This is a genomic window from Nocardia sp. NPDC004604, assembly GCF_040609795.1.
GTDB lineage: Bacteria > Actinomycetota > Actinomycetes > Mycobacteriales > Mycobacteriaceae > Nocardia.
Genome location: NZ_JBEXLC010000001.1, coordinates 115,344 through 172,174, shown reverse-complemented (window position 1 = coordinate 172,174; position 56,831 = coordinate 115,344). Strand labels below are relative to the sequence as shown.

The following is a 56,831-nucleotide window of genomic DNA, read 5'->3' as shown; positions in this document are numbered from 1 at the left end:
TTCGGCCAGGATATTGGCGACCGCGAGCGGATGCGTGATGTAGGGGTCACCGGACTTGCGGAACTGGTGGGCGTGGCGCTCGTCTGCGACATCGAAGGCACGCTGCAGCAGGTTGAGGTTCGCCTTCGGGTACAGCTCGCGATGCACGCTGGCCAGCGGTTCGAGCACCGGTTTGACCGCCGCGATACCGCGTTGACCGGTCATGCGCCGGGCCAGGCGGGCGCGCACCCGCCGGGATGCGGAGGTCGGGACGGCAGCCGCGGTACCGGGCTGGCGCGCCGCCGCAGAAGTGCCGCTCACCTGCGGCTTGGGCTTCGATGCATCCGGGGTGGCCGCACCGTTCGACTGCGGGGCGCCCGCCGATTGCTCGACATTCGCCTCGCCAAGATGCTGAGTCATGCCACCACCTCTCCACGCCGCGATCGGAACACCCTATCCGACCGCTGCAACCGCCCAGACCACAACTTTAGTCCGAGCGCAGGTCATGCGTTCGATCCGAGGTTGCCGAGTCGCCGACAACCTCGGAAAACATCACCGTGTGAGGTGCGAAAAAGGTGCCCTATCGGCTGGTGAAGGGTTCAACGGGCTGGCGGATGCGGGACTGGCCGTCGAAGTCCGGATCGAGCGGGGCGTGGAAGATGTCCAGCACCGTTGGGGTGATATCGACCAGGGAGAAGCTGGAGCTGGTCGCGCCCGCGATGAAGTTCGGGCCGCGGGCGATGACGAAACTGGTTGTCTCATCTGGGGTTTGGCCGCCGTGCCCGCCCTTGGGCCGATGACCGTGGTCGGTGGTGACCAGGATGGTCCAGCGTTCGGCGGGGTTGGCGCGGGCGCGGGCGTCCACGGCGGCGACGATGCGGCCGACCAGGGTGTCGATGCGGGTGACGGCGTCGCGGTATTCGCTGGTTGCGCCGCCGTGCTTGTGACCGGCGCGGTCGACCTGGTCGAGGTGGGTGAAGAGGAAGTCGGGGGCGTATTTGGTGATGGCGGTGACGACGCTGTCGGCGGTGGCGGCATCGGTGGCGATTTCGTCGTCGTCACCCGGGACGGGTGGGGTGGAGATGACGACGTCGGCGCGGGGGTTACCGCTGCCAGCCATAGTGGCGATCTGATCCCAGGTGGCGATGGACTGGGTCTTCAGGGTCGGATCGGAGCGTTCGAGCCTGGTGAAGACCGTCGGGTACTTCGCGAACGGGGTGGCGTCGAAATTGTTGTCGGTGATCCCGTGCTTACTGCCCCAGACCCCGGTGAGCACGGTCGCCCAGGACGGACCGGAGATGGTGACATGCGGGGCGATGGAGGTGCGGCCGAGGGTGCCTTCGGCGCTGAGCCGCAAGAGGTTCGGGGCGCGGACTTCCTCGATCTTGCGGTACATCAGGCCGTCGAGTCCGATGAGGACGACCTTGTCGACTCGGGTGGCGGCCTGTGCGCGGCCGGTGGCGAGGACGGTCGAAACGGCCGCTGCGACAACGGCACCGGAGAACAGTTGCCTGCGTGCGAGGGACGTGCTGGTTCGCGCGCTCATATCCGGAACGATCCGGTACGCCTGTGCCTTTCGGATAGTTCACCGAGTGAGTGTTCATTGATGTTTCATCGGTCTCGCCATCACTGGTCGCCTCGCTGAACAACCACTGAACTCGCGATAGCTAAAAGCTATTCGTACTGCTCACGGGCACGTATCGGTGGGGTGAACAACAGAAGCCGTTTGACACCTCGCCGCATGTGTGGCTGGCTGACCGCCATGTTCCACGCTGCCGACGGCACGGCCACCGCACCCCTCCGAATCGCCGCCGTCGCGGACCTGCATATGCGCGATGCCGTCGCGGGGCGCTTCCGTCCGGACTTGCTGCGGATTACCGCCGATGTGCTGCTGCTCGGCGGTGATCTCACCGAGGCCGGCGCGCTGTACGAGGCGGATCTGCTGTGCGCCGAGATCGCCCGGCTGCCGGTGCCGGTGGTCGCGGTGCTGGGCAATCACGATCACGACCGGCGTCTGGGATACCGCATTGCCGCCATGCTCACCGACCTCGGGGTGCATCTGCTCGACGGCGATGCGGTCACCCTCGACGTGCGTGGGCGGCGGTTGGGTATCGCCGGTGTGATGGGTGGCAGCGGTGGATTTCCGGGGTATCCGGGCCGACCCGATGAAGGCAGTGCCGAACATCGCCGGCGGATGCGCCGTGGACCGTTGGACGCGCTGCGGCTGCGTCACGCATTGGACTCACTGGAGTGCGAAACCCGTATCGCCCTTATGCATTTCGCGCCGATCGTCGACACGTTGGTAGGTGAGCCGCCGAAGATCTACCCGGGTCTGGGGTGTCACGATCTGGGCGAGGCCGTGGATGCGGGCGGTGCGGTGCTGGCGATCCACGGCCATGCGCACGGTGGTACCGAATTCGGACGCACTGCCGGCGGGGTGCCGGTGCGGAATGTGTCGTATCCGGTGCTCGGGCGCACCTATGCGGTTTATGAGCTGTAAGCGCGGCGGGGCGCAGCAGGTACGTTCTACCGCATGACGATCGCCCGGTCGCTGCTGCTGTTCGCCCTCGCCGCACTCGCCGAGATCGGCGGCGCCTGGCTCGTCTGGCAGGGCTGGCGCGAGCAGCGCGGGTTGCTCTGGATCGCGGCGGGCGTGCTCGCGCTCGGCGCCTACGGCTTCGTCGCCACCTTCCAACCGGACCCGAACTTCGGCCGCATCCTGGCCGCTTACGGCGGCGTCTTCGTCGCGGGCTCACTCGCCTGGGGCATGATCGTCGACAAATTCCATCCAGACCGCTGGGACTACCTGGGTGCCACCCTCTGCCTCATCGGCGTTGCGGTCATCATGTACGCCCCACGCCCCTGAACCCTGCGTCCTTACCTGCACCGACTCGGCAGGCAGCTGTGCTATTCGTCGGGACTGAAGGCCCAGATGGCTGCGGGGCGCCCGGTGGCCTTGATGCGGCGGCGTTCGGTGGTGCGGGCCAGGCCGGGGATGGCGGCCAGGGTGCGGTTCAGATTCGCCGGGTCCGGGCGGGTGCCGTGGACGGAGGCGCTGAGTTCGACCGCGCGGGTGGCGGGAAATTCGTCGCCGGTCAGTGCTCGGGTGAAAGTCAAATCCTTCCAGAGCAACCGGGCGAGCAGGCTGCGGGCGGCATCGACAATGCGATTGTGGTCGAAGGCCAGTTCGGGCACCGCATCGAAGGAGACCCATTGGGCGGGCCCCTCGTGCGGTCCGACCACCGCCCACATGGCAATGGACAATGTCGGCCCACGCGGGTCGCGGTTCGGTTCATCGAAGGTCACCAACTGCCCGACGGCCCCGATCGCCGCCTCCGGCACCCCGAGCTTGGTGTGCACGGCCCGCCGAGCGGCCGCGACCAGCCGCTCCCCCCGCCCGAGCAGCACGCCCGGCAATGCCAGCCGCCCCGTGAACGGCTCCATCTGCCGCGGTGCGATACCAACGCTCACCCCGGCGTCATCGCCCCAGAACCGCAACGCCACCACATCGACCGAAACAACGGATTGCTCCACGCCGGCCCATCCTGCCGGACCCCCGACATCCTGCGCCGAGCGGCACGCGAACAAGACCATCTCAACCCGTGCCGCAGGCCGGTGCGCCACGCAATGCGCCCTGCCACAACTCATGCGCCAGCACACCGCCGCGTGCCGCGCCACCGCAACGTCGCACGACCACGACGGACCATTCGCATGGTCATTGCCCTAGGCGACGGCAGCCGCCGTGTGGATCGCGGTGCGGTCGCGGCGGTCGGGACCATTGGCCGTCAGGACTATCGGGGTATCGAGTTGGCGTTCCAGCCATGGGATCGGGTCGGCGGGGATGGGTGTCAGGATCGGGTTGGACGTGGTCAGGAGTTCGGTGAGCTGGCGTTGGTGGTCGAGGTCCTGCCATGGGCCCGGTTCCAGGCGGTCTACTAGACCGGTCGGTGTCGCGTATCCCGTTGCGGCGTAGCCGGTTCCAGGGGCGTCCAGATGGGTGAGAGCGAGGCCGTCGATACCGCCGGAGACCTCGATGGCATAGCGCAGCAGGATCGGGTCGAGGTGGCCGCGACGAAAGGGGCCCTGATAGCGGCCGGCGGCATTGTGCGGTTCGGGGATCGCGATGGTGTGGTCTTCGGTGGGGAACGGGCCAGCGCCGTGGCGGGTCAGGTAGGTGCGGGTGACACCGAGTGTGTATGCGGGAGCATCGATTTCGGCGAGCAGGGCGCGGGCATTGCGCGGCTCCACAGTGGACCAGGTCGTGTGCGGGTGGAAGCCGCGCCATTCGTCGAGCAGAACGCCCTGTGCGCCTTCGAAGATCAGGCAGCCGCGCCGGGCCAGGCGGGCGAGTTCACCGCCGTCGACGATGCGGACGGCGGCGGCGAATTCCCGGAACATCTCGACCAGATCGCGAGTCGGCTCGTAGCGGTGCGCGCTCGGCGCGATCAGCGGCCCGTAATGCGCCGCCAGCGCCTGGAGCTTGGCGTACAAGACGTTCGGGCGCAGGCAGTCCGACACGGTCGGTGCATCGAATTCGAGTGCGTAGCTGGCCGTTTCGCCGATACCGCGGCCGCAGGAACCGTGCCGCGAGGAACCCCTCGCGTCCTCGCGAGCACGGTTGGCGGCAATATGAATCGGCGTGGTGAGCAACGCGCGCCCGTCGATCCGCAGCAGCGATAGCGGATCCGGCACCCCCAGCGCGGCCAGTCGCAGCGATTCACTCGCCAGCGCGATCGGCTCGACCAGCATGTGCCGCGAGAGCAGCGTCGGAATGCCGGAGAAGGTGCCGGATCCGAACTGCGCGAAGGTGTGATGCCGTCCGTCGGCGATCACATTGTGTGCCGCCTGCGCACCGCCGTTGAATCGCACGACCGCCGATACGCCGAGCCCCGCGTCCGGCGAGCACTGCCAATCGACGGTTGCCCCCTTCCCCGCATCCCCGAACCCGAGGTCGATCACTATGATGTGTGACCGAATCACCTTGCACCCCTTGCCTTTCCCATTGTCGGAATGCGCACCGCCCGAGCCGATGTCAACTCCGCCCCCGAGACAGCGCACGCATACTCGGTCCCGCCTTGGTGCCCAACGCTTTTCCGACCGAATCCGCCTCGGCCGCCGACCCCACATCGCGCAGGTCCGCCAGTCCGGTATGCATATCGACGCGGTCCTCCGCGAGCCCGATGGTGAGTGCGATGAGCTCACATACCGCGGCCGGATCGTCTAGTTTCATGAAGTTCTGACCGAGTAATCCCCACCAGTGCTCGGCGATCTCCGGATCGTCGAAGTAGCTCGACTGGTTGGGCAGGATGTAGTGCACGTGCCACCGCTCGGCCAGTTCCCGATAGATCGAGGCCACGTCGATATCGGTGCGCACATGATCGCCGATGACGGCGCGGATGTGCCGCCCCGCCAACTTCGCCTTGTTCAGCTCGTCACCGATGATGAACAGATAGCCACGCTTACCGCGCCGCTCCCATGCGTCGGTCACGACATGGGTGGCCATGAAATACGCGGCCAGTTCATAGCTTTCGGACTTCTGTCCACCACCGCCGCCTTCCAGCAGGATATTGCGCAACTGTTCGTCCATCCGGTTGTCGGATTCGAACTGCCCCACCTGCAGTGGCACCCGATCGGTATCGGCGTCGCCGATGGCACCGAACATGATCTGCGGATCCTGCGCATACCCCTTGCTCCGCAACAGGCCGTGCAGCTTGGTGAGTTTGTCCTGCATGATCCGGGGAACCCGCCCCATCGATCCGGTGACGTCGAATAGCACCGCGATCGGCAGCGAACTCCCGTGCTCATCGGAATCTCGGCATTCGCGCATGGTGACGCCGAGCGGATCGAGTGCCGGATGCGCCTGCCAACTCGGATACGGCTGACCCTGCATTTCGGCGGTATATCCGAAGTCGTCCAGACCTCGGCTGGCTCGGAAGGTCTTGGCCGCGCGGTAGGCGGTGTCGTCCCAATGTCCGTATCCCATTTCGTCACTTCCTCCCGTGAAACTAGTTTTAGTGTATGAGACTAAAACTCTGCTCGTCAAGAGTCCGCTGGTCGGAATCGGTACCGCTAGTTGATCTTCACGGACAGGAAGAACCTGCTCAGGCGTCCTACTGCTCGCGCTTGGCCGCCTCGCGCGCCAAGGCCCGGTCGCGCTGCTCCTCGAACCTGATCACATCCTTGCCGAGCCGCTCCAGGAACAACCCGAGTTCCTCGCGCGCCTGTTCGCCGCGGGCAGTGAGGTCGGTGCGCTCGAAGACGTTCCACTTGCGCAGCACCGGGTTGATGACCTCCTCGAGATGCTGGCGCAGATCGTAGATGCCGTGCTTGGCCATCAATACGCTGTTGCGACGCCAGTTCGGCATACCGGCACCCGGCATCTGAAAGTTTCGGATGATCGCCGAAATCGCCGCCAGCGCCTGGTCGGGCGCCAGATCGATGGCCGCGCCGCACAGGTTGCGATAGAAGACCATGTGCAGGTTCTCATCTGTGGCGATGCGTTGCAGCATGCGGTCGGCGACCGCGTCGTTGCAGACCTTGCCGGTGTTGCGGTGACTGACCCGGGTCGCCAGCTCTTGAAATGTCACGTAGGCGATGCCGGGTAGGAATCCGTTGTCGTCCACTCCGGTCGGATGCTGCACCCCGGTCGTCATACAGACCATCCGCGCGTGCTCCAGCGCCACCGGATCCACCCCTCTGGTGACGACGAGGTAGTCCCGCATGACGATTCCGTGCCGGTGCTCCTCGGCGGTCCAGCGCCCCACCCATGTGCCCCAGGCACCGTCCCGCGAGAAGGATTCGGCGATCAGTCGGTGATAGGACGGCAGATTGTCCTCGGTCAGCAGATTGGTGACCAGCGCAGCCTTTGCCAGCTCACTCAGACTGGATTGTCCTGGCTCCCAATCGATTCCACCCATCTCGGCAAAATTGCGGCCCTCGTCCCACGGCACGTAATCGTGCGGGTGCCAGGCCTTGGCGACCGAGAGGTGGCGGTTGAGGTTCTGTTCGGCAACGGGTTCGAGTTCGGTCAGTAACTCCAGCTGTGTCAAAGTACGTGTCACGATCGGGTTCCTGTCATTGGATCAGCGGCTCTCATCCAGAGTGCCCCGATTAGCGCGCTGCCGAAATCCCCTGACGCCGAATTCACCCGGCGGGTTCGAACTGCTCACCATTAGTTGATCGCGTAGACAGGCCGATGCGTATCGCCCGGAGGCCTGATCAGGCGCGCACCGTCGTAGTTGAACAAGGTACAACCTCGATGGGTTGGCGATATGCCGCGCGAGACGGCTCACCTGACCACCGGTCACGACCAGCAACCGGTTCGACAATCCGACCGACCTGCTGCCCCGACAACAGTCAGCGCGCCCGGCACCACCGGCGATGCAACAACCCGTTTCGGCTCAGGCTGTCAGTACCAGGGCCGCCGCCGCGACGGTTTCGATCAGGCAGTAGAACCAGTTGGGATAGAAGGAAGTTCGGTCATCGGTCACGGCGGAGACGACGCGGCCCAGAGCCATTCCGCCCAGCGCGGCGCCGATCGTGAACATGATTCCGGACCGCAGGGATCCATCGTGAGTCGCCGCGATCGCCAGCATCGCCGCCATCGCCAGACCGAATCCGCCGTAGACGGCGCGGATCTCATAGCGGGCCACGGCATGCTCGGGACGCATGCCGAAGGGACGTATCAGCGCGGCCGGTGCGGCGAGGGCATACCCACCCATCGCGAGGAAGAACAGGCCGATGACGATATCGATGACAGTTGCCAAGGGAACCTCCTGATCGAGTCGGAAGGCCAGCATGATCGACGGGAGCGCGCACCCGCTTCCACAAACGTGCGATCAGTCCCCGCCGTATTCCAACGAGCGCCAGACCTCGATCGCCCAACCCAGTTGTGACCCCGGAACGCTGATCGTGACCAGGAGAAGTTCGCCGTTGCGGTGGCTGGCGATACCCTGCACCCCGACCTCGTCGCCGTCCTCCGCGGGCAACCACCACCCGTCACCTGGTCCGCCGATGACCGGCTCGCCGCGATGCCCCGCGGTCGCGTTGGCGCCGTATTGCAGCATCGCGGCCGGAGGCGGACCGGTCTTCGCATCGCCGACCCGCAGAATGGTGATCTCGATCTGGCGGGTGCCGTCCCAGGCCCACCAGCGATCGCCGTCCCAGCCGTAGGTGAAATCACCCGGTATCTGCAGGCTCCACCCGGACACCGGCGTCGTGTGGACCGAGCGGCGGCGGTAGCCGAGCTGCGCGGGCCGATCCGCGGCGGCCCGCGCGGGCAGATCGGCGGGCGCACCGGCCGCGATGGGTGCCGAATCCGCCAGCAGCGACCGCAATTCGTGCCAGGCCGCCCACGGCAGGTCCAGTGCGGCGTCGAGCCGGTGCGCCTCGGCGAGCAACACGTCGGCCTGGTGCAGCGCGGGGGTGTCATCGGCGTCCGTCGGTGCGCGCCACCGCACGTCGTTCCACATGATGCCCATCGCGGTATTGCGCATTGTCGGCGCGGTCCAGCCGTCGTCCCACCACGGGAAGAATGCGCGCGCCGCCGCCTCATTGCCGTCGGAGACGGCCTGGAACCAGTCGCGGTCGCGCGGACCCAACCAGCTCGCGGCCAGCCCATCATGGTCGAATCGGTCACTGCCCAGGGATAATCCGATCGACACCCAGGCGCCCTCGGCGGGCACCTCGGTCAATACCGTCCGCGCGAGCGTGCGGATCCACACCAGGTAGTCGCGTTCGACCTCGGCGCGGTCATCGGCCAGTCCGAGCGGATCCTCGGTGCCCTCGTCCCACACAATGTCGAAGCGCCTGCCCATTTCATGCAGTACCGCGGCGACGTGCCGGTGATAGCCCGGCCCGGCCGAAGCACACCCCGCGCTCACCACTACCTGGCCGTGCGCCGCGCGCAGATCGACCGGTTCCGCTGCCGGATGCAGCACGGCCAGCAGGCGATCACCGGACATCTCCACCGATTTCCGAAATGGAGCCGACGTGGCGGTCCAGCCGATCCGTGCACCGGCCGGACCGGTCCGCAACCATGCCCCGACCTGATCGAGGAAGTCCTCGGTGGGCGCGCGGCACACCCCCGCCACGTTCAACTCGATTCCCATGGATACACATCCTTGTGTCCGCGGTCCGGCGGCGAAAGTCAGGACCCTACACCCACTCTCCGTGCGCGGACCCGTTGACGCGGCCCGCGGCGATGGATCGAATCGGCTACTGCTCGACGAACCGACGGCAGCTCGCCCGGCCGCCGGGCAGACCCGCCTCGCTGAACCAGCGATCGAGTTGACCGGTCTGCCACAGTGGCTCGATCTCCGCCAGCACCGCGAGATAGGACAGCTGCGCGGCGGACAGCTCCGATTCGTCGGAGATCGGATCAGGAAAGGCTCTGTGCAGGAACGAAATACAGTCGTTGCGCACGGTATGCTCGTTGGCGACCCAGGCCGCTTCGATGGCGGCGGGCAGCAGTATCTCGAAATCGTGGACGCGGCCGACGAGTTCGCGGATGACATCGTGGCGCAGCCAGCCGTCCTGCCCGGGTAGGTAGCGGTTGAACCACTCGTCGATGGCCTCCGGCCGCTCCAACGCGGACAGGAGTTCGTCGGTGGCGCATTGTTCGGCGGCGAATGCGGGCGCCAAGGCAGCGCAGGCGCGGACACCGGGATGGGGATCGGCGAGCAGCCGTTCCGGACGGCCGCCGTGGATGCCCGAAACCCTTGCGGCGGTGGCGCGTTCGGCCGGATCCGGAATGGTCGGCGCGATGGTGTCGAGCCGGTCGAGCAATGCGGACCGCTTCGCGGTCAGGGCCGGATGCGCGGTGAGCTCGATCAGCGCGCGCAGCGCGGCGATGCGCACCACCGCATCCGCATCGTCAACCAGGGGTTCGATCGCCTCGATCACGCTGGGAATCACCGCGCGACAGGCGATCTCGTCCCGCGCCCGCATCGCCGTGCGGAATTCGTTGTCATCGATTGCCGCCAGCAGGCCGGGCGGTGTCGGAACATGCTCCACCAGTAAGGCTTTTGCGGGATCGGGACCGAGTTCCAGCAGCCCGGCACGCCGATTCGCCTTGACCCGCTGCAGATCCTCCTCGCTGCGACCGGGTGGATAGGCCTCGGCATAGAGCTGCGCATCCGAAATTCCGGAACAACAACTGTGCGCGAAGATTTCGAGGTAATCCAGCAGCGCGACCCGCAAGGAGCGCGGCTCCGGATCCCACGGCAGGATGTCCTCGATCGTCATCGCGGTATGCGGGCGCGGCAGCAATTGGGCCACGATCGCGACGAACGGCGCGGTGGCGGAGTACACACTGCCCTGGTGCAATAGCGCGGCATCGAGATAGCCGACGGCATCGACACAGGCTTCGGCATCACCGCCGAGCAGCGCCTGAAGATGCGTCGGAGCATCGGCCGCGGGGCCATAGGCATGTTCCAGCTCGTCCCAATCGACGTCGGCTATCGCTTGCAGCACCGGGTCCATCGCATTGATCATGCTGTAGCCGAGCAAGTCGCTCAACTCGAGCGGGTGCGCGGCGGCCTACTGGGCCGGTTCCAGATGGTCGCCGATGAGCATGGTCCCCGGCCCTCGCTGCGCGCCGGGGCCGTGCCGCCAGTAGACGTTGTCCGCGGTGAGCGGCGCACCGCAGGCGCGGCAGACCACCACCCCGGAGGTCTCGTGCCCACAGTCCCGGTGCACGACCAGCGCAGGTGGGCCCGCGGGCCCGGCGAGCCACTTGTCACCCCAGGAAATGAGCATGGTGAGCACCGGATACAGATCGCGGCCCTGTTCGGTGAGCACGTATTCGTGGCGCACCGGATTCGATTGATACGCCCGCGCCTCGACAATCCCGTATTCCCGCAGCGTATCCAGGCGTGCGGTGAGGACATTCGAGGCGATGCCGAGATCGCGGCGGATGTCCTCGAACCGGTTCACCCCGACGAACAGATCGCGCAGGATCAGCGGCGTCCACCGCTCCCCGACCACGTCGAGCGTTCGCGCGATCGAGCACACAATGTCGGACATGGCAGCTTTGGGCATCACAACATCCTAGTCCATTGCTTTTTGCAAGTGACTCGATTACGTTGCGATACGACCGATGAACCGAACGCCGAGAGGTGATCGATGTCCGACGCAGTGGCACAATTCCGCGAGGCGACCGAGGCCGCCGATATCGACGCCATGATGCGCACCCTCGCACCCGATGCCGAGCTGACCTCACCGCTGTCCGGCCGCCTCACCTTCCGCGGTCACGATGACCTGCGCATCCTGCTGACCGCGGCCTACGGCAGCCTCTCGCACCTGCGCTGGACCGAGAACATCGGCGACGGCGACCGCCGCGTTCTACTGGCCGAGGCCAGCGTCGGTCCCTTCCGAATGACCGAGGCCATGATCCTCGAACTGGCCGCAGACGGCCGAATTCGCCGACTCAACCCGCATCTGCGGCCCTGGCTCCCGCTCAGCTTCCTCGCGGTGAAGCTGGGTCCGCGACTGTTGCGGCATCCGGGGGTCATGCGGCGGGCCGCGCGCGGATAGCGCTACCGGATCAGGGTTTCGGTCAGTCCGTCGGTGCTCAACTCCGCGCGCCTGGTTATCCCGATGTCATCGAGGAAGCGGGGGTCGTGGCTGACCACGATCAGCGCGCCCTCGTAGTTGGCGAGGGCCTGGGTGAGGTGGTCGAGGCTGGGCAGGTCGAGGTTATTGGTCGGCTCGTCGAGTAGCAGGAGTTTGGGGGCCGGGTCGGCGAGCAGGAGCATGGCGAGGGCGGCGCGCAGGCGTTCGCCGCCGGAGAGGGCCGATGCCGCGACATCGGCTTCGGCACCCCGGAACAGGAAGCGGGCGAGTTGGGCTCGGATCTGTTCGGCGGAGGCGTGCGGCGCGGTCGAGGCGACATTCTCGAAGACCGTACGGTGCTCGTCGAAGATATCGAGACGTTGCGGCAACATCCGCCACGGGACCTTCGGCGGTGCCGTGGCAATGCGGTGCAGCAGCGTGGTTTTGCCCGCGCCATTGCGGCCGGTCAGTGCGATCCGCTCCGGACCGGACACCCGCAGCGTTACGGTGGGCCCGCAGGCCAGTTCGACCTGGTCGAGATCGATGACATCCTGGCCCGGATACAGCCGGGTGCCGGGCAGATCGACCCGGATGTGCCGATCGTCGCGCAACAGGTCCGCGGCCTGCTGTAGCTGTTCCTTTGCGGTGTCCAGCTTTTCGATGTGGTTATTGCGCAACTTGCCCGCCGACACCTGCGCGGCCCGCTTGCGTGCACCCATGACGATCTTGGGCTCGCGCTTGTTCTCGAACATCTTCTGCCCGTAGCGCGCTCGGCGATCCAGTTTGATCCGGGTCTCGACCAGTTCGCGCGCCTGTTTGCGGACGTCACTGCGCGCGTCGCGGATCGTGGCCCGCACGACCTCCTGCTCCGCCTCGATGATCCGCTCGTATTCGCTGAAATTGCCACCGAACAAACGTAATTCGCCCTGCCGGAGTTCGGCGATCGTGCTCATCCGCTGCAGCAACTCGCGGTCGTGACTGACCGTGAGGACGGTGCCGGAGAATTGCCCGACCACCTCATAGAGGCGTTGTCGGGCATGCTGATCCAGGTTGTTGGTCGGCTCGTCGAGCAGCAGCACATCCGGTTCGCGCAGCAATTCCGCGACCAGACCGAGCAGTACCGTCTCCCCGCCGGAGAGCGTCTCCAGACGGCGGTCCAGCTGTTCGACCGAATCGGCGAGGTAGTGCAGACCCAGTCGACCGAGCAGCGCGATGGCGCCCTCTTCGACATCCCACTGCCCACCGACGGTGTCGAAGTCCGACTCCTCGCCGAGGCCGGATTCGATGCGGTGCAACGCCTTCCGTATCGCGGCGATACCCAGCACCTCATCGACGCGCTGACCGGTGCCGAGGCCGAGATCCTGACGCAGATAACCGAGCCGCCCGGTCACCGTGACCGAACCGCGTGCTGGCGTCAGCGCACCCGCGATCAGCCGCAACAGTGTGGACTTGCCCGCACCATTGCCACCGACCAAGCCGAGATGGCCGGGGCCGAGCACGGCATCGAGCCCGTCGAATACGGACGTGCCGTCGGGCCAGGAAAAGGTGAGATCGGAAAGGGAAAGATTGGTCATGCGGACCCCAGAGGTTGCTACGGAAACGCGACGCGCGGATGCGGGCCGCCCGAGTGGCTACCTCATGAGAGCAACGACATGACTCCGATCAACCGGGATAAGACTTACACAGGTTAAGCGCAACCGGGGATCTCGCGCCACTGATATTTGAATCACACGATGCGCTGCGGCGACAGGACCGGGTAACCCGCCTCAACTACCCGGGTCCGAAAGCCCTGATCCGCTACCCGCCAGCACCGATAGCAGCCGAGATCTCCGCAGACAATGGATACGGCCGCTCAACGGGCAGCACCCCGGCGGCCATATCCAACTGCCCGGCGGCGACCAGCTCACGGATCCGCCACGCCTGATCGGTCACATCCTGTATCCCGGTGATCCAGGTGTCGACATAGGCGTCAACCGCCGCGCCGCCCAGTCCGACCTGCAGCGACCGATGCGGCAGTGGCCGGTGATGCAGATCACGTTCGGGATCCCATTGAATTCGCACCGGACTCGTCCGCAACCGTTCGGCCCACTCCCGGCGATCCGAATACAGTTCCGGCACATAGTGACTCAGGCATGCCCGCGCCAATGCCCACTCGAATCCGCTGCGGGTCATGCTGACGGCGAGCACTCGTTCCTGCCCCGGCTTACTGGCCCACCCGCAGCGATACATCATCCACAGGAACGACGGCTTGATCCATGTCATCCGCTCGCGCTTGAAGGGACTCACGAAAGTCCCTGCGGCGAGGGCGGGTTCGGCGATATGCGGCGAATACGCTTGATAGACCACAACTGTCGAATCGTCATATGACGACCGAATCTGCCGCATCGGCGCGGAGGCAACCACCCGGCGATCCTCGCAGCCCGAACCCTTACCGGCAAACCAGTTTCCGCGGACCGCGAACTAGATCCGGACCACCGACGTCAACGGGTAATCCCCTTGGCGATCGCGCCCATTGAGGAAGCCGAGCTCCAAAACCACTGCGGCCGCGATGATTTCGGCACCGGCAGCCTTGAACAGGTCAGCCGCCGCTGCCAATGTCCCACCGGTCGCCAGCACGTCGTCGAGAAGCAGGACGCGGCGGCCCCTCAGCTCGACCCCATCGGCGGGGATCTCCAGGGCGGCCGTGCCGTACTCGAGGCTGTACTCGCGGGAGATCACCGGCGGCGGCAGCTTGCCCGCCTTCCGCACCGCCATGACACCGGTACCCAATGTTGTGGCCACACCCGCGGCGATAATGAACCCACGCGCATCGACCCCGGCCACCAGATCGGCATCGGGCGCACAGGCGGCAAGGCAGTCGACAACCGCCCGGAAGCCCTCCGGATCGGCGAAAACCGGCGTCAGATCGGCAAACCGGACGCCGGGAGAGGGAAAATCGTCGCGCCAGCGGGTGAGGCGTTCGACCAATTCGGCGGCTTTGCCCGTCCGCTCGGCTAGGACGTCATCCGTTTCCACCGCCGCGTGCTTGCTCATCGACACCTCTCCATGATTACTCACCCACCAACACCTGTCACCGCCGCAACACCCAGCGGTCCATATTCCAGCCGGTTCCCGTCTGGGTGGGCCCGGCTATCCCGTTGCGCAGGCCGTCACCGAATGCGATGGTGCGGGGTGTGGCGAACAACGGAATGCTCGGCATCTCCGCCCACAGCAGGTTCTCGGCCTCGGTGCGCAGATTCAGCGTTGTGGTCGAGTTGTCGTCGCCCGCAAGCTGATCGGTGATCGAATCGTAGCGGCCATTCCCGAAGCGACCGAAATTGAGCCCGCTACCGGTGCGCAACGCGCTGATCGCGGCCACACCGGTCTCGGATCCGGCCGGACCCGGCGTCGACGCGGTGCTACCGAGGACGGCGTCGACTTTGCCCTCGGTGAGCTGGGACGGTACGAAATCGGGCGATCCGGCGTCCACCACACTGATACCCGCCGGTTTGCACGCATCCGCGATCATCTGCACGGTTTGGGTGCGCCGCTCGTCCGGCTTCAGATACCCGATCCGGACGGTCGGATTCGACGCACCCGCGCCGGCAACGGCCGCGGTGGCGCCGGATACGTTCGCGCCCTGGTACTTGTCGGCCGCGCCGATGACGGCCGAATAGTACAGCGAATCTTGTTGTGTGATGCGAGAATTCAGCATCCCGGTGCCGAGCCCGCTCTTCGGCGCGTCCTTGGCCTTGCCGAGCTTGTCGAACAGCGCCTGCCGCGGCACACACAGTGCGAAGGCGCGCCGTGCGTCGGCCGAACCGAAGACGCCGCCGGTCCCGAGCACCAACTGCTCGACACCGCGTCCCGGTATCGTCCGCACCGAGAATCCGTCCAGATTGATGTCCTTCACCGATCCGGCACCGATATCGACGACCCCGACCGCATTGTCGCCGACCTTCGATTTCAGATCGGCGGTCTTCGGGTACACCACGATCCGCCCGGTCTCGGGCTTATTGCCCCGCCAGCGTTCGTTGGCGACCAGGACCAGCCCGTCTTCGGCGGAGTAGGAATCGATCCGATACGGTCCGGACGACGGGAATCGGCTCAGATCCAACTTGTCCGCGCCGATGGTCCACCCGTTGTTCCAGAAGTCGGCGATCCGCTGCAATGCGGCCTGATCACCGGACTGCACGGCCGTCACGACATTCGGCACATTCGCCACCCGCGCCGCCACATGCGCGGGCATCAACTCCCCCGCGGCGAACAGATTGCGCCACGGCAGGTAGTGCCGGTCCCCGCGGAACACCACGGTCGCGTCCTTGGAGCCGGGCTGGCAGTCCACCCGTTCGATATCGGCGTATCCGGCGGTGCTCGCGGCATCGAACAGCGGAACCTGGCCGCGGTCACCGGGTTTGGTGTACCGGCCGCTGCGCGCGGCCCAGGCCAGCACCAGATCGTCACACGAGGTCGGCACGCCGTCGGAGTACACACCGTCCGCGTTGAGCCGGTACTGCACGGTCTGCGCCTCGCCCGGCACCTCTTTCGCGGTGCCCACATCGGTATCGGCGATCTGCTGGCCATCGGGGCCGGTGTAGAAGAACCCGGTCAACACGCGCGCGAACACCGCGTCCGAGCCGCTGCTCGCGCCGAGCGTGGTGCCCCCGTTGTAACTGGCGATCACCGCATCGACGGCATAGCCGATGGAGGGCACCTGGTTCTGGCTCGAGCACCCGGCCATCACCGTGGCGGCCACGGTGCCCGCAGCCACCGCTCCGATCAAACGTGCCGCTAGCGACTGCTTCATCAAGGAAAACCCCTGCCGTCGGCTGTCAGTGCCTGCGCTTGTTCCGCTTTCCGCTCGGCCGAGCGCCGGGACGCGGGGCCTGTCCGGGTTCACGCACGGGGCGAGCATCCAGATCCCGGCCGGTTGCCGCGACCGCGCGCCGCTCCGCCTCGACTCCCGCACGCGCCGACGCCAATCCGGCACGCTTGTTGAGCACCTTCTTGGTGTGCGCCGCGACCGGACCCCACCGCTCCTTGATCGATACCAGCAGCGGCACAGCAAAGAAGATCGACGAGTACGCGCCGACGACCATGCCGACCAGCTGCACCAGCGCCAGATCCTTCAGTGTGCCGACGCCGAGCAGCCACACCGCGATCACCAGCATGCCGACGATCGGCAGAATGCCGATGACGGTGGTGTTGATCGAACGCATCAGCGTCTGGTTCGCCGCGAGGTTCGCCTGTTCGGCATAGGTGCGTCGAGACGTATTCACCACACCGCGGGTGTTCTCCTCGACCTTGTCGAAGACGACGACATTGTCATAGAGCACATAGCCGAGGATGGTCAGCAGACCGATCACCGCGGCGGGGGTCACCTCGAAGCCGACCAGCGAGTAGATACCCGCCGTGACGATCATGTTGAAGAACAGCGAGGCGATCGCCGCGATCGACATATCCCGTTCGAACCGGATGGCGATGTAGACCATGGTCAGCGCGATAAAGACCACCAGCGCGATCACGGCCTTCTTGGTGATCTGGCTACCCCAGGTCTCGCTGATCTCCGCGACACTGATCGCGTTGCGCGAAACGTTGCCGTCCTTGTCCTTCGGCTGGAAGGCGTTGAACAGCGCGGTCTGCAGCGCGTCGGTCTGGGCGGCGCTCAGCGTATCGGAGCGGACCTGAATGGTCTCCGCCGAACCGGACCCCACCTTCTGCACGGTCACCGGGGCGTGGCCGATGGTCTGGGAGTAGACGTCCTCGACCTTCTGTGTGGTCGCGGTCCCCGCCGCGGGCAACTGAATGCGCGAGCCGCCCGCGAAGTCGATGCCGAGGGTGAATCCGCGAATTCCGATGCTCAGCAACGAGATCAGCACGAAGGCCGCGGTCAGCGCGTAGTAGAAGCGCCGCCGACTGACGATCTTGAAACCGCCGGTGCCGGTGTAGAGCCGCTCGAAGACGCTGTGCTTCGGCGCGGCATCGTATGCGTTCACCTCGTCGGCAAGTGGCTCCACAGTCGAGTAACGATCGTCGGTATCCCGACCGCCGCCCCCCACGGAATCGCTGCGCGATGCTGTCCTCATCGTGACGTCTCCTTCACCAGAGCCTCGCCAGCCCTGCGTTCCCTGGCCACTTCCTGAATCGCGCCGAGCCCGTTGACCGACGGTTTGGCCCAGAACGGCGAGCGCGAAGCCAGCATCATCAGCGGCGCGGTCACCAGGTAGAGCACGATCACGTCGAGGACGGTGGTGATGCCCAGGGTGAACGCGAAGCCCTTCACCTGGCCGGCGGCCAGAATGTAGAGCACGACCGAGGCGATCAGGCTGACGGTCTTACCGGAGAGGTTGGTGCGCTGGGCGCGCTGCCAACCGCGCGGCACCGCCGAGCGGAAGCTGCGACCCTCGCGCATTTCGTCCTTGATGCGTTCGAAGAACACCACGAAGGAGTCGGCGGTCAGACCGATACCGATGATCAGACCGGCGATACCGGCCAGATCGAGGGTGAATCCGATCCACCGGCCGAGCAGCACGATGATGCCGTACACCGCGACACCCGAGGCGACCAGCGAGAATCCGGCGAGGAAGCCGAGCATCCGGTAGTAGGCCAGGCAGTACAGCAGCACCACCGCGAGACCGATCGCACCGGCGAGCAGACCGGCGCGCAGCGAGGACAGACCCAGCGTTGCCGATACCGTCTCGGCCTCCGAGGTCTGGAACGACAGCGGCAGCGAACCGTACTTCAGGGTGTTCGCGAGCTCCTTGGCGCTGGCCGCGGTGAAGCTACCGGAGATGGTGGTACGACCGCCCTGCTGCGGACCCGACTGCACGACTGGCGCGCTGACCACCTTCGAGTCGAGTACGAATGCGACCCGCTTGTTGATGTATTCGCCGGTCAGCGTCGCCCAGGCGTCACTACCCTCGGATTTGAACTCCAGGTTCACCTCGTGGCGGGCCTGCTGCTGGTTCAGTCCCGAGGTGGCGTTCTTGATCTCCTGGCCGTCGATCCGGCTCTTGTCGAGCAGGAGGATCTCCTTGCCGTCGGTGGCGCAGGCGACCAGCGGCAGATTCGGATCGTCGTTACCGGCCAGCGGATCGGCCTTGCTGCAGTCCATCGCGGCCATCGCGGCCTGCTGCACCGTGGGATCGGTGCTCTGTCGGGTCGCCTTGGCGTCCGCGATCTCCTTCTTCGCCTGTTCCTGCGGCGTCAGCCCGCCGGGCGGGGCCGGGGGCGAGGTCGGTGCCTGTGCGGGGAAGACGCGCGGCTGCGGGGTCGACTCCGCAGCGGGTGCAGATTCGGTGGTCGGCACCGCGGCGGTGGTCGGCGCGGACTGGGTGGTCGGTGTGGGCTGGGTCGGCAATGTCCCGTCGGGGTTGAGCTGCGTGGCGTCCGGAATGGCGCCCGGAGTCGTCCCGGCGGTACCCGAGGCCTGCGGCGTGCCCTTGCCGCCGACCGCGGGCACGGCCTGGAGCACCGGACGGATATAGAGCTTGGCGGTCGTCGCCAGCGCCTTGGCCTGGCCACCGTCGTCACCCGGAACCGTGATCACCAGGTTGTCGCCGTCGATGACGACCTCGGAACCCGACACACCGAGGCCGTTGACACGGTTCTCGATGATCGTCTGCGCCCGGCGCAGGCTGTCCTGGCTCGGCTTACTGCCGTCGGGGGTGCGGGCGGTCAACGTGACCCGGGTACCGCCCTGTAGGTCGATGCCCAGCTTGGGGGTCGGGGAATGGTCACCGGCGAAGAACACCAGCGCATAGATCACGGCCAGCAGCACGGCGTAGACGCCGAGCAACCGGAGCGGATGCGCCGATCCCTGGGAAGGTGGCACAGTTCGTCATCTCCTAGGCGGAAGTCGAGGGTGGAACAGGCGGGCACGCACAGCCGGGCACCCGGACGGACCGCCCGCGGCGGTCGTCTGCACGCGGGTACACCGCTGGAACCGGGTCAGTCCTTGGTCAGCCGGGTCTCGGTCTGCTGCGCGGACTCCTCGACGGGACCGGCCTCGATCTCGTCGGCGGCGATCTCGTCGGCCACGGCCTCATCAGTGGTCTCGTCCGTGGTACGCACATCGCGGATGGCCTGACGCAGCCAGGTGGTGACGACATCCTCGGCGATTTCGAGATCGACGGTGTCGTCATCGATATCGACCACGGTGCCGTAGAGCCCCGACGTGGTGGTGACCTGGTCGCCGACCTTCAGGCTTTCCTGCAAAGTGGTGACCTTCTCGGCCTCGCGCTTCTGGCGGCGCACACCGAGGAACATGGGCACGAGCAGGGCTACCAGCAGCAGCGGAAACAGCAGTTCCATCGTCGAAGTCAGTCCCTAGTCTGTGGGTGGGATGGACAAGTACAACCAACAGTCTGCCAGTTCGCGTCGTCGCCACCACACCGGCACACCCCCTGACGTCCCAGAACGCCGCTTCGGCGGGCATCAGGGCACGGTCCGCGGACCGGTCGGCACAGGTATTCCACGCAACCGCACTGGTCGATGTCGATCCGCATCCGGGCCGAAAAGCCGCAGGTAACGAGCGAGCCCCGCGACCGTGGTGTGGTCGCGGGGCTGCGCAACGGGGCGTGCTAAGCGATCTTGCCGTAGCTGTAATCATCGAGCGGGAAGGCGACCGCCTCGCGGTGTGCGTTGATGGTGCTGGTCGGGCGCAGCAGGGCGGCCTCGCCGTGCTGGTTGAAGTAGTAGCTGCGCGCGCGAGAGCAGTCGCCGCCGTAGAAGACCGAGGAACCCAGCTTGTCGGTGACCCGATCCAGGAAGTGCCGGTTCGCCTGCTCGGTCACCTCGAAGGTGGTCTCGCCGCGACGGAAGGTCTCCTTCAACAGGCGGCCCATATGCTTCATCTGGGCCTCGATGGTGGTGAAGTACGACAGGCCGCTGTAGGAATATGGGCTGTTGAGGCTGAGGAAGTTCGGGAATTTCGGCACCGTGATGCCCTCATAGGCCTGGAAACGGTTGTCGCGCCAGAACTTTCCGAGGTCGACGCCCTCGCGGCCGATGATCTCGATGGCCGGGAAGTTCACATCCCATAGGTTGAAGCCGGTGGCCAGGATCAGGGTGTCGATCTCGGTCTTGTGGCCGTCGGCGGTGACGATGCCGTCGGGCTCGATGTGATCGATGGAGTTGGTCTCCAGCCGGACGTTGGGCTGGTTGAAGGTCTTGAAGTAGGCGTTGGAGAACGTGGGGCGCTTGCAGCCGAAGTCGTAGTGCGGGGTGAGCTGCTTGCGCGTCTCCTTATCGCGCACCTGCGCGCGCAGATGCGCCTTGGCCAGTACGCCTGCGGCCTTGTTCAGCGGTTTGGCCTGCTTGAAGTGCAACACGCCGAGCACCATCAGCGCCTCCAGCAGGCTGGTGTTGACCAGCCGCGCGGCCTTCTGGGTGGCGGGCACACGGGCGAACAGCTGCTGCACCGGCGCGGGAATCACGGTATCGATCTTGGGTACCACCCAGATCGGCGTGCGCTGGAAGACGGTGAGTTCCTTGGTCTTCTTGGCCGCCTCCGGCACCAACTGCACGGCGGTGGCGCCGGTGCCGATAATGGCGGCCCTGCGGCCGGTGAGGTCGAAATCGTCCTCCCACGCGGTGGTGTGGATAATCTTGCCCGCGAAGGACTCGATACCCGGAAACGGCGGGGTGTAGGGCTGGGACAGGAATCCGGTCGCGGTCAAAAGGTAACGGCCGGTAATGGTTTCACCATCGGCGACGGATACGGCCCAGTGCTGGTGCTCCGCATCCCAGCGGGCGCCGTCCACCATGGTGCCGAAGCGCATCCGACGACGCAGGCCGTACTTGTCCGCGACGTGCTCGGCATACTTCTTGAGCTCCTTGCCCGGCGCGAACAGCCGCGTCCAATAGGGGTTGGGCTCAAAGGAATACGAGTAGGTCACCGAGGCGATATCGACGGCGAGCCCCGGGTAGTGATTGACGTGCCAGGTGCCGCCGAGATCGTTCTCGCGCTCCAGGATCACGAAGTTGCTCAGACCCAGCCGGTCGAGCTCGATACCCGCACCCATTCCGCCGAATCCCGCACCGACCACGACCGCGTCGTACTGAGGCGCCACGTCGAACCTCCTGCTGAATACATTCCAACGGGAATGTAGGAACCGTCTCTCATGGAATGACATCTCATTCCGTTTGTGAACACAGTATCATCGGGTGGGTGACGAAGCCATCCATGCGTGCGCCCCGACCAGCGGCCGGCAATGCGATCCAGCGACGCAAGGCCGAGCTGCGCCAGGAGATCATCGACACCGCGTTCGTCTGCTTCGCCGACAAGGGCTATCACGCCACCGGCATCGCCGATATCGCCAATGAGCTGGGCATCGGGCACGGCACGTTCTACCGGTACTTCAGCAATAAACGCGAGATCATCGACGTGGTCATCGACGATCTGGCCGCACGGATCATCGAGGCGCTCGGCACCGATAACGCGCCCGACGCCGCCACCACCCTTGACGAATACCGCGCCCAGATCGACCGCATCGGCGCCGCCCTCACCCGGATCCTGGTGGCCGACCGGCGGGTCGCTCAACTGCTGCTGTTCCATGCCACCGGTATCGATGACGAACTCACCACCCGGCTCTACGGACTGCTCGATATGGCCGACGCGCTCACCGCCGGTTACCTCTCGCACGGTGTCGAGCTCGGCTATCTGCGGGCCGACCTCGACACCAAGAACACCGCCAAGGCCGTCACCGGCATGCTCATCGCGGGCATCGTCCAGGGGCTGCGCAATCCGGACGAGACCGCGGTCAGCGAACTGAACGAGGCGATCCGGCGACTGCTCATCGACGGCGTGCGCAAGGACTGAATCGACTCCGGCGAGACCGACAATTCTCCACCGGTTCGTCGCGGCGATCAGCGCTAGGGTGTAGCCAGATCGACTGTGGCCAACGGGGGCAGCACGTGTTCGGTAGAGACCGCCGAGTTCGAAAAATGCGTATTCGACCAGAGCAGGGCACCGCCCCTGACACAATGTCGCGGGTGACCCCCGAAGACGTGAGCCGAATCCATTTCGCCATGCCGCCGATGGGACACCGCGGCTATCACGCCGATGAGGTCGACGCCTTCCTCGAACTCGTCTCCGCGACGCTCGATGGGCAGGGTGTGCTGACCGCCGACGATATCCGCCACGTCGCCTTCGACGCCCCGCGCTTCGGTGGCCGCGGCTACCAGGCCGACCAGGTCGACGAATTCCTCGACCGGGTCCGCATCGAACTGGAATTCCGCCAGCGCGGCAGCCGCCCGGTCCCCGTCGGCGGCAATGGCTCCGGCCCCGCCGCCCTGCTCACCCCCGACGATGTGCACCACATGCAGTTCACCCAGGCCGCGGTCGGCCGCCGCGGCTATGACACCGACGAGGTGGACGCCTTCCTGGACCTGGTCGCCGCCACCCTCGCACACGGTGGACCCGGCAGCCTCACCACCACCGAAGTCCGCGCGGTCCGCTTCACCGAAGCCCGCCTCGGCACCCGCGGCTACACCCGAGACGAGGTGGACGCCTTCCTCGACCTGGTCGTCACTGCTCTCGAAGATGGAGCCAACCACCGCTAGCGCCGGTGGGTCATTCGAACAGGTCGAGGGTGGGGTGGGGTTCGCGGCCGCGGACCTCGATGGAGCCGAAGACCAGGTCCGGAGGCGGCACGAGGCCGAGATGCTCCCACGCGGCAGCCGTTGCGACGCGACCGCGGGGCGTGCGCGCGACCATGCCCGCGCGCACCAGGAAGGGCTCACAGACCTCTTCGACCGTCGCAGCCTCCTCGCCGACCGCGACGGCCAGCGTCGAAACCCCAACGGGCCCACCGCCGAAACTGCGGACCAGGGCCCCGAGGACAGCACGGTCCAAGCGATCCAGGCCCAGCACGTCGACGTCGTAGACCTCCAACGCCGCCTGGGCGATGGGACGGGTGATCAGGCCGTCGGCGCGGACCTCGGCATAGTCGCGGACGCGGCGCAGCAGGCGGTTGGCAATGCGCGGGGTGCCGCGGGAGCGTCCGGCGATTTCGGCAGCGGCGTCGCGATCGATGGTGACGCCGAGGATATGGGCCGAGCGCAGCAGGATGCGCAGGAGCTCGTCGGGATCGTAGAAGTCCATGTGACCGGTGAAGCCGAAGCGGTCACGCAGCGGACCGGTGAGCGCACCCGAGCGGGTGGTCGCACCGACCAGGGTGAAGGGCGCGATATCGAGCGGAATCGAGGTTGCCCCCGGGCCTTTGCCGACGACCACGTCGACGCGGAAGTCCTCCATCGCGAGATAGAGCATTTCCTCGGCGGGCCGGGCGATCCGGTGGATCTCGTCGATGAACAGCACATCGCCCTCGACCAGATTGCTCAGCATGGCGGCGAGATCACCGGCGCGCTCCAATGCCGGACCCGAGGTGATGCGCAGTGCCGTACCGAGTTCCGCGGCAATGATCATCGCCATACTGGTCTTGCCGAGACCGGGCGGGCCGGACAGCAGCACATGGTCCGGAGTGCCGCCACGCTGTTTGGCGCCGCGCAGTACCAGCGCCAACTGTTCGCGCACGCGGAGCTGGCCGATGAAATCGTCGAGGGATTTCGGGCGCAGGCTGGCCTCGATCTCCCCGTCGGATTTGAGATAGCTTGCGGCGACCTGGGATTCGGGTTCGGTGGCGTCGTAGTCCATGACGGCTTACCGGTTCTTGGCGAGCGAGCCGAGCGCTGCGCGCAATGCGGCCGAGGTGCCGGCGGCGGGTTGATCAGCGAGTACGGCATCGACCGCCGGTTCCGCCTGTTTGGCGGGAAAGCCGAGTCCGATCAGGGCCTCGACCACCTGCTCGCGCACCGGCGTGAGCACCGGTGCGGGCGTAGTACCCGGCGGACCCGTCTGCACCGGAACCAGATTCACCTTATCCCGCAACTCGACCACCATGCGCTCGGCGCCGCGCTTACCGATGCCGGGCACCCGGGTCAGCGCCGCGACATTGCTCTCCGCGAGCGCCTTGCGCAGCGCCTCGGGCTCGAGCACCGCGAGCACCGCCATGGCCAGCCGCGGACCGACGCCGGAGACGGTCTGCAGCAGACCGAACAGGTCACGGGATTCGGTATCGGCGAATCCGTACAGCGTCATCGAGTCCTCGCGCACGATCATCGCGGTAAACAGCCGGGATTCCTCGCCGCGGGTCAGCGTCGACAGCGTCGCCGGGGTGACATTGAGCCGGTAGCCGACGCCCGCCGCCTCGAGCACCACATGATCGAGCGCGATTTCGAGCACCTCACCGCGTACCGACGCGATCACGGGCGCACCACCTTCCGTTGTTCGGCAAGCCGCTGGGTATACCGCCGCTGTGCATCGGCGGCCTGCGCCTCGGCCTCGGCCATCCGCGCCATCAGCGGCGCCCGCCAACAATGACAGATCGCCAGGGCCAGCGCATCGGCCGCATCCGCCGGTTTCGGCGCGACCTGCAGGCCGAGGATACGCGTCACCATCACGGTCACCTGAGCCTTGTCCGCGGTGCCATTGCCAGTGACCGCAGCCTTCACCTCGCTCGGGGTATGAAAGGCGACGGGTATGCCCCGCCGCGCCGCCGCCAGCGCGATCACTCCACCCGCCTGCGCGGTGCCCATCGCGGTGCGCACATTGTGCTGCGCGAACACCCGCTCGATCGCGACCGCATCGGGTTTGTGCGTATCCATCCAGTGTTCGGCGATATCGGCGACGCCCATCAGCCGGTGTGCGAGATCCATATCCGCAGGGGTGCGCACCACGTCGACGTCGAGCGCCGTCACCTTCCGCCCCAGCCCGCCTTCGACGATGCTGAGGCCGCACCGGGTGAGCCCCGGATCGACGCCCATCACCCGCACACGATCCCCTCTCGAAGGACACGAACAACTGTTCGAGAGTCTAGTGGACCGCGCGGGCACCGTTCACCAACGACACGGCGCCCGTCCGGGATTCGACGTCGGGACCCGATTCAGTCGAATGAGTGAGAGCAGCTCACGTACGCGTACGACCCGGAATCGGAATCTTCGACGACCACCTTGCCGTCGCGCAGGATCCGGCAGCTCACCGTGCCGCCGCTGGACCCGCTGACGGTGGCCGACACCCGACCCGAACGGACGAATCCGGTGAGGGTCACCGCCTTGGTCCAGGGCAGTGGCGCGTCGTTGGCATTGGAGCTGTCGAAATCGCCACTGGTGAAGGTGATATCGGCGGTGCCGGTGCCGGAGACCTCATAGGTCACCGCGACTTCCTTCTTCGACTCCTTGTCGATCCGATAGGCGATAGATCCGAACACCGCAACACACCCGCCGACGGTCAGCACGATCGCCAGGAAGACACCGCCCAATACCCAGGGCCACACCGGCTTTCCCTTGGGTGGCTGCGGCGGATAGCCCGGGTAGCCCGGATACCCCTGCCCAGGATAACCCGGATACTGCGGCGGTGGCTGATAGGTCACGTGCACCCCTCCTGAATCCTGCACAACCGGCGATAGGACCTTACTGGACATGGCCATTCGGAGTCCGCTTCAGCTCTGCCTCTGAATCGCCCCCGGAGCCTGCTGCGTTTCAGCAACGCGCACCGGTTCGGCAGCGAACCACAGTTTTGCTGGAGCGGATTCACAGGGTTTCTCGAGGAATGGTCTCGACAATGCCGTAGGTGCCCGTAGTCCGTGCCCTGCTCGCCGCGCCCGCGACCCCCGTGACGCCGCCACCGCCGCCACGGCTGCCGTCGGCGAATCTGAATCCGAGCTACCAATACGGCTCCCATCACGGGATTTCGCTGCTGCACGGCTGGTTACCGTTGACCGTCGAACTGATCGCGGTGGCCCTGCTGATCCTCGCGATCGGCTGGCGAACCCGGCGCTGGCGGCTGGTGCTGCTGCCGGTGTGCGCGGCGCTCGGTGCGGCGGGTGCGGTGGCCGCATGGGCGTATGTGAACGATCAGGGGTTGGCCTCGGATCCGGCGCCGATCGAGTTGTGGGCCTGTGCCGGGGCAGCGGTCGCGGCCATCGCCGTCGCCGCGCTCGGCTGGCGCAGCGCGCGCTGGTGGCGGCGCGGCGTCTCGGTGCTCGCCATACCCCTGGCACTGTTGAGCACCGGCATCGTGCTCGATCAGTGGGTCGGCTACTACCCCACCGTGCAGTCGGCCTGGAATGCGCTCACCGCGGGCCCGCTGCCGAACCAGACCGATATCGACGCCCTGCCCGCACTGCGCAATACGAACGTCACCACCGGCAAGATCGTGCCGGTGCGAATTCCCGACGCGGGCAGCGGATTTCCGCATCGCACCGAATACGTGTACCTGCCACCGGCCTGGTTCGCCGGTCCGACACCGCCCACCCTGCCGGTCGTCATGATGATCGGTGGCGAGTTCAACACCCCCGCGGACTGGATGCGCAGCGGCCAGATCATGCCCGAAGTGGACAAGTTCACCGCCGCCAACGGCGGCCGCGCCCCCATTCTGGTCTTCGTCGATTCCAGCGGCAGCTTCAATAACGACACCGAATGCGTGAACGGTCCGCGCGGCGACGCCGCCGACCATCTGACCCGAGATGTGCCCGACTACCTCGAATCTCGCTTCGGCGCGTCGGCAGATCCGGCGAACTGGGCCGTGGTCGGCTGGTCGATGGGCGGCACCTGCGCGGTCGACCTGGCCGTCATGCACCCCGAGCTGGTGCGCACCTTCGTCGATATCGCGGGTGATCTGGGCCCGACCTCGGGCACCAAAGAGCAGACGATCAAACGCCTTTTCGGCGGTGACGCCGACCGCTGGGCCGCCTTCGACCCGATCACCGTCATGGGCAAACACGGCCCGTACACCGATATGGCCGGTCTGTTCGACGATCTCACCCCACCCAAATCCGGTCCGGGATCCCATGGTGCACGCCAGTCCGCGGCGGTCGACGACGACACCGTCGGCTTCGGCGGCCACGACGGTGTTGTCGACACCGGCGAGGTCGGCGCCGCCGAAAAGCTGTGTGCCGCAGGACATGACGTCGGCATCGACTGCACCATCCACACCACCCAGGGCGGCCACACCTGGCAGTTCGCCGCGGCCGCCTTCACCTCGTCGTTTCCCTGGATAGTCGCCCGGGTCGGACTCCCGGTGCCGGACGCGACCTGAAACCGATTGCGCGACCGATGAATTGAGCCGTGGGTCAGCCCAGCGACTCCGCTGGCGGCTCCGACTCGGCACGAAAGGTCCGACGATAGGCCAGCGGTGCGACGCCGATCGCATCGTGTAGGTGCTGGCGCAGCGAGCTGCCGGTGGCGAAGCCGACCTCGCCCGCGATGCGATCCACCGTCAGGTCCGGCCTGGTCAGCGCTTCTTCGCGGCGCGGATCAGAATGTCGGCGCCCCACCAGGTCAAACGCCCGGCGATCGCCACGTACAGGAAGATCGCGAAGTACACCAGGCTCGCACCGTAGTCGTCGGCCCAGCCGGGCATCCGGTTCATCGTCGCGCAGGCGGCGATAAGCAGGATCAGTCCCGTCGCGACCGCGAGCGGGGCGAGGGTGACATTCAGGTCGGTCGAATGGCCGGGACGCTCGTCGGCAAGGGATCGACTCATGGGTTGGTCTCTTTCCGGGCAGGACAAGTTCTCGGTGTTCTGGAGCCTGATCGGGTCGCCGCGACGGTTGTCGCGGTACTCGAATCCGATATCAGGAATTGAGCCGAAATCGTTACGGTGCTGACATCGTCGGCTGCGATTACGCGGGTTGCACGGCCGCGTTTGTGGCGGGCATCACATCAGAGATCTACCATCCGAAGGATGAGCAATGTTGTGAAGGCTGTCCTCGAAGGTGGGCCGAAAGACTTGCCAGCGCGCATCGTTCCGATCACACCGCCCGGCGTCGAGCTCAAAGTCGAATTCCGCGGCGGATACGAGCACTTCAAGGTCACCAACCGCGAGGCAGATACGCCCGAAGGGCGGCTGCCGGTATACGAGTGGTCCGACCGCACCAGAATCGCGGAATAAGTTCCAGCAGCGCCGCGCAGTTCTCCGCGCTCGACGTCCGCGCACCCGACTCACCGTCCGGGTCGCTCCGTCCACCGGGACGGACCGACCCGTGGACGCACTCGGGGCGGTCCGCAGCTGCGCGAACCGCCCCGGAGTTACCCGATGGGGTCGACTCAGTCCTCTTCGAGCTGAGCGCCGACCTCGTCGGGAATGTCGACATTGGTGTAGACGTTCTGCACGTCGTCGCTGTCCTCGAGCGCGTCGACCAGCTTGAACACCTTGCGCGCGCCATCGAGATCGACCGCGACCGATACCGACGGCTGGAAGCCGGATTCGGCGGAGTCGTAATCGATTCCGGCGTCCTGCAGCGCCTTGCGCACCGGGATCAGATCGGACGGATCGCTGATGATCTCGAAGGATTCCCCGAGGTCATTGACCTCCTCGGCACCCGCGTCGAGCACCGCCATCAGCACGTCGTCCTCGGAGAGGCCGTTCTTGTCCAGGGTGACGACGCCCTTGCGGTGGAACAGATAGGAGACCGAGCCCGGGTCGGCCATATTGCCGCCATTGCGGGTCATCGCGACGCGCACCTCGCCCGCGGCGCGGTTGCGGTTATCGGTGAGGCATTCGATCAGCACGGCGACACCATTGGGGCCGTAGCCCTCGTACATGATGGTCTGCCAGTCGGCGCCGCCCGCCTCTTCGCCGCCGCCGCGCTTGCGGGCACGCTCGATGTTGTCGTTCGGAACCGACGACTTCTTCGCCTTCTGGATGGCGTCGTACAGCGTCGGATTGCCCGCCGGGTCACCGCCACCAGTGCGGGCCGCCACCTCGATGTTCTTGATCAACTTGGCGAAGAGCTTGCCGCGCTTCGCGTCGATCCCCGCCTTCTTGTGTTTGGTGGTGGCCCATTTGGAGTGGCCGCTCATTCCCTACTTCCTCCAGTCGACAGCACGTCTGATCGTGCGCACGGTACCCGCACCGGCCGGGTAGACAACTCTCTCAGCCTACTCGTCCGGTCGCGACGACTTTCCGAGGGCGACTACTGGTCGTCGCGGACCAGATCGACGAACATCTTGTGCACTCGCAGATCGCCGGTGACTTCCGGATGGAACGACGTCGCGACCACCCTGCCCTGCCGCACCGCGACGATGCGCCCGGCAAACGGGCCGCTCGGGACGGTGGCCAATACCTCGACCCCCGCGCCGGCCCGCTCCACCCACGGCGCCCTGATGAAGACCGCGCGCATCGGACCGCCGTTCAGGCCCGCGAATTCCAGATCCGTCTCGAACGAATCGACCTGGCGGCCGAAAGCATTGCGGCGCACCGTCATATCGATACCGGACAGATGTTTCGCATCGGGGCGGGTGTCGAGCACCTCGGAGGCGAGCAGGATCATCCCGGCGCAGGATCCGAAGGCGGGCATACCCTCCCGCAGCCGCGCACGCAGCGGTTCGAGGAGTTCGAAGACCTCGAGCAGTTTGCTGATAGCGGTCGATTCGCCGCCGGGCAGCACCAGCGCGTCCACCGCGGCCAGCTCCGACGCACGCCGCACCAGCACCGGTTCGGCGCCGCATTCCGCCAGCGCCGCGACATGTTCGCGCACATCGCCCTGCAGCGCCAGCACGCCAATGGTGGGCCGGGCGGGAATCTGCTGCGCGCCGGGAACAGGCGAGGCGACCGATACGTTCACGCCACGAGCTTACGAGGCGGGGGTGCTGTGGTCCTGCTCACGGTGACCGTCAACGTTGCATCAAGAGCGGGTTCATCGGGCGGAAATCGGTCGACACTCACAGATGTGATTGCCGTGTTGCCACGCAAGGCGCCTGAGCCCCGTGGAGAAGCGAATAGAGTCTCGCCGCGCCGGGGGCTGACGGTGTCGACCGGCCTGGCCGGACTGTCCCTCGATGCCATGGCATCGGTCTCCTACGGGCCGGAAGCCATCGTGCTGGTACTGGCCACGGCCGGTGGCGCCGGACTCGGTATGACCTTGCCGGTCACCCTCGCGATCGCCGCACTGCTGGCCGTACTGGTCGCCTCCTATCGGCAGGTGATCGCGGCCTTCCCCGACGGCGGCGGCGCATACGCGGTGGCCAAGCGGCATCTGGGCCGCCGCACCAGCCTGGTCGCCGCGGCCTCGCTGATCGTCGACTACATCCTCAATGTCGCGGTCTCGATCGCCGCGGGGGTGGCCGCACTGACCTCGGCATTCCCTGCGCTGCACGGGTATACGGTGTGGATCTGCCCGGCCATCCTCATCGGGGTCACCGCGCTGAATCTGCTCGGCATCCGAGAAAGCGCGCGCGCCTTCATGATTCCGACCATCGTGTTCGTCGCGGGCATCTTCGCCGTCATAATCGGCGGGCTGGTGCGTTCGGAACCGGCCAGCGTCACCACCGGAGCCGCGGCCGTCAGCGATCTCCACACCGTTGGCGTGCTCTTGCTGCTCAAGGCATTCTCCAGCGGCTGCGCGGCGCTCACCGGCGTCGAAGCGATCGCGAACGCGGTGCCCAGCTTCGCCGAACCGAAGATCAAACGCGCACAGCGGGCGGAGGTGGCGCTCGGCGCGCTGCTCGGCGTCATGCTGATCGGGCTGGCGGTGCTCATCAAGAAGTTCTCCTTGCAGCCGATCGACGGCACGACGGTGCTCTCCCAGCTGACCGAGGCCGCCCTCGGCCACGGGATCGGCTACTACGTTGTGCAATTCGCGACCGTCGTACTGCTCGCGCTGGCCGCCAACACGTCATACGGCGGACTGCCGACACTCACCCGGATCCTGGCCGACGACAACTGCCTACCGCACCGATTCGCGGTCAGTTCACCGCGTCAGGTGTACCGCTACGGTGTCCTGGCCCTCGGCGTCACCTCGGCCGTGCTGTTGATCGCGGCGCGCGGAGATATGAATGCGCTCGTCCCGCTATTCGCGATCGGCGTCTTCGTCGGGTTCACCATCGCCCAGACCGGTATGGTCCGGCACTGGTTACAGGACCGCGGCGAGGGCTGGCGCTGGCGGATCGCACTCAACGGTTTCGGTGCGGTGCTCACCTTCGTCGCCGCGATCGTCACCACTGCCATGAAATTCACCGAAGGCGCCTGGTTGATCGTGCTGGTGCTGCCCGCGCTGGTGCTCGGCATGGAACGCGTGCGTGGGGCCTACACCAAGATCGGCGGCTGCCGCGGCAACGGCACGATTCCGGACCAGCCGCGGGCCGCTGGTACGGCGATCGTGGTACCGATCTCCGAGGTCTCGGAATTGAGCCGCGAGGCGCTCTCGGCTGCCATGTCCATCGGCAAAGACGTTGTCGCCGTCCATGTCTGCCTGCCCGGTGAATCGGTGCGGGCGTTCGCCAAGGCATGGGAGGCCTGGCATCCCGAGGTCAGGCTGGTGCTGCTCGAGGACAGCGACGCCACCGTCGGCGGACCCGTCGCGCGGTACGTCCGCGAGAACTTCCCAGGACGGCGCAAGGTCGTCGTCATCGCCGAGATCGATCCGCCGACCGGCTGGGACCGCGTGCTGCCCAGCCACCGCAGCGATGAACTCGAACGCGAACTCCGCCGAATGACCGACACCGTGGTCTGCCACCTACGTGTCCAGGTGGTATGAGCCCCATGCGGGCTCACGGGTAGTTCGCCGTGGTGCGTGGCGGCCACCCGCGCACCACCGCGGACGCTCGGTCACCGAGATCTATGGGTCACCGGGTGATCTTCGGCCCTGGTGAGGCTCAGTCCTCGCGCAAGGTGCGGATCAAACCCTCTTGCACGACCGCCGCGACCAACTCGCCCTGCCGGTTGAAGATCTTGCCGCCGGTCAGTGCACGGCCGAAGCCCGCGGACGGGGAAGACTGGTCGTAGAGCAGCCAGTCATCGGCGCGGAACGGGCGCAGGAACCACATGGCGTGGTCGAGGGAGGCGTTCTGGGTCGGCTCGTCGGGGTGGATGACCTTGGAGGAGCCGAGCAGGGTCATATCGCTCATATAGGCGAGGGTGCAGACGTGCACCACCGGGTCGTCGGGCAGCGGATGCCGGTAGCGGAACCACACCTGCTGCTGGGAGACGACACCGTCGCGGCGGGCCACCACATCCTGGGGCACGGTGCGGATATCCCAGTGTTCCCACTCGCGCATCGCCCAGAGCCGTTCCGGACTCATCGTGGTGCTGGCATCCGGCAGCCCGTCCGGCGCCTGGACCTGCGGCATCACATCCTGATGTTCGGGACCCGCGTCACCGATGTGGAACGAGGCCGACATGGTGAAGATCGCGGCGCCGTCCTGTACGCCGGTCACCCGGCGGGTACAGAAGGACCGGCCGTCCCGGATCCGCTCCACCAGATAGACGGTCCGCTCTTCCGGATTGCCCGGACGCAGGAAGTACCCGTGCAGCGAATGCACCTGGAACCGCGGCTCCACCGTCCGTACCGCCGCTACCAGCGCCTGACCGGCAACCTGGCCGCCGAATGTGCGCGGGAGCTGGGTCTTGGTGGACGCACCACGGAAGATATCCCGCTCTAGCCGCTCTATCTCCAGCGCCTCTTCGATTGTCGCCATGCGGCTGACACTAACCGGCGCGCCTACGCGGGCTCCGCTCGGCCGGCCCGTGATCGATCGGCAACGGCCGCAACCGCCGCCCAGAATGCGGTGCGCCGACAGGTTTTGATGGGATGGGCCGGTGCCGCATTTCGATCCGATCAGCCATGCCGGACTTGTCGAACTCCTGACCGACCGCATCCGCGAGATCAGCGGGCGCGCGGTGATCGCAATCGACGGTGCCGACGCCGCCGAACCGCTGGCGATCGCGGACCGCATCGCCACCGCCCTTCGCGATACCGGACGTGCCGCCGAGGTGGTCTCGCTGCACGACTACATCCGGCCGGCCTCGCTCCGGATGGAATTCGGGCGCACCGACGAAATGTCTTATCGTGCAGCCTGGTTCGACTATGCGGCGCTCGATCGCGAGGTCATTCGCGCGCTCCGCGAGGACGCGCGCTGGCTTCCGGCACTGTGGGACGAAGACCGCGACCGCTCCGCCCGCTCCCCCGTCCGCAGCGCGGCGCCCGACACCGTCCTATTGATTGCGGGTCCCATGCTTTTCGGCCGGGGGCTGAGCTTCGATCTGGCGGTGCGACTCGATATGTCCGAGGCCGCCCTGCGCCGCCGCACCGCGCCGGAGGCACAGTGGACCATTCCCGCCATTCTGCGCCACGATCGGGACAATCCCTATGCCCCAACCTTTTTCATTCGTTGGGAACATCCCGATAGGCCCGCGCTGCGGATCGATGACGACGCCCGGAAATAGCCGGCTTCCGACTCGAGCGGCTCCCCCTCCTTGCAATGTTCTTGACGTGCGGTTCCCCTGCGGGACTTTTGACATTTCATGTTTAAATGCGCATATCTAAGTAGGCAGATGATTCATTGCCTCGTCGGCAACAGATTCACCCGAACCTTCCGTCTCGTACCGCCCGCTGCCAATTGCCGGACATGCCGAACTCGTCATCGGGTTCCCGCAGGCTGCTTCGAAACCAATCCTGTTCCCGCCGAGCACAATTCGAGCGGCACCACTCCCCCACCGCCGAGCCTCGACCGGTTGCGCCTACAAACACCTCGGGTGGCGAGCGCCACATGCGCCCACCACCCGAGATGAACCGTGCCCGGCCGAACCCACAGCGGTCGGGCCGCAGCGAACTAACCGCAGGCCGGCGACTGCTGGCCCAGGTTGGTCAGCATGGTGCAGGCCCAGGACTTCTCGATCTTCCACTTGCCGTTCTCGGCGACGAAGGGCACGTCGACCATGTTCTCCTGACCATTGACGACGAACTTCGCCTTGGCGGTCACGCTGTCACCGAAGGAGGTGACATCGGTGACCGTTATCTGCGCATTGGCGTTCTTCGCCGCCTCCGCCAAGCGGTTCGGCAGATCCGGATCGGCCTCCGCACCCTGCACCGATTCCAATTTCTCGGTACTGGGCACCGACGGATCGAAGGCGCGGCCGAGTGCGGCATTCAACTCCGCCACCGTCGGCTTGGGGGGCAGGTTCGGGTTGGCCACCGCCGATGTGCTGGTCTTGGACGCCTTGGTCGGGGTCGTCTTCGAGTCGTCGCTGCCACACGCCGACAAGCTGAGTGCGGCCACGGCGGCCAGACCCGCGATAGCGATACGCCCGGACTTATGAAGCTTCAATTGAATCTCCTTTGTCATTCGGACAGGTCCGTGACCCCGCCGGTGCCGCGCGAACTGCCCGCGCGGTCACCGACCGAATCCCGAAATTAGCCATCAACTCTGTGGCGGGAATAAGACAACTGTGTGGGATGCGCAACAGCTTCGGCCCGCCCCGCGTTCAACCATACGATCGACGCCAACCAGATCATGCCGATACCGGCGAGATAGCCGGTCCGCATGACGGAGCCGGGAGTAGGAAGGTCAGGCAGAGGTGTGTGAGCGCGGTTCTTTGGCCGACGACGAGTTCGGCGCCACCCTGCGACTGGTCGCGGGCGGCGCGGGCGGCGCGGCCAATCGGGGGGATCGCGCGCACGATGGATCTCAGCGAGGGCACCGCGCAGAACACGTATCGAATATCCTCAGCCGCCTCGGCGTGCGCGACCACACCCAGGCCGCAGACTATGCCTGTGATCGTGGATTGATCTGAGCGCATACACGAGCGGCTAAGCGCCGCAGAGACGAATAACGCCCGCGGCAACGGATCGTGGAATCCCTTGCCGCGGGCGTCGATTCAGTTCAGCGGTAGCGCCGGATCACCAACCGCGCTCGGCCAGTCGGTGGTCGACCGGCAGCTCCTCGACATTGATGCCGACCATCGCCTCGCCCAGACCGCGCGAGACCTTCGCCAGCACATCCGGGTCGTCGTAGAAGGTGGTGGCCTTGACGATGGCGGCGGCGCGCTCGGCCGGGTTGCCGGACTTGAAGATGCCCGAGCCGACGAATACGCCCTCGGCGCCGAGCTGCATCATCATCGCGGCGTCGGCGGGGGTGGCGATGCCACCCGCGGTGAACAGCACGACCGGCAGCTTGCCGGTCTGCGCGATCTCGCGTACCAGCTCGTACGGCGCCTGCAGTTCCTTCGCGGCGACGAACAGCTCATCCTCGGGCAGCGACGACAGCCTGCGGATCTCGGCGCGGATCTTGCGCATGTGGGTGGTGGCGTTGGAGACGTCGCCGGTGCCCGCCTCGCCCTTCGAGCGGATCATGGCCGCACCCTCGGTGATCCGGCGCAGCGCCTCACCCAGGTTGGTGGCGCCGCAGACGAACGGCACGGTGAAGTTCCACTTGTCGATGTGGTTGGCGTAGTCGGCGGGGGTCAGCACCTCGGACTCGTCGATGTAGTCGACGCCGAGGCTCTGCAGAATCTGGGCCTCCACGAAGTGGCCGATGCGGGCCTTGGCCATGACCGGAATGGAGACGGCGGAGATGATGCCGTCGATCATGTCCGGATCGCTCATCCGGGAAACGCCGCCCTGTGCGCGAATATCGGCCGGAACACGCTCCAGGGCCATCACCGCGACCGCACCGGCGTCCTCGGCGATCTTGGCCTGCTCGGGGGTGACGACATCCATGATCACCCCGCCCTTGAGCATCTCGGCCATCCCGCGCTTCACGCGGGCGGTGCCGATGGTGTTGGTGGTCTCGGGCGTGGTCACGGCAAACTCCTGAGTCATGTGCGCCAATCGGGTCGCTTGGAACTAACGACAACGATTCTAGGCAAGCCGATCAGGCCACTTGATAGCCAGTTGCGCAGCACTGGCCTTGCTCCGACCAGCGGGTCTGCACACCGCCCGCAGCCACTGGACCGATCGGGCGGTACTCGGAAGGGGCATCTGCGGCACGAACTCGGAGCCGCCGCAAATCGGATCCGCCGGGTCGACGCACAGTTCGGCCGCCCCGACGAACACCGGATTTTCGTGCTAGAGCGGGCCGATCACCAGCAGCTGTGCCCAGTACTCCGCGGCAGCGGGACCGAGCAACGGCAACAGGAAATCGAACAACAGGTAGGACATGTACTGCATACCTCCACGCACCAACGGACATCTCACTGCAGTGGAATCACCACCGGATTCCGAGCAGCACTTTCCCGTAAGCACTACCCAGGCGGCATCAATCCAGTCGCGACGCTATCACGATCGTGAAACACATCACAGGTGAAAGATGCGGCCACGCAGGTGGATCGCCACCGCCCTCAGCGGATGGAGCGGACCTCGGGATCGGAGTCACCGGATGCGGCCGCCGCGGCCTCGGGGAGCAGTTGGTCAAGGTGGTAGGGGTAGACGGTTTCACCGGTGTGGTCCAGCCCGACGATATCGGCACCCGTGCACCACTTATTGGCGGTGATGCTGCGGCGCTCGACGGCGGTCAAATTGCCCGGCTTCGGATCGTAGGCCGATACGCGCAGTGCGAAGAACAGTTCCTCGGCGCGGATGAGTTCGCCGTCGAAGGGGAATACCGCGACCCGTCGCCAGAGCGGCCCGCGCAGATTCGCCGGATCGGCGGTGTATCCGGTCTCCTCCCACAGTTCCCGCACCGCGGCGCTGCGCAGGGTCTCCCCCGGTTCGACGCCGCCGCCGATGGTGAACCAGAAGGAGACGTCGGGGGCCTTGGGATCGTTGCCGCGCATCAGCAGCACCCGGTCCTGTTCGTCGAGCAGCACCACGCGTGCGGAGGTGCGGACGGTGTCGACAGCCAGACCCGTCGCGGCGGCCGGAGTGGCGCGCTCACTGATCTCGAAGTAGGTCGGCAGTGGCGCGGTACCGCCGAGGTGCAGGATGCGCACCGGACGACGGGTGCGCAGGGCGAGGGTGTCACGAACGGCATCATTGTGAAAGCGACGCGCGATCAGGACGCGGGCCTCGGCGTCGGCCAGTTCGGCCACCTGCTGCGGACGCAACTGCGCGATATCGACCGCCGAAAGCGCTGCGGAGAGTTGGTTTTCCACGGTCTCACGATCGGCGCGTCCCGCCCGCTCCGCGCGATCCGCGAGCGCGGCAAGGCGCTTCGACTGCTCGGACAGCGCCGACTCAGCGGTCGGCCCCGCGATCGCTACGGCGATCGACCTGGCCACCACCGCCCGCCGGGCCAGCGCCGAGTCCAATGCCTGCCATGACTGGTCCGAGCGCACGTGCAGCCGGTCGAGCCGGTTGGCGGTCGAGGCCGCCCATAGACCGATCGCGATGATCACCGCCGCGATCAGCGCGAGAACGAGAACCGTCGTCGCGGAGAAAGTAATCATCTCGGAGCCCTTACCCTGAGGTCATTTGCCGCAAGCGGCGGTATTCATCCGGCGGCCCGGACCCGCGTGTCGCCGATGGTTACCGTCTCGTACACCCGCAGGATCTGTTCGGCGACCACCGGCCAGTCGTATTCGCCGACCACCTGATCGGCGGTGCGGACCAGGGCCTCACGGCGAACGTCATCGGTGAGCAGAGTGTCGATCGCATTGGCGAGACGTTCCGAATTGCCCACCGGCACAAGCATTCCCGCGGTGCCGTCGCGCAGCACCCGACGGAAGGCGTCCAATTCGCTCGCCACCACGGCGGTTCCGGCGGCCATCGCCTCGATGAGGATGATGCCGAAGCTCTCACCGCCGAGATTGGGCGCGACGTAGACATCCGCGCTGCGCATGGCCGAGGCCTTGTCCTCGTCGGAAACCTGGCCGAGGAAGCGCAGATGCCGAGCGAGCGGCCCGGCCTCGCGGCGCAACCGGTCCTCGTCACCACGGCCGACGATCAGGATCTCGATATCCGGATGCTTGCGCACCAATGCGGGCAGCGCGCCGAGCAGCACGTCCATGCCCTTGCGCGGTTCGTCGTAGCGGCCGAGGAACAGTACAGTTCCGCCCGCTCGCGGATAACCGGGCAGCATCGGGGCCCGGGCGAAGGCGGGCACATCGACGCCATTGGGAATCTCCACCGCGTCCGAGCCCAAGGCCTCCACCTGCCAGCGCCGCGCCAGCTCGGAGACGGCGATGCGGCCGCTGATCTTCTCGTGGTAGGGCCGCAGCACACCCTGAAAGGTACTGAGCACCAGTGATTTGGTGGTCGAGGTGTGGAAGGTGGCCACGATCGGCCCCTCGGCGATCTTCAGCGCGAGCATGGACAGGCTCGGCGCGTTCGGTTCGTGGATATGCAGAACGTCGAAGTCGTTGCCATCGATCCAGCGACGAATTCTGGTGTAGGCCATGGGGCCGAAAGACAGCCGGGCAACCGAACCGTTGTACGGAATCGCCACCGCGCGACCGGCCGACACCACGAAATCCGGCAGCGGCGTGTCCTCCGACGCGGGCGCGAGCACGCTCACCTTGTGGCCGCGTTCGATGAACACCCGCGCCAATTCCACGACATGGGCCTGCACCCCGCCGGGGACATCGAATGAATAGGGGCAGACCATGCCGATTTTCATGGTGTCGTCTCCCCTGTGGCGCTATCGATCCCGGCCTGCGCCGCGGCGATCCTGGCGCGCCGCTGCGCCGAAAGGTCCTGCTCCCATTGTGGCTGCAACATATGCCAATCGGCGGGATGCTCGGCGATATTGGCCGCGAACCGGTCGGCCAATGCCTGGGTGGCCGCGGCGACACCGCCCGAAACATCCAGCGGCGCTTCGGTCTTCATCCCCCAGCCCTCACGGCCGTCGGCGTCGACGGTGAACCAGAGGTGCGCCGGGATCAGCGCGGCGCCGGTCTCGATGGCCAGCTTCGCCGCGCCAGCGGGCAGCCAGGTGCGCTCGCCGTACATGGTCACCGGAACGCCCTTTCCGGTCAGGTCCCGCTCCCCCATCAGGCAGATGGCCTTGTTCTCGCGCAGGCGCGCGGCCAGTGCGGCGAACGGTGGCTGCTCACCGCCGGTCAGCGGGAACACCTCGAAGCCCAGGCTCTTCCGATAGGCGACGAACCGCTCGAACAGCGACTCCGGCCGCAGCCGTTCCGCGACGGTGGCCAAGGTGCCGTTGTGGTTGACCAACCAGACCCCGGCCGCATCCCAGTTCCCGGAGTGCGGCAGCGCCAAGACCACACCGCGGCCCTGCGCGAGTGCGGCATCCAGATTCTCCACACCCTCGAGGGGTGAACCGGTCAGTACTGAGTGATCCATCGTCGGGAGCCGGAATGCCTCACGCCAATAGCGGGCGTAGGAGCGCATACTCGCGCGAATGAGGTCGTCGGGCACCTCGGCCGGAGTCACGCGCAGCACGCGGGCGAGATTGCGCCGCAACTGGTTCGGTGCGCCACCGGCGCGGAATGCGCGATTCGCCTTGTCCGCGGCTCGGTTGCCACCCCAGTCGAATGCCCGCCGGGCCGTCGATTCGGGCAGGGTACGCACGACGCGCCAACCCGCCGCATAGGCCCAGTCCGTCAGTCGGGCGGTGATCCGAGATCCAAGGCCGCCGTGCGCATCCCGGCTCTCGCCGAGTCGATGATCGGGCTCGCCAACGGACCGCGAGGACTCCTCCGGCGAATCGAGCTGGGAACTCACGAGGGCAACTCCGTCGCATCCGCGGGATTCTGTGGTTGCGCGGGCGGGATCACATCCCGCGCGCCCGGCGAGTTCCGGACCGCCAGCACCCGCTGGAATACCGTGACGATGCTCAGCACCGCCAGTATCCACATCGCCACATGCACGGCCCAGGTCAGCCAGCCGATCCCCCAATAGCCGCCGATACCGGTGAGTCCGGCGCCGACCAATACGATGATCAGCCGATCCGGCCGCTCGATCAGCCCACCGTCCGCGGAGAGTCCACTCGCCTCGGCACGCGCCTTCGCATACGAAATCACCTGGGAGGTAACCAGAACCACCAGGGTCGCGAAGAACAGCGGCTTACTGTTCTCGTGATACACCGCCCACCAGGCCAGCCCGGCGAAAATCGCGCCGTCGGCGACCCGATCGCAGGTGGCATCCAGTACCGCTCCATATTTCGTGCCGCCGCCGCGCGCTCTGGCCATCGCGCCGTCGAGCATGTCGAACATGACGAACAGCCAGATCACCATGGTTCCCCAGAACAGATGTCCGGTCGGGAACAGGGTGACCGCGGCCGTAATCGAGGCGACGGTGCCGATCACCGTCACCGCATCCGGGGTGAGTCCGGTACGGACAAGCGCTCTGCCCAGCGGCGCAGTCGCTTTGGAGAACGTCTCGCGGCCGAAGAAGCTGAGCACCCTACTCGACTTCCTTCCACGCCGCCGAGAGCAGCGCCCGAGTTTCCCGCAGCAACTGCGGCATCACCTTCACCCCGCCGACGACGGTAATGAAATTGGCGTCCCCACCCCAGCGCGGCACGATGTGCTGATGCAGATGGTCGGCAAGTGAACCACCGGCCACCGCACCGAGATTCAGGCCGACATTGAATCCGTGCGGCCGCGATACCCGCTTCATCACCCGGATCGCCTGCTGGGTGAAGGCCATCAGCTCGGCGCTTTCCTCCAGCGTGAGGTCCTCGAGGTTGGCCACCTTGCGGTAGGGCACCACCATCATGTGCCCGGGGTTGTACGGATAGAGATTGAGCACGGCGTAGACGTGCTCGCCGCGCGCGATGACCAGACCGTCCTCATCCGACATCTTCGGGATATCGGTGAACGGATGGCCCGTCGCGTCTTTCGGACTGGCGGCCTCGGCGATATAGGACATCCGGTACGGAGTCCACAACCGCTGCAACCGATCCGGCTGACCGGCCCCGGTATCCACGATGCTCCCCTGCTCGTCCGAGTCCGCGTTCACCTCCGCGAACCCGGGCGCGGTCCACTCACTCATGCGCCGCCCTTCACCACAAAACCCTCGGCGGTCGGCGAAGCGTTCTCCCGGTTCGCGATCCATTCGACAATGGTGGCCACTGCCGCCTCGACCGGCACACCGTTGACCTGGGTACCGTCGCGGAAGCGGAAGCTGACCGCACCCGCGTTCACATCGCGCTCACCGGCGAGCAGCATGAACGGGATCTTCTGGGCGGTGTTGTTGAAGATCTTCTTCTGCATCCGGTCGTCGCTGCGGTCGACCTGGGCCCGGATGCCCGCGCCCCGCAGCTGTTCGATCACCGAATCCAGGTGCGGCGCAAAGGCTTCCGCGACCGGAATGCCGACAACCTGAACCGGCGAGAGCCAGGCGGGGAAGGCACCGGCGTAGTGCTCGGTGAGCACACCGAAGAAGCGTTCGATCGAACCGAACAGCGCGCGGTGGATCATGACCGGCCGCTGCTTGGTGCCGTCGGAGGCGGTGTATTCCAGGTTGAAGCGCTCGGGCAGGTTGAAGTCGAGCTGGATGGTCGACATCTGCCAGGTGCGGCCCAGCGCGTCCTTGGTCTGCACGGAGATCTTCGGGCCGTAGAACGCGGCGCCGCCCGGATCCGGCACCAGCTCGAGTCCGGAGGCCTCGGCCACCTCGGCGAGGGTTGCGGTGGCCTCGTCCCAGGTCTCCTCCGAGCCGACGAACTTCTTCGGGTCCTTGGTGGACAGCTCGAGGTAGAAGTCGTCGAGGCCGTAGTCGGCGAGCAGGCCGAGCACGAACTGCAGTGTGCTGGTCAGCTCGGCGTGCATCTGCTCCTTGGTGCAGTAGATGTGCGCGTCGTCCTGGGTCATGCCGCGCACCCGAGTCAGGCCGTGCACGACGCCGGACTTCTCGTAGCGGTAGACCGAGCCGAATTCGAACATCCGCAGCGGCAGCTCCCGGTACGACCGGCCGCGGGACCGGAAGATCAGGTTGTGCATCGGGCAGTTCATCGGCTTGACGTAGTAGTCCTGGCCGGGCTTGCGGACGGTGCCGTCCTCATTGAGTTCGGCGTCCAGGTGCATGGCCGGGAACATGCCGTCCCGGTACCAATCGAGGTGACCCGAGACCTCGAACAGGTGGCCCTTGGTGATGTGCGGGGTGTTGACGAACTCGTAGCCCGCGTCCACATGGCGGCGGCGCGAGTACTCTTCGAGCTCCTTGCGGATGATGCCCCCCTTGGGGTGGAACACCGGCAGCCCGGAGCCGAGTTCGTCGGGGAAGCTGAACAGGTCCAGTTCCAGGCCGAGCTTGCGGTGGTCGCGGCGCTCTGCCTCCTCGAGCAGGTGCAGATGCTCTTCGAGGGCCTCCTGCGACTCCCAGGCGGTGCCGTAGATGCGCTGCAGATCCTCGCGGTTCTGGTCACCGCGCCAGTAGGCCGCGGAGCTGCGGGTGAGCTTGAACGCGGGAATGAACTTGGTGGTCGGAATGTGCGGGCCGCGGCACAGATCGCCCCAGACCTTCACACCGGTGCGCGGATCCAGGTTGTCGTAGATGGTCAGCTCTTTGCCGCCGACCTCCATGACCTCCGGATCGTCGATGCCCGACTTATCGCTGATCAGCTCGAGTTTGAACGGCTCCTTGGCCAGTTCGACGCGCGCGTCCTCGACCTCGACCACGCGGCGTGAAAAGCGCTGCGCGCCTTTGACGATCTTCTTCATCCGGGATTCCAGCTTGGCCAGATCCTCGGGCGTGAACGGCTGGTCCACCTGGAAGTCGTAGTAGAAGCCGTCCTTGATGGGCGGGCCGATGCCGAGCTTGGCCTCCGGAAACTCCTGCTGTACGGCCTGGGCCAGCACATGCGCGGCCGAATGCCGGATCACGCTGCGGCCGTCCTCGGTATTCGCGGCGACTGCCTCGACCTCGACATCGGTCTCCGGGGTCCAGGACAAATCCTTCAGTCCCTCGGCATCGCGCACGACGACGATGGTGTCGGGCCCCTTGGTCGGCAGCCCCGCCTCGCGCACCGCGGCACCCGCCGTCGTCCCTGCGGGCACCCGGACGAGGGCGACAGGGCTGATAGGTGCTGAGGTGGTCACGGCGAGAGACTCCTTGGCGTTCCTGGCGGGCGGGTTCCCGCGCTGGTGCGGGCGGTTGCCCACGGCTCATCGTCGGAGGCGAATTTGCTCCGGCGCGACCATGCTATCGGCACCCGAGCGGCGCCGCGTCGATGGACCGGGCTCGCCGCGTCGCGAATGGGCCGGTCCGGATCCGCGAGACCCGAACGTGACATTCGCCGACCGGTTCGACGCGGCACTCCCGCCATCCGGACACGAACCGGAGGGGCAGCGCGATCAGCTCTCGGCGGCGAGCTCGGTGAGCAGCGCCGTGCGTTCGGCGGCGGGCCTTTTCGGGCAGCTGGTGCACATCTCGCAGCCGGGCACCTCGAAGACCAGACAGCAGGAGATTCGGCGCACAAAGCTGCGCCCGCCGATCTCGACGAACCGTGGCACCGGCAGCTTGCCCCCCACCTCACTGGCAAGCTGGGTCCCCGCGTCTGGATTCCCCGCATCGAGCGCGCGATTGCCGATCGCGTCGGCGGCAATCGCCCACAGCGACGGCACCCCCGCGCCGGATACCGCCGCGACGGGCCCGATCACCGCGGCCAGGGTCTCCCGCAGCGCATTCGCACACGTACGGTTCAGCGCGGCAGCGTCCGCTGCGCACTGCGGCCCGGCAACCACGGCCGGTGAGCCGTGCGGCACGTCCGTAGAATCCGGTTCAGCCGGCTCGGCCTCGAATTCAGCGGCGGGCAGGATGTGCACTCGCTCTATGCCGCCATCGGGACGGACTTCACAGTCCAACCGGTCCAATACCGGCCCCGGTGCGCCCGTCCCGGTCGCGTATGCGCGTGCGAGCTGTTCGACGAGGGCGGAAGCCACCATGCACCACCACAGCGTGCCCGAGACGCGCGGTTCGGTGGTGCCCCATGAGCGGCCCATTTCCGCGATCCGCGCGGACAGCCACTCCGGCTCGGTCAGATTCCGCCCGGGAACCGAATTCACCACGTCAGGGGACTGTGCAACCACTGCGATTCGACTCCGATCCAGCCGCCGACCAATACGAATGTTCCCAAGACCCATAGTGTCGCGATGACCAGCGCGCAGGTGGCGACGGCCGCGAACACCCGCATGGCCGGGCCCCGTGCGGAGTACCACGCCATACCCAGCCGATACTTGTCGCGCAGCCAGCCGAGTGCCCGGCGGGCCCAGGCGAATTCGGTGGCGAGAATGCCAAGTCCGGCGAATACGATCGCCCAGCCGGGGCCGGGATAGGGAATCGCCACGATTCCGATGACCAGCACCGCGATGCCGACCACCGCGACCCCGATCCGATAGGCGAGGTTCAGCGTAGGTCGCCCGGCCAGTCGGGCACGGAAGGCGCGCCATCCGGTGTGCTCGGTCGATCCGGATTCCAGCTCAATACTCATCGCCACCAGCGTACGAGCGGGCCGACGGAACCTCCGCCCGGTATGGCGCGCGACGCGGGCAGACCCGCTGGTCTCGACCGGCCCCGTAACGGATCCGATCGGCGACCCGACTGGACCCGCCCGAAAGATCGGGCGGGTCCGATGTCATCCACTCAGACGAGTTCCGGCGTGCTGCGCGCGCCGGTGTCGTCGATATGGGCGAGCCCGTCCACAGTGACCTCGATGACGCGCGCGCTGGTGATATCGAAGAAGAGCCCCGATACCGTCACACCGCGCTCGGCGATGGCCGCGCGCACCGCGGGATGGCGGTGCAGGGTTTCCAACTGCACGGCCACATTGACCATGCTCAGCTGGTCGACCTCGCCGAATCCGGCGGCCGCCGCCGAGCGCGCCACCGGATGTCCGAGCCGGAACCGCTCCAGACTCGGGTGGGCATGAGCGAGCCAGGGTCCGATTTCCGGACCGGTATCGGTCTCGGTGTGCAGTGCCTTCATCGCGCCGCAGGACGAATGCCCGCACACCACGATGGACCGCACATTCAACTCGTTGAGCGCGAAGACGAGCGCGGCCTGGACCGACGCGTCGCCGCTGACCGGCACCAGATTGCCCACATTGCGGACGGTGAACATGTCACCGGGCCCGCTATTGGTGATGACATTGGGCACCACCCGGGAGTCTGCGCACGTCAGGAAGAAGGTGTCGGGATCCTGGCGGTCCCGCAGTTCGTCCAGGTGCGGACGCACGACATGGGCGTGGCTGCGGTGGTAGGCGGCAACACCCGAGGCGACCCGGTCGGCATTCGCATCGTCGCCGCGCCACGGGCCGAAGATCTCGTCGAGCACCGCGCGCCCGAAGCCGCGGGCGGGCGGGCCCGCGGTCGCGTGCGCCATCCGCGCGCTGCCGATTTCGACGAAATCGACTGTGCCGCCGCCGCTTTCCTGCTGGCGGACCCAATCCTCGATGGCCTCGAAGGCGGCGTGGTCGAGGAAGTCGACGGTCATCTTGACGGTGACATCCACACCCGCAGGCACTTTCGCGAACTCCGTGGACAGTTTCGGCAGCGCCAGGAAGGTGCAGGAACCGTCGATGGTCAGCAGCCAGCGTTGCGAACCGGGAATCTGCTCGGCCGCCACGGCAACCCGCACCACGCGCCACAAAAGCAGCCCGAAGGCCAGTGCCAGACCGATGATCACGCCTTCCAGCAGATTCAGGAAGACCACAGCGACCACGGTAACCGCGTAGATGAACAGATCGCCGGTGCGCTTGGCCAACTTGATGTGGGCCAGCTTGACCAGCTGGATGCCGATGACGATCAGCAGACCGGCGAGCGCGGACTTCGGAATCTGCTGCACCAGCCCGGCCAGCGCGACCGAGAACAGCAGAATCCAGCAGCCGTGCAACACCGCCGAAGCGCGGCTGCTCGCACCGGCCTGCACATTGGTGGCGCTGCGCACGATCACGCCGGTGACCGGCAGACCGCCGAGCAGACCGGAGAGCACATTCGCCGAGCCCTGGCCGATCAGCTCCCGGTCGAAATTGGTGCGCTTCCCGGTGTGCATCTTGTCCACGGCCACCGCCGACAACAGGCTCTCAACGCTGGCGATGAGCGCGATGGTCAGGATCATCAACGCCACGGCGGACCAGTCACCACTGGGGAGCTGCGGCAATCCGATGGCGTCGAACAGCGAGCCGTTCAATACGATTCGCTCGGCCTCGAACGGCAACGCAAGCGACAACACCGTGCCGACCAAAACCGCGACCAGCGGGCCCGGCACGACCTGTAGCTTGGCAGGCATCCGGCGCCAGCCGAGCATGATCGCGATGACCACCACACCGATGATCGCGTCATCGCCGTGCAGCGACAACAGCTGCGACGGCAACTGGGTGACATTGGTCCAGGCAGAACTGTGCGATGACCCACCCAATAGTACGTGGATCTGTTGCAGCGCAATGGTTATGCCGATGCCGGCGAGCATCGCGTGCACCACGACCGGTGTGACGGCCAATGCGGCACGCGCAATCCGGCTGAGCCCGAACAGAATTTGCAGCACACCGGCCGCGACGACAATGAAAGTAGTTATCCGCCAACCGAATTGGTTGATGGATTCGGCGACAACGACGGTGAGGCCAGCCGCCGGTCCGCTGACCTGCAGCACCGAGCCACCCAGTAGGCCAGCGACGACGCCACCGATGACGGCGGCGATGAGTCCGGCGGCAACAGGTGCGCCGGAGGCGACCGCGATGCCGAGGGACAGCGGCAACGCGACCAGGAAGACCACGATCGAGGCGGGCAGATCGTGGCGCAGGATCGATGTCAGACGATCCGAGAGCGGTTCGGAATTGCGATGCCCCTTGCCCAGCTCGGTGGGCGGTATCGGCGGCGCGGCTACGGCACTATCAATAGCCATTGACTTCTCCTTCGCCGACTCGGCGCGAACGCCGAGGTCGGTTGACGATCAACATGTCCAGCAGGGCATAGACCGCGAACCGGCATCTCGCGGTGAAGCAGTTCCCGACACGGCAATGGGTCGAGATGTAAATCGAATCAAGGTTATTAGTAAAGACTTAGCAAAGCCTGAGAAATTGCCGGAGAGTGCCCGAATCCATACCGCCGGATCAGCATGATGTGAGTCATAATCGTGCCGAGTTCGCTTGCCGGGCAGGATCATTCGGCCCGGCTCGACGGCGCGCCCGGCGCTGGACGGGCTCCGCGGCAATACCGCGCACATCGGCCAACTCGTCCAGGGCAGCGACGCTCACCTCATCGTCGAATTCGGCGATACCGTCCATGGTCACCTCGATCACCCGGGCAGTTGCGAGATCGAAGAACAGTCCGGATACCGCGACACCGCGATCCTCGATCCCGCGCCGCACCGCGGGATGGGCGTGCAGGCGCTCCAGTTGCAGCGCCACATTCACCATGCCGAGCTGGTCGACCGGCCCGAATCCGGCGAATGCCGCGGCATCGGCGACCGGATGGCCGAGCCGGAACCGGTCCAGGCTGGGACGCGCGTAGGCGAGCCAATCGCCGAGTCCCGGCCCGGTACGGACCTCGCGATGCAGTGCGTCCATCGCCCCACAACCGGAGTGTCCGCAGACCACCACCGCCCGCACGTCCAGCTTCTCCAGCGCGTAGATCAGCGCGGCCTCCACCGAGACATCACTGCCTCCGACCGGGACCAGGTTGCCCACATTGCGGACGGTGAACAGATCCCCCGGCCCGCTATTGGTGATGACATTCGGCACGATGCGGGCATCGGCGCAGGTCAGGAAGAACGTGTCGGCGTCGGGTCGATTGCGCAACCCATGCAGATGCGGACGCATCAGATGGGCGTGACCGCGGTGATAGGCGGCGATACCCGCGGCAATCCGATCCGCCGAATTGCCCGTGCGCCGCCACGGCCCGATGACCTCGTCGAGAACCTGCCGCGAGCGCCCACGCTCCGGCGGCCCCGCCACGGCGGTCGCCATCCGCGCGCTGCCGATCTCGACGAAATCGACAGTGCCGCCGGCGGCTTCGCGTTGACCGGCCCAGTCGGTGATCAGCTCATAGGAGGCGTGGTCGAGGAAGTCGACGGTCATCTCGATGGTCACATCCACGCCGGAGGGGACCTTGGTGAGCTCCGCGGTCAGCTTGGGCAGCGCCAGGAAGGTGCAGGTGCCGTCGATGGTGACCACCCAGCGCCGCGCACTGGCCACCGGTTCGGCAGTGATCGTCACCCGCACCACCCGCCACAGCAGCAGGGCGAAGGCCAGTACCAGCCCGATCACCATGCCTTCCAGCAGGTTCAGGAATACGACGCCGAGCACCGTTGCCACATAAACGAACAGGTCGCCGGTGCGCCGGGCCAATCGGATATGGGCCAGTTTCACCAACTGCACGCCGATCAGAATGAGCAGCCCGGCCAGCGCCGCCTTGGGAATCTGCTGCACCAGCCCGGCCAGCGCGACCGCGAATAACAGGATCCACACGCCGTGCAGCACCGTCGCGGCCCTGCCCTGCGCGCCCGCGTGGGCATTGGTAATGCTGCGGACGATGACGGCCGCGATCGGCAGGCCGCCGAGCAGGCCCGACACCACATTCGCCGATCCCTGCCCGATCAGTTCGCGATCGAAATTGGTTCGATTGCCGGGTCGCGCTTTATCCACCGCCACCGCCGAGAGCAGGGTCTCCACACTGGCGATGAGCGCGATCGTCACCATGGTCATCGCGACGGCGAGCCAACTGCCGGACGGGATCTCGGGCAGACCGATGGAGTCGGCCAGCGATCCGCTCAGCACGATGCGCTCGACATGGGTCGGTAGCACCAGCGACAGAATCGTGGCGACCACCACCGCGACGAGCGGCCCCGGCACCAGCCGGATCGGGCGCGGGACGAACTTCCAGGCGATCAGGATGACGATCACCACCATGCCGACGAACAGATCACCGCGATGTACCGACATCAACTGGTGTGGCAGCTGGGTAAGGCTGGCGAACGACGAGCTGAGCGAATTGCCACCGAGCAGGATATGGACCTGTTGCAGCGCGATGATGACGCCGATACCGGCGAGCATTGCGTGAATCACCACCGGCGCGATGGCGAGCGCGCCGCGGGCAACGCGGCTGAGCCCGAACAGAATCTGTAGTAAGCCCGCGCCAACGGTGATGAAACAGGTAGCGGCCCAGCCGAATTGGTGCACGCTCTCGGCGACGACGACGGTCAGGCTAGCTGTCGGCCCGCTGACCTGCACTGCCGAACCACCTAGTAGTCCGGCGACGACACCGCCGACGACGGCGGCAATGAGGCCGGCGGCTACCGGGGCGCCGGAGGCGACTGCGATACCTAGCGAAAGTGGTAGTGCGACAAGGAAAACCACAACCGAGGCGGGGACATCATGACGGCCGACGGCGGCGAGACTTGCTGGAAGACTTGCGCGAAGCGGCGACGTCCGCGGTGCGGAATCGGTGTCGGTGGACATTATTCTCCTTCGCCGAAACGGCGTGGAGCCGATCGGTTCTTCGGTCGAACATGTACTGGCATCGAAAACGAGCGGCGGGCGGAGCTGGTGGAGCGAGAACGCTGAGTGCCTCATGCGCCCGCATAGAGCGACTTCGTCGAGCAATGACCCGGTGTCGTGAAGGCCAGGCGCAATAGTAAAGACTTCGCAAAGCGTATGGAAAGCTATATTGTGCTAGTGGGACGAACTGCTACCAAACTGTGACCCAAGTCACAGTTTACCAAGTAGTTCCCAGCCCCGAGGCCGGTCGCAGAGTCAGCCGATCACGGCGACGCAGTGAACGACAGCGCGAACGCCGGGCGACGCACCCACATCACCGAGTCAGCCCGCGCTCCAACAGCGCCCAAGCCTGTTGCGCCATTTGCCGTTTCGACCGCCCGTCGGTCTTCAGCAGAATCGCAGCCAGCATCGCCACGGCCATGAATACGTCCGCCGCAGTGACGTCCGCGCGCAATGAACCGCGCTGGGCCGGATCCTCCAGTTTGCCCGCGACGAGACTCATCAGACGCGCGGCCACCTCGCCAACGCGCGGATCGTCGGTTCCGGAGGGATTGATGATCGCCACGAATGCGGCCGAGTTGGTGATCTGCTCGACAATGACCGCCAGGACATCGTCGACGGTGGTCGACGGATCCGCCGCGAGCTCTTCGACCTCGGCGATATTCTCCTCGAATACCGCGAGTGCCAGGCTCTCCCTGGTCGGAAAATGCCGATACAGCACACCCTGGCCGACCCCGGCGGTGCGCGCGATGGAACTCAGCGTGGCATCGAAACCGTTCTCCGCGAATACTTCCCGCGCCGCCCGAATGAGAGCTGCCCGATTGCCGGCCGCAGCCTTCGGCCCCCTGTTCGCGCGACCCGAGGCTGTCATCGTTGCAACGTTATCGCACCGAACGGCGCCGCTCCCGCGACGGCGGGCAATGCCGACGCATAGCTCGCAGACACGGCGAGCAGGTATGACCCGCCCCTCGACAGCGGCCGGTCGGCGGGCTGAGCCGCGACACTCGGCGACCGCCGCAGTTGAACAGGAGGCACCGAGCGCAACTCCCGGATGCGATCAGTCGTAGGTGACGACGACCTTCTCTGCCGCCCCCGGGGTCAGGGTCAGCTCGAATGCCTTGTGCACGTCGGCGAACGGCACTCGGTGGCTGATCAAGCGCGCGAAAAGTTCCGTATGCTCGGCGATTACGGGGGTGACTTCGAAGATCTCGGTCGGATATCCCTGGGAGGCAAAGATGGTCATCTCGTTGCGCAGCATCGCGCCGATATCGAATCCCCCGGGAGTTGGCGATCGGCGATCGGGTCTCAGACCCGAGAAGCGACCTTCGGCTCGTCGACGATCCGGTCCGCGACCGCCGCACGCCGGACCGGAATGGTCAGTGCGACCGCCGCGCCGAGCAGGGCCACGCCGCAGCCGATCAGCAGGCCGACGCGGAAACCGTTCTCGGTCGGAATGGCGTGGGTGCCCATAGTGATGGTCATTTGCGCCAGCACCGCACCGATCACCGCCGCCGCCACCGAGGTACCGACCGAGCGCATGAGCGTATTGAAGCTATTGGCCGCAGCGGTCTCCGAGACCGGCACCGCGCCCATGATCAGGGCGGGCATTGCGCCATAGGCGAATCCGACGCCGGTGCTGATCACCAGGGTCACCACCAGCAGACCCCACGCAGAGCCCATGAGCGCCATCGAAATTCCGTAGCCGAGCGCGATGATGAGGCCACCCGTGACCAAGGTGACCTTGGGGCCGCGCGCCGCCGACAACTTCGCACCGAGGGGCGAGATCACCATCATCGTCAGACCGGACGGCGCCATCCACAGACCCATCGCCATCATCGACTGGCCGAGACCGTAGCCGGTGGCCGCGGGCAGCTGCAGCAACTGGGGCACGAGCAATGCCTGCGCGTACATGGCCATCGCGATGACGACCGATGCGGCATTGGTCAGCAGCACCTGCGGACGTGCCGTCACGCGCAGATCGACGAGCGGATCCGAGCTGCGCAACTCCCACCAGCCCCAGATCGCGAGCACCACAACCGCGGCAGCGAAGAGTCCGAGGATGCTGCCGCTGGTCCAGCCCCACGCCGCGCCCTTCGATACCGCGAGCAGGAGGCAGACCAGTCCGGTGCCGAGCCCGATCGCGCCCAGTACGTCGAAGCGTCCCGCAGCGGCGGCGGGCGAAGTGTCCGGAATCAGCACGAAGATCAAGGTGCCGACGACCGCGGCCAGCACGGCCGTGCCCCAGAACAACACATGCCAATTGCTGTACTGGATAACGGCGGCCGACACCGGCAGACCGAGAGCCGCCCCGATCCCCAGCGATGAACTGATCAAGGCAATGGCCGAACCGAGCCGCTCCGGCGGCAGTAGGTCTCTCAGCGCGCTGATACCGAGCGGCACGATACCGACGCCCATGCCCTGCAGGCCGCGGCCGATGATTATCGGCGCGAGCGAGGTCGCGGTCGCGCACACCGCCGAACCGATGACCAGCGGCACCGTCGAGGCCAGCAGGATGCGGCGCTTGCCGTACATATCGCCGAGCCGCCCGGCTACCGGTGTGGTCACTGCGCCGACGAGCAGGGTCACGGTGACCACCCAGGTGGCATTGGACGCCGTGGTGTTCAGCAGCTGCGGCAGCTGTCCGAGCAGTGGTACCACCAGCGTCTGCGTCAGTGACGCGACGATACCGGCGGTCGCCAACACCGCCAGGATGCCGCCCGGGCGGGCGGAGTCGAGCTTGTCCACGCGAATCTCCCTCGATCTCGAATCGATTTGCACCATACAATCAATATGTATGATGCATGCCAATTGCATAATACAAAGAGTATGTGTGATGCACATCTTCGGCGCAATTCCGGCCCGCACCTCCCGCAGCGCGGCGGATCAACGGAAGGACGGCATGGATAAGCCCGTACACCTGGTCGAATTCGAAACCATGCTGCTGAGCAGGTATCAGCTGAGCTCACGCCGCCGCGCGCACGGAATGCTCGAACGCAGCGCCTACGTGCTGCTGAGTCGGCTGGCGATCGACGGCCCGCGGTCCATCAGGCAGCTCAGCGACGCCCTGCACCTGGACGCGTCCACCCTCAGCCGCCAGATCGCCGCACTGCTGCGCGACCGACTGGTCGAACGCATTCCCGACCCCGATGGCGGTATGGCGCGCAAGTTCCGCACCACTGCGGAGGGCGAGCATCGACTCGAGGCCGAACGCGCTGCCATCATCAGCGGCCTCGAACGCGTCATGCGCGACTGGACACCCCACGACGTGACCGCATTCGCCGACTACCTCCGGCGCTTCAACAGCAGCATCGAGCAGATCGATGGCCGCCCCTGGCCGCGACCGATTGCCAGCGGCCGGCTTCGTTATCGATGACGAGACGATCAAGCCGATGGGAGCGGGGCTCGACCGAAGCGCACCGTCCGACTCGGGCGCAATGCCGAGGTTCGGGCGACCGATCAGCTGATCAAGGAAATATGGGGAGCAATGATCGAAACCTGTGGGTGAGCCTCGGTGTGGCGGTGTGAAAGCGGGCGCACCATCCCGAGGATGATCTTCACGGGATCAACGTCGGGTCTTGCTCCCTAGGAAATGAGTAGGAGCGCAGAAGTGATGAGCATGACGGCGGCGGTGAGGCCGTGGACCCCATAGGCGATTGACTTGGGGCCGCCGTGGCCGAGCACGATGGCCGCGTCGCCGAGCGGAATGATGGTGGCGGCCAGCATCATCCAGCCAAGCGGGTGCGCGGCACCTGCGGCCATCAGAGTCAAGACGATCAACCCCGACGCGATGTCGCGAACGCCCTTGACGCTCAAGTAGGCGCCGGCGGCTTTTTGGCTGAGATCTGGTTGCACGCCGTAGCCGGCGGCCGCGACGCGCGGCGCGACGATAAAGCGTGCGCCGATGAATATGATGCCCGCACCGATGAGTCCGGCGAGCGTGTATGCGATGGCGGTGGTCATGTCGAGCACCCCTGGGGTGTTATCAGTGAATCGGCGAGAAGGATGTCGGGTCGAGCAGTACCGCTTGAACGTCGATGATCTCGTTGGGATCGAAGCCCGCCATATCGGCGGCGAATTGGGGGCTGGCCATGATATGCCGGGTGAGTTGTTCGGGCTCGGCGCCGGGCGGGTAACGGATCAGCGCGACGACTCGATTCGCGCCGTCGCTTCGCTCGGTCCATACACCATGGGTGGTGACCCCGAATGTCTGGAAGGTTGTCAGGTGGCGGGCCCAGTGAACCGTCGCGTATTGCTGGAGAGCTTCGGGCGATCGCAGGGTGTAGATCCTGAGCTGAAACATAATGCTGTGCTCCTTCGGTTGATATCGGCTGGTGTGGGCGTGTCAGATCATCAGCGCCACACATAGGGCGGCCAGTGCTAGAGCCTGTAGCATCGCGCGGGCGCCGATGATCGAATCCCACTTTGCTTGCAGCGCACGCCCGTTCGGTAGCGGCTGGTTGGCGTCGGCGGCCGCTGTCAGCTGTCGGTTGATCGGTGCACTTACCTGTGTGTAGAGCACAAGCCAGACCAACAGCAGGACCAGCGCGGCGCCCACCGCGATCGCTCGAGTCCAGTGTGCGGTGACACCGGCCGACACCCCGCTTACCGCGGCGGCGAAAAACCCGAGCACCCAGGGCACCGGCATGCGCCGGTCGCCGTAGCGATGCACGCTTCCCGTCACCGCGACCAGGGCATTGTCGTCGACCAAAGCCAAGGCCGGTCGCAGCACGACCGCGCAAAACACGTCGGTGCCGTAGACCACCGCGGTACCCAGCACCGCGATCAGGGCGGCGGAACGAGTGATGAGGTCCAAGACCATGTCGAAACTCCTCTCAGCTGCCAATTGCTAGCAACGCTAACCCCTCGTGTCAGCACAGTCAATAGCAATGCTAGATCTTCTAGCCTTGATATAAACGGCGTGGCCATGGAGGATCGCCGTGAGCGTGAGCGGGCGGCGCCCGCGCCGTCGCCGAATCCAAGGGTCGTCACATCGGCCGACCCACCTCCTGGCCCGACGACAAGATCGCCTACGCACGGCTGCTCCGTGAATAGGAAACAGCCTCGGCGAAATCACGAGCAAGACCAGCATCCCGAAGACATCACTGCACCGCTACCTGACGCTGGCAACCGAACAAGAACAGTGATCGCGGGCCGTTACCTGGCCGAACAGGGCTTCATGTACCTGGTGACACGGTCGTGGCACCCCGACTTGCCGCTGCGCCGTATTGCCGTCAGATATCCGATGTCGCTGGCGGCGGGACGCCGCGCCCGCGTCCTCGACGGGCTACTCGGCAGCACCAGGGAGCTGACCCGCGAGGCCGAGACCCGGATCCGCATACAGGGCTCGACGCCCAGATCGGCGAAGTTGTCCCGCTGAGTGGACACAACCACTGAAGTGACCATGAATTCCTGGTACTACGGCAATGACCGCACGCATCACCACCCGCCGATCAAGGCCAGCTGATCATGAAACTCTTCCGCACCGCGATCGGATACCTGCGCAGCGATGTATCCGGCACCCGCCAGGCCTGGGATGAGATCCAGATCCGCAGCCTGGCGGGACGCCTCGGCTACACCCTCGCCAAGACCGTGACCTGCAATGGCAGCATGGACGACCCGATGGCCCGGCTCATCACGACGGTCCGCACAACGGCCGCCGATGCGGTCATCACACCCGATGTCACCCACCTCGGCGGAACCGTCCCCGCAGCACTCGACCGAGCCGCCGCCGTGATCACGATTGCCCCGGACCCCGCATAAACCATCCGATAGCACCGAGCCGACATCCCCTGTACCGCGTTCGCGCCCGCATCGCGAAAGTGCGCGCCCGCCACCGAGATCGCGTTGAACCGCGACACCTCCGCGGCGCAGAACTCGATAATGTCGGCGATCAGCCGCAGCGAGGGTTCCGGCAGCAGACCTCCTCGCTCACTTCCAGATCATCGGTGTCGTGGCTATCGGCCGACCGACACTGCTGTCCCTCGGCCGGGCCGGAGCATGCCGGAATCGCCTTCAGCTCCCTATGGCCGCAGACCTACATCGCGACCTCGACGGTCACCGGTCTCCAGGACGACGCGAACCAGCCGGCCGCCGCACGTGGCCTGGAGATCATGGCCGACGCCGCCGTCGAAATCGTTCCCGCCCCGCAGATCAGCTCCCCGGCAACTATTTCATCGACGCGAACATGCGGCGCCGGAGTTGACGACCTGTCCCACTACGGCGATGGCGACCACCCCTCCCGGACCTCTTCCGCAACTGAGCGAAAGTCATTGCTGGACATGACCATTGATGCCAGCGGGGGGAACGCCACGGAGGTGGACTTCAGGTCCGGCGGAAGGACGGGGTATGCAGGTGAACCCGGCTGTGGCCGGGTAGGGCGAGCCTCCCCCCGTCGATCAACGCTCGGAGGGTGCGGATCGAGGCCATGCGCGGCCCTCCAGTCGCTCGATATCAGCGTTGAAGCGGCGCAGATAGGCCGCGAATCCGGCGACTTCCTCGGGGGTCCAGTCGGCGAGCACCTCACCGAGGCCCTCGATATTGGCGGTGCGTTCCAGTTCGAGTCGGTGCTGCCCCTCGTCGGTAATGCGGAATTTTCGGGCCATGCCGCCCTCGGGGTCCGGGATGCGTTCGACGAGTCCGTCACTGAGCATGGCGTTCGTCTGGCGGTGCACGGTGGACGAGTCGAGGCCAAAGGCGTCGCTGAGTTGGCCGACCGACATCGGGCCCTCGACCGCGATACGGCTCAGCAGCACATAGGAGCTGTAGCGGTCGATATGGGCACCCTCGCGCCTGCGGGAGGTGCTCGGGTTCATCCGCCGTCCGAGCAGCATGGTCTCCAGCTCGATTTCATCGATTGGCTTATCCATCCCGACCCTTCCCGCCGATGCGCAGCAGCCCGCGACCGGACCCGTGGTGCAGATATAGCACAGCGGCGATCCCCCCTCTTGACGCCCACCGCGGTTTCCCGCAGATTACGAAACCTACCGGACACTATTGTCCGGTAGGCGGATTCGCACTCCCGTGACATCCGATGTCCGCTGCCACCCGCAGTTCCCGCGGGGAACGACTACCGACGAAGGTTTGGAATGGCATCAATCGCGCCGATCACTGTTGACCGGGGCTGCCACGGCCTTTACCGGCGATCGCCCGCGGGACCGTGCACCGCCGAAGGGTCGCACCAGCAGAGCGTCAGCTGAATCGGATGA

Annotated in this window: 60 protein-coding genes and 1 pseudogene (2 of these 61 cut by a window edge); 13 read left to right on the top strand and 48 right to left on the bottom strand. The window is 66.2% G+C overall.

What is annotated here, in order from left to right:
• Both ABZW16_RS00875 and ABZW16_RS00870 read right to left on the bottom strand, forming a co-directional pair.
• Positions 1–399, bottom strand: the beginning of a protein-coding gene (locus tag ABZW16_RS00875) for a RelA/SpoT family protein (protein ID WP_354950741.1). It extends 2,007 nt beyond the left edge of the window; the window shows 399 of its 2,406 coding nt (coding positions 1–399); its start codon is at positions 397–399; its stop codon lies off the left edge, out of view.
• A gap of 160 nt (positions 400–559) precedes the next feature.
• On the bottom strand, positions 560–1,525 hold the full coding sequence (locus tag ABZW16_RS00870) for an alkaline phosphatase family protein (protein WP_354950739.1): 966 nt from the start codon (positions 1,523–1,525) through the stop codon (positions 560–562).
• A gap of 195 nt (positions 1,526–1,720) precedes the next feature.
• On the opposite strand from ABZW16_RS00870, the gene ABZW16_RS00865 reads away from it, so the two are divergent.
• Together ABZW16_RS00865 and ABZW16_RS00860 are read left to right on the top strand one after the other, a co-directional pair.
• Entirely contained in the window at positions 1,721–2,479 is a 759-nt protein-coding gene (locus ABZW16_RS00865) for a metallophosphoesterase (RefSeq protein WP_354950737.1), read from the top strand.
• Positions 2,480–2,512: 33 nt separating this feature from the next.
• Complete coding sequence (locus tag ABZW16_RS00860) at positions 2,513–2,845, top strand: YnfA family protein (RefSeq protein ID WP_354950735.1); 333 nt, start codon at positions 2,513–2,515, stop codon at positions 2,843–2,845.
• Positions 2,846–2,886: 41 nt separating this feature from the next.
• On the opposite strand, the gene ABZW16_RS00855 is transcribed toward ABZW16_RS00860, so the two are convergent.
• The 8 genes from ABZW16_RS00855 to ABZW16_RS00820 form a co-directional block, all read right to left on the bottom strand.
• Complete coding sequence (locus tag ABZW16_RS00855; protein ID WP_354950733.1) at positions 2,887–3,513, bottom strand: NUDIX hydrolase; 627 nt, start codon at positions 3,511–3,513, stop codon at positions 2,887–2,889.
• Between the two features lie 189 nt (positions 3,514–3,702).
• Positions 3,703–4,959, bottom strand: a complete 1,257-nt coding sequence (locus ABZW16_RS00850; protein WP_354950731.1) for an adenylosuccinate synthetase — start codon at positions 4,957–4,959, stop codon at positions 3,703–3,705.
• Between the two features lie 52 nt (positions 4,960–5,011).
• Positions 5,012–5,962 (bottom strand): hypothetical protein, encoded by a 951-nt coding sequence (locus ABZW16_RS00845; RefSeq protein ID WP_354950729.1) that lies wholly within the window; start codon positions 5,960–5,962, stop codon positions 5,012–5,014.
• A 127-nt stretch (positions 5,963–6,089) separates the two neighbouring features.
• The gene (locus tag ABZW16_RS00840) at positions 6,090–7,040 is read right to left on the bottom strand and encodes an acyl-ACP desaturase (RefSeq protein ID WP_354950727.1); all 951 of its coding nucleotides are present in this window, start codon (positions 7,038–7,040) and stop codon (positions 6,090–6,092) included.
• Positions 7,041–7,379: 339 nt separating this feature from the next.
• Positions 7,380–7,745, bottom strand: a complete 366-nt coding sequence (locus ABZW16_RS00835; RefSeq protein WP_354950726.1) for a DUF4345 domain-containing protein — start codon at positions 7,743–7,745, stop codon at positions 7,380–7,382.
• Positions 7,746–7,817: 72 nt separating this feature from the next.
• The gene (locus tag ABZW16_RS00830) at positions 7,818–9,089 is read right to left on the bottom strand and encodes a hypothetical protein (protein ID WP_354950724.1); all 1,272 of its coding nucleotides are present in this window, start codon (positions 9,087–9,089) and stop codon (positions 7,818–7,820) included.
• Between the two features lie 106 nt (positions 9,090–9,195).
• Positions 9,196–10,497: a hypothetical protein gene (locus tag ABZW16_RS00825; protein WP_354950722.1), complete on the bottom strand. Its 1,302-nt coding sequence runs from the start codon at positions 10,495–10,497 to the stop codon at positions 9,196–9,198.
• A gap of 21 nt (positions 10,498–10,518) precedes the next feature.
• Positions 10,519–11,019, bottom strand: a complete 501-nt coding sequence (locus ABZW16_RS00820; protein ID WP_354950720.1) for a helix-turn-helix domain-containing protein — start codon at positions 11,017–11,019, stop codon at positions 10,519–10,521.
• Between the two features lie 84 nt (positions 11,020–11,103).
• On the opposite strand from ABZW16_RS00820, the gene ABZW16_RS00815 reads away from it, so the two are divergent.
• Positions 11,104–11,514 carry a nuclear transport factor 2 family protein gene (locus tag ABZW16_RS00815; protein ID WP_354950718.1) on the top strand — a complete coding sequence of 137 codons (411 nt, stop codon included), beginning with the start codon at positions 11,104–11,106 and terminating at the stop codon, positions 11,512–11,514.
• Between the two features lie 2 nt (positions 11,515–11,516).
• Here ABZW16_RS00815 and ABZW16_RS00810 read toward each other — a convergent pair whose 3' ends face one another.
• From ABZW16_RS00810 to ABZW16_RS00775, 8 genes are all read right to left on the bottom strand, one after another.
• Positions 11,517–13,106: an ATP-binding cassette domain-containing protein gene (locus tag ABZW16_RS00810; RefSeq protein WP_354950717.1), complete on the bottom strand. Its 1,590-nt coding sequence runs from the start codon at positions 13,104–13,106 to the stop codon at positions 11,517–11,519.
• 223 nt (positions 13,107–13,329) lie between these two features.
• Positions 13,330–13,935, bottom strand: a complete 606-nt coding sequence (locus tag ABZW16_RS00805) for a DUF4291 domain-containing protein (protein WP_354950715.1) — start codon at positions 13,933–13,935, stop codon at positions 13,330–13,332.
• 57 nt (positions 13,936–13,992) lie between these two features.
• Positions 13,993–14,565: an adenine phosphoribosyltransferase gene (locus tag ABZW16_RS00800; RefSeq protein WP_354950713.1), complete on the bottom strand. Its 573-nt coding sequence runs from the start codon at positions 14,563–14,565 to the stop codon at positions 13,993–13,995.
• A 37-nt stretch (positions 14,566–14,602) separates the two neighbouring features.
• The gene (locus ABZW16_RS00795) at positions 14,603–16,318 is read right to left on the bottom strand and encodes an ABC transporter substrate-binding protein (protein WP_354950711.1); all 1,716 of its coding nucleotides are present in this window, start codon (positions 16,316–16,318) and stop codon (positions 14,603–14,605) included.
• Positions 16,319–16,343: 25 nt separating this feature from the next.
• A complete protein-coding gene (gene secF / locus ABZW16_RS00790) occupies positions 16,344–17,597 on the bottom strand; it encodes a protein translocase subunit SecF (protein WP_354950709.1) in 1,254 nt (417 codons plus the stop codon).
• Entirely contained in the window at positions 17,594–19,345 is a 1,752-nt protein-coding gene (gene secD, locus ABZW16_RS00785) for a protein translocase subunit SecD (protein WP_354950707.1), read from the bottom strand. The genes secF and secD overlap by 4 nt, the downstream gene beginning before the upstream one ends.
• A gap of 116 nt (positions 19,346–19,461) precedes the next feature.
• Positions 19,462–19,824, bottom strand: coding sequence for a preprotein translocase subunit YajC (gene yajC / locus ABZW16_RS00780; RefSeq protein ID WP_354950705.1), 363 nt, complete (start codon positions 19,822–19,824; stop codon positions 19,462–19,464).
• Between the two features lie 269 nt (positions 19,825–20,093).
• Positions 20,094–21,584 (bottom strand): NAD(P)/FAD-dependent oxidoreductase, encoded by a 1,491-nt coding sequence (locus ABZW16_RS00775; RefSeq protein WP_354950703.1) that lies wholly within the window; start codon positions 21,582–21,584, stop codon positions 20,094–20,096.
• 98 nt (positions 21,585–21,682) lie between these two features.
• Here ABZW16_RS00775 and ABZW16_RS00770 point away from each other — a divergent pair, with 98 nt between their 5' ends.
• A complete protein-coding gene (locus tag ABZW16_RS00770; protein WP_354950702.1) occupies positions 21,683–22,333 on the top strand; it encodes a TetR/AcrR family transcriptional regulator in 651 nt (216 codons plus the stop codon).
• A 164-nt stretch (positions 22,334–22,497) separates the two neighbouring features.
• Positions 22,498–23,076 carry a DivIVA domain-containing protein gene (locus tag ABZW16_RS00765; RefSeq protein ID WP_354950907.1) on the top strand — a complete coding sequence of 193 codons (579 nt, stop codon included), beginning with the start codon at positions 22,498–22,500 and terminating at the stop codon, positions 23,074–23,076.
• A gap of 10 nt (positions 23,077–23,086) precedes the next feature.
• Here the strand turns inward: ABZW16_RS00765 and ruvB are convergent, their stop codons facing one another.
• The 4 genes from ruvB to ABZW16_RS00745 form a co-directional block, all read right to left on the bottom strand.
• On the bottom strand, positions 23,087–24,169 hold the full coding sequence (gene ruvB / locus ABZW16_RS00760; RefSeq protein ID WP_354950700.1) for a Holliday junction branch migration DNA helicase RuvB: 1,083 nt from the start codon (positions 24,167–24,169) through the stop codon (positions 23,087–23,089).
• 6 nt (positions 24,170–24,175) lie between these two features.
• A complete protein-coding gene (ruvA, locus tag ABZW16_RS00755) occupies positions 24,176–24,781 on the bottom strand; it encodes a Holliday junction branch migration protein RuvA (RefSeq protein WP_354950698.1) in 606 nt (201 codons plus the stop codon).
• A complete protein-coding gene (gene ruvC / locus ABZW16_RS00750; protein WP_354950696.1) occupies positions 24,778–25,347 on the bottom strand; it encodes a crossover junction endodeoxyribonuclease RuvC in 570 nt (189 codons plus the stop codon). Before ruvC ends, ruvA begins: the two co-directional genes overlap by 4 nt.
• A 110-nt stretch (positions 25,348–25,457) precedes the next feature.
• Positions 25,458–25,943, bottom strand: a complete 486-nt coding sequence (locus ABZW16_RS00745; protein ID WP_354950694.1) for an MmpS family transport accessory protein — start codon at positions 25,941–25,943, stop codon at positions 25,458–25,460.
• 200 nt (positions 25,944–26,143) lie between these two features.
• Here ABZW16_RS00745 and ABZW16_RS00740 point away from each other — a divergent pair, with 200 nt between their 5' ends.
• Positions 26,144–27,610 carry an alpha/beta hydrolase-fold protein gene (locus ABZW16_RS00740; RefSeq protein ID WP_354950692.1) on the top strand — a complete coding sequence of 489 codons (1,467 nt, stop codon included), beginning with the start codon at positions 26,144–26,146 and terminating at the stop codon, positions 27,608–27,610.
• Positions 27,611–27,644: 34 nt separating this feature from the next.
• Here the strand turns inward: ABZW16_RS00740 and ABZW16_RS00735 are convergent, their stop codons facing one another.
• Both ABZW16_RS00735 and ABZW16_RS00730 read right to left on the bottom strand, forming a co-directional pair.
• Positions 27,645–27,788, bottom strand: a complete 144-nt coding sequence (locus ABZW16_RS00735; RefSeq protein WP_354950922.1) for a hypothetical protein — start codon at positions 27,786–27,788, stop codon at positions 27,645–27,647.
• A 17-nt stretch (positions 27,789–27,805) separates the two neighbouring features.
• Positions 27,806–28,057, bottom strand: coding sequence for a hypothetical protein (locus ABZW16_RS00730; RefSeq protein ID WP_354950691.1), 252 nt, complete (start codon positions 28,055–28,057; stop codon positions 27,806–27,808).
• Positions 28,058–28,258: 201 nt separating this feature from the next.
• On the opposite strand from ABZW16_RS00730, the gene ABZW16_RS00725 reads away from it, so the two are divergent.
• Positions 28,259–28,465, top strand: coding sequence for a DUF5988 family protein (locus tag ABZW16_RS00725; RefSeq protein ID WP_354950689.1), 207 nt, complete (start codon positions 28,259–28,261; stop codon positions 28,463–28,465).
• Positions 28,466–28,620: 155 nt separating this feature from the next.
• On the opposite strand, the gene ABZW16_RS00720 is transcribed toward ABZW16_RS00725, so the two are convergent.
• Entirely contained in the window at positions 28,621–29,376 is a 756-nt protein-coding gene (locus ABZW16_RS00720; RefSeq protein WP_354950687.1) for a YebC/PmpR family DNA-binding transcriptional regulator, read from the bottom strand.
• A gap of 113 nt (positions 29,377–29,489) precedes the next feature.
• A complete protein-coding gene (gene pdxT / locus ABZW16_RS00715) occupies positions 29,490–30,098 on the bottom strand; it encodes a pyridoxal 5'-phosphate synthase glutaminase subunit PdxT (RefSeq protein ID WP_354950905.1) in 609 nt (202 codons plus the stop codon).
• Positions 30,099–30,359: 261 nt separating this feature from the next.
• On the opposite strand from pdxT, the gene ABZW16_RS00710 reads away from it, so the two are divergent.
• Positions 30,360–32,051: an APC family permease gene (locus ABZW16_RS00710; RefSeq protein ID WP_354950903.1), complete on the top strand. Its 1,692-nt coding sequence runs from the start codon at positions 30,360–30,362 to the stop codon at positions 32,049–32,051.
• Between the two features lie 118 nt (positions 32,052–32,169).
• On the opposite strand, the gene ABZW16_RS00705 is transcribed toward ABZW16_RS00710, so the two are convergent.
• Positions 32,170–32,991, bottom strand: coding sequence for an acyl-CoA thioesterase II (locus ABZW16_RS00705; RefSeq protein ID WP_354950685.1), 822 nt, complete (start codon positions 32,989–32,991; stop codon positions 32,170–32,172).
• Between the two features lie 121 nt (positions 32,992–33,112).
• On the opposite strand from ABZW16_RS00705, the gene ABZW16_RS00700 reads away from it, so the two are divergent.
• Positions 33,113–33,739 carry a hypothetical protein gene (locus tag ABZW16_RS00700; protein ID WP_354950683.1) on the top strand — a complete coding sequence of 209 codons (627 nt, stop codon included), beginning with the start codon at positions 33,113–33,115 and terminating at the stop codon, positions 33,737–33,739.
• Between the two features lie 386 nt (positions 33,740–34,125).
• Here ABZW16_RS00700 and ABZW16_RS00695 read toward each other — a convergent pair whose 3' ends face one another.
• Positions 34,126–34,620, bottom strand: coding sequence for a hypothetical protein (locus tag ABZW16_RS00695; protein WP_354950682.1), 495 nt, complete (start codon positions 34,618–34,620; stop codon positions 34,126–34,128).
• A gap of 250 nt (positions 34,621–34,870) precedes the next feature.
• On the opposite strand from ABZW16_RS00695, the gene ABZW16_RS00690 reads away from it, so the two are divergent.
• Complete coding sequence (locus tag ABZW16_RS00690; RefSeq protein ID WP_354950680.1) at positions 34,871–35,086, top strand: hypothetical protein; 216 nt, start codon at positions 34,871–34,873, stop codon at positions 35,084–35,086.
• Positions 35,087–35,192: 106 nt separating this feature from the next.
• Here the strand turns inward: ABZW16_RS00690 and pdxS are convergent, their stop codons facing one another.
• The 14 genes from pdxS to ABZW16_RS00620 all read right to left on the bottom strand — a co-directional run bounded on the left by pdxS (position 35,193) and on the right by ABZW16_RS00620 (position 52,407).
• Positions 35,193–36,095: a pyridoxal 5'-phosphate synthase lyase subunit PdxS gene (pdxS, locus tag ABZW16_RS00685; RefSeq protein WP_354950678.1), complete on the bottom strand. Its 903-nt coding sequence runs from the start codon at positions 36,093–36,095 to the stop codon at positions 35,193–35,195.
• A 536-nt stretch (positions 36,096–36,631) separates the two neighbouring features.
• Positions 36,632–37,675, bottom strand: coding sequence for an NUDIX domain-containing protein (locus ABZW16_RS00680; protein ID WP_354950901.1), 1,044 nt, complete (start codon positions 37,673–37,675; stop codon positions 36,632–36,634).
• A gap of 47 nt (positions 37,676–37,722) precedes the next feature.
• A complete protein-coding gene (locus ABZW16_RS00675) occupies positions 37,723–38,847 on the bottom strand; it encodes a glycosyltransferase family 4 protein (protein WP_354950676.1) in 1,125 nt (374 codons plus the stop codon).
• Positions 38,844–39,809 (bottom strand): phosphatidylinositol mannoside acyltransferase, encoded by a 966-nt coding sequence (locus tag ABZW16_RS00670; protein WP_354950899.1) that lies wholly within the window; start codon positions 39,807–39,809, stop codon positions 38,844–38,846. The genes ABZW16_RS00675 and ABZW16_RS00670 overlap by 4 nt, the downstream gene beginning before the upstream one ends.
• A gap of 101 nt (positions 39,810–39,910) precedes the next feature.
• On the bottom strand, positions 39,911–40,594 hold the full coding sequence (gene pgsA, locus ABZW16_RS00665; protein ID WP_354950674.1) for a phosphatidylinositol phosphate synthase: 684 nt from the start codon (positions 40,592–40,594) through the stop codon (positions 39,911–39,913).
• A gap of 1 nt (position 40,595) precedes the next feature.
• Positions 40,596–41,186 (bottom strand): HIT domain-containing protein, encoded by a 591-nt coding sequence (locus ABZW16_RS00660; protein ID WP_354950673.1) that lies wholly within the window; start codon positions 41,184–41,186, stop codon positions 40,596–40,598.
• Positions 41,183–43,234 carry a threonine--tRNA ligase gene (thrS, locus tag ABZW16_RS00655; RefSeq protein WP_354950671.1) on the bottom strand — a complete coding sequence of 684 codons (2,052 nt, stop codon included), beginning with the start codon at positions 43,232–43,234 and terminating at the stop codon, positions 41,183–41,185. The genes ABZW16_RS00660 and thrS overlap by 4 nt, the downstream gene beginning before the upstream one ends.
• Positions 43,235–43,489: 255 nt before the next feature.
• Positions 43,490–44,200, bottom strand: coding sequence for a (2Fe-2S)-binding protein (locus ABZW16_RS00650; RefSeq protein ID WP_354950669.1), 711 nt, complete (start codon positions 44,198–44,200; stop codon positions 43,490–43,492).
• Positions 44,197–44,625, bottom strand: coding sequence for a TIGR02611 family protein (locus ABZW16_RS00645; RefSeq protein ID WP_354950667.1), 429 nt, complete (start codon positions 44,623–44,625; stop codon positions 44,197–44,199). Before ABZW16_RS00645 ends, ABZW16_RS00650 begins: the two co-directional genes overlap by 4 nt.
• A 152-nt stretch (positions 44,626–44,777) precedes the next feature.
• Entirely contained in the window at positions 44,778–47,033 is a 2,256-nt protein-coding gene (locus tag ABZW16_RS00640) for a bifunctional SulP family inorganic anion transporter/carbonic anhydrase (protein WP_354950665.1), read from the bottom strand.
• 223 nt (positions 47,034–47,256) lie between these two features.
• Complete coding sequence (locus tag ABZW16_RS00635; protein ID WP_354950663.1) at positions 47,257–49,587, bottom strand: bifunctional SulP family inorganic anion transporter/carbonic anhydrase; 2,331 nt, start codon at positions 49,585–49,587, stop codon at positions 47,257–47,259.
• A 352-nt stretch (positions 49,588–49,939) separates the two neighbouring features.
• Positions 49,940–50,497 carry a helix-turn-helix domain-containing protein gene (locus ABZW16_RS00630; RefSeq protein WP_354950661.1) on the bottom strand — a complete coding sequence of 186 codons (558 nt, stop codon included), beginning with the start codon at positions 50,495–50,497 and terminating at the stop codon, positions 49,940–49,942.
• A gap of 186 nt (positions 50,498–50,683) precedes the next feature.
• The gene (locus tag ABZW16_RS00625) at positions 50,684–50,884 is read right to left on the bottom strand and encodes a hypothetical protein (protein WP_354950659.1); all 201 of its coding nucleotides are present in this window, start codon (positions 50,882–50,884) and stop codon (positions 50,684–50,686) included.
• A 47-nt stretch (positions 50,885–50,931) separates the two neighbouring features.
• Positions 50,932–52,407 carry an MFS transporter gene (locus ABZW16_RS00620; RefSeq protein ID WP_354950657.1) on the bottom strand — a complete coding sequence of 492 codons (1,476 nt, stop codon included), beginning with the start codon at positions 52,405–52,407 and terminating at the stop codon, positions 50,932–50,934.
• A 118-nt stretch (positions 52,408–52,525) separates the two neighbouring features.
• Here ABZW16_RS00620 and ABZW16_RS00615 point away from each other — a divergent pair, with 118 nt between their 5' ends.
• A complete protein-coding gene (locus ABZW16_RS00615) occupies positions 52,526–52,999 on the top strand; it encodes a MarR family transcriptional regulator (protein WP_354950897.1) in 474 nt (157 codons plus the stop codon).
• A 209-nt stretch (positions 53,000–53,208) separates the two neighbouring features.
• On the opposite strand, the gene ABZW16_RS00610 is transcribed toward ABZW16_RS00615, so the two are convergent.
• The 3 genes from ABZW16_RS00610 to ABZW16_RS00600 are packed head-to-tail and all read right to left on the bottom strand — an operon-like array spanning position 53,209 to position 54,445.
• Complete coding sequence (locus ABZW16_RS00610; RefSeq protein ID WP_354950656.1) at positions 53,209–53,586, bottom strand: DUF4267 domain-containing protein; 378 nt, start codon at positions 53,584–53,586, stop codon at positions 53,209–53,211.
• A 22-nt stretch (positions 53,587–53,608) separates the two neighbouring features.
• Positions 53,609–53,926: an NIPSNAP family protein gene (locus ABZW16_RS00605; RefSeq protein WP_354950654.1), complete on the bottom strand. Its 318-nt coding sequence runs from the start codon at positions 53,924–53,926 to the stop codon at positions 53,609–53,611.
• Between the two features lie 42 nt (positions 53,927–53,968).
• The gene (locus tag ABZW16_RS00600; protein ID WP_354950652.1) at positions 53,969–54,445 is read right to left on the bottom strand and encodes a DUF1772 domain-containing protein; all 477 of its coding nucleotides are present in this window, start codon (positions 54,443–54,445) and stop codon (positions 53,969–53,971) included.
• A 321-nt stretch (positions 54,446–54,766) separates the two neighbouring features.
• Here ABZW16_RS00600 and ABZW16_RS00595 point away from each other — a divergent pair, with 321 nt between their 5' ends.
• Both ABZW16_RS00595 and ABZW16_RS00590 read left to right on the top strand, forming a co-directional pair.
• Positions 54,767–55,003 (top strand): hypothetical protein, encoded by a 237-nt coding sequence (locus tag ABZW16_RS00595; RefSeq protein WP_354950650.1) that lies wholly within the window; start codon positions 54,767–54,769, stop codon positions 55,001–55,003.
• 89 nt (positions 55,004–55,092) lie between these two features.
• The gene (locus tag ABZW16_RS00590; protein WP_354950648.1) at positions 55,093–55,386 is read left to right on the top strand and encodes a hypothetical protein; all 294 of its coding nucleotides are present in this window, start codon (positions 55,093–55,095) and stop codon (positions 55,384–55,386) included.
• Between the two features lie 20 nt (positions 55,387–55,406).
• On the opposite strand, the pseudogene ABZW16_RS00585 reads toward ABZW16_RS00590, so the two are convergent.
• The 3 genes and pseudogenes from ABZW16_RS00585 to ABZW16_RS00575 all read right to left on the bottom strand — a co-directional run.
• A pseudogene (locus tag ABZW16_RS00585) lies at positions 55,407–55,538 on the bottom strand (methylmalonyl-CoA mutase family protein); the annotation flags it as partial.
• 483 nt (positions 55,539–56,021) lie between these two features.
• The gene (locus ABZW16_RS00580; RefSeq protein WP_354950646.1) at positions 56,022–56,492 is read right to left on the bottom strand and encodes a MarR family transcriptional regulator; all 471 of its coding nucleotides are present in this window, start codon (positions 56,490–56,492) and stop codon (positions 56,022–56,024) included.
• Between the two features lie 322 nt (positions 56,493–56,814).
• A protein-coding gene (locus ABZW16_RS00575) for an undecaprenyl-diphosphate phosphatase (protein WP_354950645.1) crosses the window boundary here: on the bottom strand, positions 56,815–56,831 show its 3' portion. Its footprint extends 931 nt past the window's final position; 17 of the gene's 948 nt are visible here — the last part of the coding sequence; its start codon lies off the right edge, out of view; the stop codon is at positions 56,815–56,817.

Excerpts from the sequence above, each read along its gene's own strand:
- ABZW16_RS00645 (WP_354950667.1), bottom strand. The coding sequence starts at position 44,625 with ATGAGTATTGAGCTGGAATCCGGATCGACCGAGCACACCGGATGGCGC.
- ABZW16_RS00705 (WP_354950685.1), bottom strand. The coding sequence starts at position 32,991 with ATGGCGACAATCGAAGAGGCGCTGGAGATAGAGCGGCTAGAGCGGGAT.
- ABZW16_RS00820 (WP_354950720.1), bottom strand. The coding sequence starts at position 11,019 with ATGCCCAAAGCTGCCATGTCCGACATTGTGTGCTCGATCGCGCGAACG.
- ABZW16_RS00765 (WP_354950907.1), top strand. The coding sequence starts at position 22,498 with ATGTCGCGGGTGACCCCCGAAGACGTGAGCCGAATCCATTTCGCCATG.
- secF (WP_354950709.1), bottom strand. The coding sequence starts at position 17,597 with ATGAGGACAGCATCGCGCAGCGATTCCGTGGGGGGCGGCGGTCGGGAT.
- ABZW16_RS00800 (WP_354950713.1), bottom strand. The coding sequence starts at position 14,565 with ATGAGCAAGCACGCGGCGGTGGAAACGGATGACGTCCTAGCCGAGCGG.
- ABZW16_RS00590 (WP_354950648.1), top strand. The coding sequence starts at position 55,093 with ATGAAACTCTTCCGCACCGCGATCGGATACCTGCGCAGCGATGTATCC.
- ABZW16_RS00870 (WP_354950739.1), bottom strand. The coding sequence starts at position 1,525 with ATGAGCGCGCGAACCAGCACGTCCCTCGCACGCAGGCAACTGTTCTCC.
- ABZW16_RS00710 (WP_354950903.1), top strand. The coding sequence starts at position 30,360 with ATGGCATCGGTCTCCTACGGGCCGGAAGCCATCGTGCTGGTACTGGCC.
- ABZW16_RS00845 (WP_354950729.1), bottom strand. The coding sequence starts at position 5,962 with ATGGGATACGGACATTGGGACGACACCGCCTACCGCGCGGCCAAGACC.
- ABZW16_RS00605 (WP_354950654.1), bottom strand. The coding sequence starts at position 53,926 with ATGTTTCAGCTCAGGATCTACACCCTGCGATCGCCCGAAGCTCTCCAG.
- ABZW16_RS00720 (WP_354950687.1), bottom strand. The coding sequence starts at position 29,376 with ATGAGCGGCCACTCCAAATGGGCCACCACCAAACACAAGAAGGCGGGG.
- ruvB (WP_354950700.1), bottom strand. The coding sequence starts at position 24,169 with ATGGACTACGACGCCACCGAACCCGAATCCCAGGTCGCCGCAAGCTAT.
- yajC (WP_354950705.1), bottom strand. The coding sequence starts at position 19,824 with ATGGAACTGCTGTTTCCGCTGCTGCTGGTAGCCCTGCTCGTGCCCATG.
- ABZW16_RS00795 (WP_354950711.1), bottom strand. The coding sequence starts at position 16,318 with ATGAAGCAGTCGCTAGCGGCACGTTTGATCGGAGCGGTGGCTGCGGGC.
- ABZW16_RS00600 (WP_354950652.1), bottom strand. The coding sequence starts at position 54,445 with ATGGTCTTGGACCTCATCACTCGTTCCGCCGCCCTGATCGCGGTGCTG.
- ABZW16_RS00815 (WP_354950718.1), top strand. The coding sequence starts at position 11,104 with ATGTCCGACGCAGTGGCACAATTCCGCGAGGCGACCGAGGCCGCCGAT.
- ABZW16_RS00615 (WP_354950897.1), top strand. The coding sequence starts at position 52,526 with ATGGATAAGCCCGTACACCTGGTCGAATTCGAAACCATGCTGCTGAGC.
- ABZW16_RS00580 (WP_354950646.1), bottom strand. The coding sequence starts at position 56,492 with ATGGATAAGCCAATCGATGAAATCGAGCTGGAGACCATGCTGCTCGGA.
- ABZW16_RS00725 (WP_354950689.1), top strand. The coding sequence starts at position 28,259 with ATGAGCAATGTTGTGAAGGCTGTCCTCGAAGGTGGGCCGAAAGACTTG.
- ABZW16_RS00660 (WP_354950673.1), bottom strand. The coding sequence starts at position 41,186 with ATGAGTGAGTGGACCGCGCCCGGGTTCGCGGAGGTGAACGCGGACTCG.
- ABZW16_RS00640 (WP_354950665.1), bottom strand. The coding sequence starts at position 47,033 with ATGGCTATTGATAGTGCCGTAGCCGCGCCGCCGATACCGCCCACCGAG.
- ABZW16_RS00865 (WP_354950737.1), top strand. The coding sequence starts at position 1,721 with ATGTGTGGCTGGCTGACCGCCATGTTCCACGCTGCCGACGGCACGGCC.
- ABZW16_RS00610 (WP_354950656.1), bottom strand. The coding sequence starts at position 53,586 with ATGACCACCGCCATCGCATACACGCTCGCCGGACTCATCGGTGCGGGC.
- ABZW16_RS00620 (WP_354950657.1), bottom strand. The coding sequence starts at position 52,407 with ATGGTGCAAATCGATTCGAGATCGAGGGAGATTCGCGTGGACAAGCTC.
- ABZW16_RS00830 (WP_354950724.1), bottom strand. The coding sequence starts at position 9,089 with ATGGGAATCGAGTTGAACGTGGCGGGGGTGTGCCGCGCGCCCACCGAG.
- ABZW16_RS00635 (WP_354950663.1), bottom strand. The coding sequence starts at position 49,587 with ATGTCCACCGACACCGATTCCGCACCGCGGACGTCGCCGCTTCGCGCA.
- ABZW16_RS00860 (WP_354950735.1), top strand. The coding sequence starts at position 2,513 with ATGACGATCGCCCGGTCGCTGCTGCTGTTCGCCCTCGCCGCACTCGCC.
- ABZW16_RS00675 (WP_354950676.1), bottom strand. The coding sequence starts at position 38,847 with ATGAAAATCGGCATGGTCTGCCCCTATTCATTCGATGTCCCCGGCGGG.
- ABZW16_RS00630 (WP_354950661.1), bottom strand. The coding sequence starts at position 50,497 with ATGACAGCCTCGGGTCGCGCGAACAGGGGGCCGAAGGCTGCGGCCGGC.
- ABZW16_RS00625 (WP_354950659.1), bottom strand. The coding sequence starts at position 50,884 with ATGCTGCGCAACGAGATGACCATCTTTGCCTCCCAGGGATATCCGACC.
- ABZW16_RS00730 (WP_354950691.1), bottom strand. The coding sequence starts at position 28,057 with ATGAGTCGATCCCTTGCCGACGAGCGTCCCGGCCATTCGACCGACCTG.
- ABZW16_RS00810 (WP_354950717.1), bottom strand. The coding sequence starts at position 13,106 with ATGACCAATCTTTCCCTTTCCGATCTCACCTTTTCCTGGCCCGACGGC.